At 54.7% G+C, this 54,970-nt stretch carries 63 protein-coding genes and 2 pseudogenes (2 of these 65 only partly in view); 25 read left to right on the top strand and 40 right to left on the bottom strand.

Annotated features, from left to right (window positions below; genetic code table 11):
* The 8 genes from GCD22_RS02655 to rfbB form a co-directional block, all read left to right on the top strand.
* On the top strand, nt 1-474 hold the 3' portion of the coding sequence (locus GCD22_RS02655; RefSeq protein WP_031572532.1) for a DUF502 domain-containing protein. The gene continues 216 nt to the left of window position 1, outside the view; only the last 474 of its 690 coding nucleotides appear in the window; the start codon falls outside the window, past its left edge; its stop codon occupies nt 472-474.
* 125 nt (nt 475-599) lie between these two features.
* On the top strand, nt 600-1,511 hold the full coding sequence (gene galU / locus GCD22_RS02650) for a UTP--glucose-1-phosphate uridylyltransferase GalU (protein ID WP_010641585.1): 912 nt from the start codon (nt 600-602) through the stop codon (nt 1,509-1,511).
* Nucleotides 1,501-2,385, top strand: coding sequence for a glucose-1-phosphate thymidylyltransferase RfbA (rfbA, locus tag GCD22_RS02645; protein WP_010641583.1), 885 nt, complete (start codon nt 1,501-1,503; stop codon nt 2,383-2,385). The genes galU and rfbA overlap by 11 nt, the downstream gene beginning before the upstream one ends.
* Nucleotides 2,382-2,930 carry a dTDP-4-dehydrorhamnose 3,5-epimerase gene (rfbC, locus tag GCD22_RS02640; protein WP_031572536.1) on the top strand — a complete coding sequence of 183 codons (549 nt, stop codon included), beginning with the start codon at nt 2,382-2,384 and terminating at the stop codon, nt 2,928-2,930. Before rfbA ends, rfbC begins: the two co-directional genes overlap by 4 nt.
* A gap of 63 nt (nt 2,931-2,993) precedes the next feature.
* On the top strand, nt 2,994-3,332 hold the full coding sequence (locus GCD22_RS02635; RefSeq protein WP_010641580.1) for a DUF3579 domain-containing protein: 339 nt from the start codon (nt 2,994-2,996) through the stop codon (nt 3,330-3,332).
* A complete protein-coding gene (locus GCD22_RS02630) occupies nt 3,332-3,838 on the top strand; it encodes a hypothetical protein (protein WP_010641579.1) in 507 nt (168 codons plus the stop codon). Before GCD22_RS02635 ends, GCD22_RS02630 begins: the two co-directional genes overlap by 1 nt.
* Nucleotides 3,839-3,880: 42 nt before the next feature.
* Nucleotides 3,881-4,771, top strand: coding sequence for a dTDP-4-dehydrorhamnose reductase (rfbD, locus tag GCD22_RS02625; protein ID WP_031572549.1), 891 nt, complete (start codon nt 3,881-3,883; stop codon nt 4,769-4,771).
* Nucleotides 4,772-4,784: 13 nt separating this feature from the next.
* Nucleotides 4,785-5,921, top strand: coding sequence for a dTDP-glucose 4,6-dehydratase (gene rfbB / locus GCD22_RS02620; protein ID WP_031572551.1), 1,137 nt, complete (start codon nt 4,785-4,787; stop codon nt 5,919-5,921).
* Nucleotides 5,922-6,194: 273 nt separating this feature from the next.
* On the opposite strand, the gene def is transcribed toward rfbB, so the two are convergent.
* From def to rluD, 8 genes are read right to left on the bottom strand one after another with little or no spacing between them, the layout of a single operon-like run.
* A complete protein-coding gene (gene def / locus GCD22_RS02615) occupies nt 6,195-6,701 on the bottom strand; it encodes a peptide deformylase (protein ID WP_031576046.1) in 507 nt (168 codons plus the stop codon).
* Entirely contained in the window at nt 6,701-7,222 is a 522-nt protein-coding gene (locus GCD22_RS02610; protein ID WP_024893562.1) for a glycine cleavage system transcriptional repressor, read from the bottom strand. Before GCD22_RS02610 ends, def begins: the two co-directional genes overlap by 1 nt.
* Nucleotides 7,219-7,848 carry a methylthioribulose 1-phosphate dehydratase gene (gene mtnB / locus GCD22_RS02605; protein WP_031576049.1) on the bottom strand — a complete coding sequence of 210 codons (630 nt, stop codon included), beginning with the start codon at nt 7,846-7,848 and terminating at the stop codon, nt 7,219-7,221. The genes GCD22_RS02610 and mtnB overlap by 4 nt, the downstream gene beginning before the upstream one ends.
* Nucleotides 7,838-8,494: an HAD-IB family phosphatase gene (locus GCD22_RS02600; RefSeq protein ID WP_035211645.1), complete on the bottom strand. Its 657-nt coding sequence runs from the start codon at nt 8,492-8,494 to the stop codon at nt 7,838-7,840. The genes mtnB and GCD22_RS02600 overlap by 11 nt, the downstream gene beginning before the upstream one ends.
* The gene (locus tag GCD22_RS02595; protein ID WP_031576054.1) at nt 8,494-9,666 is read right to left on the bottom strand and encodes a RuBisCO large subunit C-terminal-like domain-containing protein; all 1,173 of its coding nucleotides are present in this window, start codon (nt 9,664-9,666) and stop codon (nt 8,494-8,496) included. The genes GCD22_RS02600 and GCD22_RS02595 overlap by 1 nt, the downstream gene beginning before the upstream one ends.
* On the bottom strand, nt 9,663-10,214 hold the full coding sequence (locus tag GCD22_RS02590) for a cupin domain-containing protein (protein WP_031576055.1): 552 nt from the start codon (nt 10,212-10,214) through the stop codon (nt 9,663-9,665). The genes GCD22_RS02595 and GCD22_RS02590 overlap by 4 nt, the downstream gene beginning before the upstream one ends.
* A 6-nt stretch (nt 10,215-10,220) precedes the next feature.
* Entirely contained in the window at nt 10,221-10,973 is a 753-nt protein-coding gene (pgeF, locus tag GCD22_RS02585; protein WP_031576057.1) for a peptidoglycan editing factor PgeF, read from the bottom strand.
* Nucleotides 10,963-11,922, bottom strand: a complete 960-nt coding sequence (gene rluD / locus GCD22_RS02580; protein ID WP_031576059.1) for a 23S rRNA pseudouridine(1911/1915/1917) synthase RluD — start codon at nt 11,920-11,922, stop codon at nt 10,963-10,965. The genes pgeF and rluD overlap by 11 nt, the downstream gene beginning before the upstream one ends.
* Between rluD and GCD22_RS02575 the strand changes: the two genes are divergently transcribed.
* Nucleotides 11,921-12,697, top strand: coding sequence for an outer membrane protein assembly factor BamD (locus GCD22_RS02575; protein WP_176211929.1), 777 nt, complete (start codon nt 11,921-11,923; stop codon nt 12,695-12,697). The genes rluD and GCD22_RS02575 overlap by 2 nt on opposite strands.
* Nucleotides 12,698-12,842: 145 nt before the next feature.
* On the opposite strand, the gene GCD22_RS02570 is transcribed toward GCD22_RS02575, so the two are convergent.
* The 8 genes from GCD22_RS02570 to gltX all read right to left on the bottom strand — a co-directional run bounded on the left by GCD22_RS02570 (nt 12,843) and on the right by gltX (nt 22,008).
* Nucleotides 12,843-13,181 carry a P-II family nitrogen regulator gene (locus GCD22_RS02570; RefSeq protein WP_010641551.1) on the bottom strand — a complete coding sequence of 113 codons (339 nt, stop codon included), beginning with the start codon at nt 13,179-13,181 and terminating at the stop codon, nt 12,843-12,845.
* Nucleotides 13,168-14,829 carry an NAD+ synthase gene (locus tag GCD22_RS02565; protein WP_024893554.1) on the bottom strand — a complete coding sequence of 554 codons (1,662 nt, stop codon included), beginning with the start codon at nt 14,827-14,829 and terminating at the stop codon, nt 13,168-13,170. Before GCD22_RS02565 ends, GCD22_RS02570 begins: the two co-directional genes overlap by 14 nt.
* On the bottom strand, nt 14,829-15,701 hold the full coding sequence (sucD, locus tag GCD22_RS02560) for a succinate--CoA ligase subunit alpha (protein ID WP_024893553.1): 873 nt from the start codon (nt 15,699-15,701) through the stop codon (nt 14,829-14,831). The genes GCD22_RS02565 and sucD overlap by 1 nt, the downstream gene beginning before the upstream one ends.
* Nucleotides 15,698-16,042, bottom strand: coding sequence for a hypothetical protein (locus GCD22_RS02555; protein WP_031576064.1), 345 nt, complete (start codon nt 16,040-16,042; stop codon nt 15,698-15,700). The genes sucD and GCD22_RS02555 overlap by 4 nt, the downstream gene beginning before the upstream one ends.
* A gap of 1 nt (nt 16,043) precedes the next feature.
* On the bottom strand, nt 16,044-17,207 hold the full coding sequence (sucC, locus tag GCD22_RS02550) for an ADP-forming succinate--CoA ligase subunit beta (protein ID WP_031576067.1): 1,164 nt from the start codon (nt 17,205-17,207) through the stop codon (nt 16,044-16,046).
* Between the two features lie 10 nt (nt 17,208-17,217).
* Nucleotides 17,218-18,507, bottom strand: a complete 1,290-nt coding sequence (icd, locus tag GCD22_RS02545; RefSeq protein ID WP_031576070.1) for an NADP-dependent isocitrate dehydrogenase — start codon at nt 18,505-18,507, stop codon at nt 17,218-17,220.
* Nucleotides 18,504-20,441, bottom strand: coding sequence for an aconitate hydratase (locus GCD22_RS02540; protein WP_031576073.1), 1,938 nt, complete (start codon nt 20,439-20,441; stop codon nt 18,504-18,506). The genes icd and GCD22_RS02540 overlap by 4 nt, the downstream gene beginning before the upstream one ends.
* A 157-nt stretch (nt 20,442-20,598) precedes the next feature.
* The gene (gltX, locus tag GCD22_RS02535; protein ID WP_031576075.1) at nt 20,599-22,008 is read right to left on the bottom strand and encodes a glutamate--tRNA ligase; all 1,410 of its coding nucleotides are present in this window, start codon (nt 22,006-22,008) and stop codon (nt 20,599-20,601) included.
* A gap of 424 nt (nt 22,009-22,432) precedes the next feature.
* Here gltX and GCD22_RS02525 point away from each other — a divergent pair, with 424 nt between their 5' ends.
* Together GCD22_RS02525 and GCD22_RS02520 are read left to right on the top strand one after the other, a co-directional pair.
* Nucleotides 22,433-23,665: an IS256 family transposase gene (locus tag GCD22_RS02525; RefSeq protein WP_425321085.1), complete on the top strand. Its 1,233-nt coding sequence runs from the start codon at nt 22,433-22,435 to the stop codon at nt 23,663-23,665.
* Nucleotides 23,666-23,710: 45 nt separating this feature from the next.
* Nucleotides 23,711-24,400: pseudogene (locus tag GCD22_RS02520) on the top strand (IS91 family transposase); the annotation flags it as partial.
* A gap of 298 nt (nt 24,401-24,698) precedes the next feature.
* Here the strand turns inward: GCD22_RS02520 and GCD22_RS02515 are convergent.
* Entirely contained in the window at nt 24,699-25,622 is a 924-nt protein-coding gene (locus GCD22_RS02515; RefSeq protein ID WP_031575756.1) for a hypothetical protein, read from the bottom strand.
* Nucleotides 25,623-25,694: 72 nt separating this feature from the next.
* On the bottom strand, nt 25,695-26,534 hold the full coding sequence (locus tag GCD22_RS02510; RefSeq protein WP_051690766.1) for a hypothetical protein: 840 nt from the start codon (nt 26,532-26,534) through the stop codon (nt 25,695-25,697).
* A 170-nt stretch (nt 26,535-26,704) separates the two neighbouring features.
* Here GCD22_RS02510 and GCD22_RS02505 point away from each other — a divergent pair, with 170 nt between their 5' ends.
* The 5 genes from GCD22_RS02505 (at nt 26,705) to GCD22_RS02490 (ending at nt 28,369) form a co-directional block, all read left to right on the top strand.
* Nucleotides 26,705-27,118, top strand: a complete 414-nt coding sequence (locus tag GCD22_RS02505; RefSeq protein WP_425321086.1) for a phage integrase N-terminal SAM-like domain-containing protein — start codon at nt 26,705-26,707, stop codon at nt 27,116-27,118.
* Entirely contained in the window at nt 27,079-27,189 is a 111-nt protein-coding gene (locus tag GCD22_RS18880) for a tyrosine-type recombinase/integrase (protein ID WP_404813579.1), read from the top strand. The genes GCD22_RS02505 and GCD22_RS18880 overlap by 40 nt, the downstream gene beginning before the upstream one ends.
* 16 nt (nt 27,190-27,205) lie before the next feature.
* Complete coding sequence (locus tag GCD22_RS02500) at nt 27,206-27,502, top strand: toxin-antitoxin system HicB family antitoxin (protein WP_211371682.1); 297 nt, start codon at nt 27,206-27,208, stop codon at nt 27,500-27,502.
* A 235-nt stretch (nt 27,503-27,737) separates the two neighbouring features.
* Entirely contained in the window at nt 27,738-27,983 is a 246-nt protein-coding gene (locus GCD22_RS02495; RefSeq protein ID WP_031575767.1) for a FitA-like ribbon-helix-helix domain-containing protein, read from the top strand.
* Nucleotides 27,980-28,369, top strand: a complete 390-nt coding sequence (locus GCD22_RS02490) for a type II toxin-antitoxin system VapC family toxin (protein WP_010639607.1) — start codon at nt 27,980-27,982, stop codon at nt 28,367-28,369. The genes GCD22_RS02495 and GCD22_RS02490 overlap by 4 nt, the downstream gene beginning before the upstream one ends.
* 57 nt (nt 28,370-28,426) lie before the next feature.
* Here the strand turns inward: GCD22_RS02490 and GCD22_RS02485 are convergent, their stop codons facing one another.
* From GCD22_RS02485 to GCD22_RS02435, 11 genes and pseudogenes are all read right to left on the bottom strand, one after another.
* The gene (locus GCD22_RS02485; protein ID WP_031575770.1) at nt 28,427-28,702 is read right to left on the bottom strand and encodes a DUF2442 domain-containing protein; all 276 of its coding nucleotides are present in this window, start codon (nt 28,700-28,702) and stop codon (nt 28,427-28,429) included.
* Nucleotides 28,703-28,841: 139 nt separating this feature from the next.
* Nucleotides 28,842-29,105, bottom strand: a complete 264-nt coding sequence (locus GCD22_RS02480) for a Txe/YoeB family addiction module toxin (RefSeq protein WP_031575773.1) — start codon at nt 29,103-29,105, stop codon at nt 28,842-28,844.
* Nucleotides 29,102-29,344, bottom strand: a complete 243-nt coding sequence (locus GCD22_RS02475) for a type II toxin-antitoxin system Phd/YefM family antitoxin (protein ID WP_031575778.1) — start codon at nt 29,342-29,344, stop codon at nt 29,102-29,104. Before GCD22_RS02475 ends, GCD22_RS02480 begins: the two co-directional genes overlap by 4 nt.
* A gap of 165 nt (nt 29,345-29,509) precedes the next feature.
* Nucleotides 29,510-29,602 (bottom strand): annotated as a pseudogene (locus tag GCD22_RS18875) (hypothetical protein); the annotation flags it as partial.
* Nucleotides 29,603-29,759: 157 nt separating this feature from the next.
* Nucleotides 29,760-30,203: a DUF6884 domain-containing protein gene (locus GCD22_RS02470; protein ID WP_010639615.1), complete on the bottom strand. Its 444-nt coding sequence runs from the start codon at nt 30,201-30,203 to the stop codon at nt 29,760-29,762.
* A 7-nt stretch (nt 30,204-30,210) separates the two neighbouring features.
* Nucleotides 30,211-30,771, bottom strand: a complete 561-nt coding sequence (locus GCD22_RS02465) for a GIY-YIG nuclease family protein (protein ID WP_031575781.1) — start codon at nt 30,769-30,771, stop codon at nt 30,211-30,213.
* A 97-nt stretch (nt 30,772-30,868) separates the two neighbouring features.
* The gene (locus GCD22_RS02460) at nt 30,869-31,090 is read right to left on the bottom strand and encodes a type II toxin-antitoxin system HicA family toxin (protein WP_029316160.1); all 222 of its coding nucleotides are present in this window, start codon (nt 31,088-31,090) and stop codon (nt 30,869-30,871) included.
* On the bottom strand, nt 31,083-31,289 hold the full coding sequence (locus GCD22_RS02455) for a hypothetical protein (RefSeq protein ID WP_010639621.1): 207 nt from the start codon (nt 31,287-31,289) through the stop codon (nt 31,083-31,085). Before GCD22_RS02455 ends, GCD22_RS02460 begins: the two co-directional genes overlap by 8 nt.
* 493 nt (nt 31,290-31,782) lie before the next feature.
* A complete protein-coding gene (locus tag GCD22_RS02450; RefSeq protein WP_075322178.1) occupies nt 31,783-32,196 on the bottom strand; it encodes a GFA family protein in 414 nt (137 codons plus the stop codon).
* Between the two features lie 91 nt (nt 32,197-32,287).
* Nucleotides 32,288-33,067 (bottom strand): PhzF family phenazine biosynthesis protein, encoded by a 780-nt coding sequence (locus GCD22_RS02445; protein ID WP_010641537.1) that lies wholly within the window; start codon nt 33,065-33,067, stop codon nt 32,288-32,290.
* 193 nt (nt 33,068-33,260) lie between these two features.
* Nucleotides 33,261-33,821, bottom strand: a complete 561-nt coding sequence (locus GCD22_RS02435) for a hypothetical protein (protein WP_031575785.1) — start codon at nt 33,819-33,821, stop codon at nt 33,261-33,263.
* A gap of 253 nt (nt 33,822-34,074) precedes the next feature.
* Here GCD22_RS02435 and GCD22_RS02430 point away from each other — a divergent pair, with 253 nt between their 5' ends.
* Entirely contained in the window at nt 34,075-35,895 is a 1,821-nt protein-coding gene (locus GCD22_RS02430; RefSeq protein WP_031575787.1) for a LysM peptidoglycan-binding domain-containing protein, read from the top strand.
* Between the two features lie 19 nt (nt 35,896-35,914).
* Nucleotides 35,915-36,688, top strand: coding sequence for an enoyl-ACP reductase FabI (locus GCD22_RS02425; protein WP_010641534.1), 774 nt, complete (start codon nt 35,915-35,917; stop codon nt 36,686-36,688).
* Nucleotides 36,689-36,699: 11 nt separating this feature from the next.
* Here the strand turns inward: GCD22_RS02425 and tal are convergent, their stop codons facing one another.
* Nucleotides 36,700-37,797, bottom strand: a complete 1,098-nt coding sequence (gene tal, locus GCD22_RS02420) for a transaldolase (protein WP_031575791.1) — start codon at nt 37,795-37,797, stop codon at nt 36,700-36,702.
* Nucleotides 37,798-37,991: 194 nt separating this feature from the next.
* Between tal and GCD22_RS02415 the strand changes: the two genes are divergently transcribed.
* The 6 genes from GCD22_RS02415 to gloA all read left to right on the top strand — a co-directional run bounded on the left by GCD22_RS02415 (nt 37,992) and on the right by gloA (nt 43,275).
* Entirely contained in the window at nt 37,992-38,201 is a 210-nt protein-coding gene (locus GCD22_RS02415) for a YgaP family membrane protein (protein ID WP_010641530.1), read from the top strand.
* Nucleotides 38,202-38,312: 111 nt separating this feature from the next.
* On the top strand, nt 38,313-39,539 hold the full coding sequence (locus GCD22_RS02410) for an aspartate kinase (protein WP_031575795.1): 1,227 nt from the start codon (nt 38,313-38,315) through the stop codon (nt 39,537-39,539).
* Entirely contained in the window at nt 39,539-40,705 is a 1,167-nt protein-coding gene (locus tag GCD22_RS02405) for an aspartate aminotransferase family protein (RefSeq protein WP_031575798.1), read from the top strand. Before GCD22_RS02410 ends, GCD22_RS02405 begins: the two co-directional genes overlap by 1 nt.
* The gene (argF, locus tag GCD22_RS02400) at nt 40,702-41,640 is read left to right on the top strand and encodes an ornithine carbamoyltransferase (protein WP_031575801.1); all 939 of its coding nucleotides are present in this window, start codon (nt 40,702-40,704) and stop codon (nt 41,638-41,640) included. Before GCD22_RS02405 ends, argF begins: the two co-directional genes overlap by 4 nt.
* A complete protein-coding gene (locus GCD22_RS02395; protein WP_031575804.1) occupies nt 41,641-42,840 on the top strand; it encodes an argininosuccinate synthase in 1,200 nt (399 codons plus the stop codon).
* A gap of 48 nt (nt 42,841-42,888) precedes the next feature.
* On the top strand, nt 42,889-43,275 hold the full coding sequence (gene gloA / locus GCD22_RS02390) for a lactoylglutathione lyase (RefSeq protein WP_010641521.1): 387 nt from the start codon (nt 42,889-42,891) through the stop codon (nt 43,273-43,275).
* 11 nt (nt 43,276-43,286) lie between these two features.
* Here the strand turns inward: gloA and dnaQ are convergent, their stop codons facing one another.
* The 3 genes from dnaQ to GCD22_RS02375 are packed head-to-tail and all read right to left on the bottom strand — an operon-like array spanning nt 43,287 to nt 45,252.
* On the bottom strand, nt 43,287-44,015 hold the full coding sequence (gene dnaQ / locus GCD22_RS02385; RefSeq protein ID WP_081576804.1) for a DNA polymerase III subunit epsilon: 729 nt from the start codon (nt 44,013-44,015) through the stop codon (nt 43,287-43,289).
* On the bottom strand, nt 44,006-44,482 hold the full coding sequence (gene rnhA, locus GCD22_RS02380) for a ribonuclease HI (protein WP_010641519.1): 477 nt from the start codon (nt 44,480-44,482) through the stop codon (nt 44,006-44,008). The genes dnaQ and rnhA overlap by 10 nt, the downstream gene beginning before the upstream one ends.
* Nucleotides 44,482-45,252, bottom strand: a complete 771-nt coding sequence (locus GCD22_RS02375) for a class I SAM-dependent methyltransferase (RefSeq protein ID WP_031575813.1) — start codon at nt 45,250-45,252, stop codon at nt 44,482-44,484. Before GCD22_RS02375 ends, rnhA begins: the two co-directional genes overlap by 1 nt.
* A 102-nt stretch (nt 45,253-45,354) precedes the next feature.
* On the opposite strand from GCD22_RS02375, the gene gloB reads away from it, so the two are divergent.
* Complete coding sequence (gene gloB, locus GCD22_RS02370; RefSeq protein ID WP_031575815.1) at nt 45,355-46,107, top strand: hydroxyacylglutathione hydrolase; 753 nt, start codon at nt 45,355-45,357, stop codon at nt 46,105-46,107.
* On the opposite strand, the gene GCD22_RS02365 is transcribed toward gloB, so the two are convergent.
* The 7 genes in view from GCD22_RS02365 to nusA are tightly spaced (at most 53 nt apart) and all read right to left on the bottom strand, a layout consistent with a single transcriptional unit that may run on beyond the window.
* Nucleotides 46,104-47,357 (bottom strand): M16 family metallopeptidase, encoded by a 1,254-nt coding sequence (locus GCD22_RS02365; RefSeq protein ID WP_153940365.1) that lies wholly within the window; start codon nt 47,355-47,357, stop codon nt 46,104-46,106. The two genes, gloB and GCD22_RS02365, sit on opposite strands and share 4 nt — an antisense overlap.
* Before the next feature lie 8 nt (nt 47,358-47,365).
* A complete protein-coding gene (gene pnp / locus GCD22_RS02360; protein WP_051690767.1) occupies nt 47,366-49,444 on the bottom strand; it encodes a polyribonucleotide nucleotidyltransferase in 2,079 nt (692 codons plus the stop codon).
* Between the two features lie 10 nt (nt 49,445-49,454).
* Nucleotides 49,455-49,724, bottom strand: coding sequence for a 30S ribosomal protein S15 (gene rpsO / locus GCD22_RS02355; protein WP_010641513.1), 270 nt, complete (start codon nt 49,722-49,724; stop codon nt 49,455-49,457).
* 39 nt (nt 49,725-49,763) lie between these two features.
* On the bottom strand, nt 49,764-50,645 hold the full coding sequence (gene truB, locus GCD22_RS02350) for a tRNA pseudouridine(55) synthase TruB (protein ID WP_031575829.1): 882 nt from the start codon (nt 50,643-50,645) through the stop codon (nt 49,764-49,766).
* Between the two features lie 2 nt (nt 50,646-50,647).
* Nucleotides 50,648-51,031: a ribosome-binding factor A gene (locus GCD22_RS02345; RefSeq protein WP_031575832.1), complete on the bottom strand. Its 384-nt coding sequence runs from the start codon at nt 51,029-51,031 to the stop codon at nt 50,648-50,650.
* A gap of 9 nt (nt 51,032-51,040) precedes the next feature.
* A complete protein-coding gene (gene infB, locus GCD22_RS02340; RefSeq protein ID WP_031575833.1) occupies nt 51,041-53,662 on the bottom strand; it encodes a translation initiation factor IF-2 in 2,622 nt (873 codons plus the stop codon).
* A gap of 53 nt (nt 53,663-53,715) precedes the next feature.
* A protein-coding gene (nusA, locus tag GCD22_RS02335) for a transcription termination factor NusA (protein ID WP_031575834.1) crosses the window boundary here: on the bottom strand, nt 53,716-54,970 show its 3' portion. It continues 227 nt past the right edge of the window; the window shows 1,255 of its 1,482 coding nt (coding positions 228-1,482); its start codon lies off the right edge, out of view — the gene reads right to left on this strand; it ends in the stop codon at nt 53,716-53,718.

Raw genomic sequence — 54,970 nt, 5'->3', positions numbered from 1 at the left:
ACCATTCTGGGCGTTGGTTTTCTGGCTTCCCATGTCCTGACCGCATGGATTTTTGACTGGATGAACAAGGCACTGGCGCGAATCCCGGTTCTGCATAGCCTTTACAGCACCATTCAGGAAACGGTGGGATTACTGTTTGGTGGTGCAGACCGGGGCTTTCGCAGCGCCGTTCTGGTTCGGCAGGGGGGAGATATGGGCTACATCATCGGGCTGGTCACCCGTGACACCCTGCACGAACTACCGCACCTCCCCGAAGACTGTGTGGCCGTTTTTATTCCCATGAGTTATGGCGTCGGCGGCTTCACCTGCCTGATTCCCAGAGAAAAAATCATCCCGCTTCCGGACATGACACCCCAGCAGGCTTTACGTTTTGCCATGGCCGGTGGCGTCGGTGGTGGAAAAATAATTCGGGAAAAATCGGAACCCGGTATCCCGCACGAAGCTTCTGAATCCGACGCCGATTCTTCTTCATGAAGCTAAAACGGCCATTGGTCCGGGCGATTTGCAGCGAATTTGACCCGAGCTGTTCATGAAGTCAAACACTTTGCGGGAGGCGGGCTGTGTTCGTTATACTCGCCGCATACCAAAGGAGAACATGTATGGCTGAAGTGCGTAAAGCAGTTTTCCCCGTGGCGGGCCTGGGTACCCGATTTTTACCGGCCACCAAAGCCAGCGCCAAGGAAATGATGCCGGTAGTGGACAAACCTCTGATCCAGTACGCCGTAGAAGAAGCCATTGCGGCAGGCTGCGATCAGTTGATTTTCATCAGTGGCCGGGGGAAACGGGCCATTGAAGATCACTTTGACGTTTCCTACGAACTGGAAAACGAACTGGAAAAGCGTGGCAAAAAAGCCTTGCTGGAACAGGTGCAAAGTATTTTACCCAGTCATGTGAGTACCATTTTTCTGCGTCAGCCTTACCCTCTGGGGCTGGGCCACGCCGTACTGATGGCCAAGCCGGTTATCGGTGATGAACCGTTTGCCGTGCTGCTGGCCGATGATCTGATGCTCGGTGAACCACCTGTATTGGCGCAAATGGTCGAACAGCACCATCGCTATCAGGCCGGCATTCTTGGCGTCGAAGAAATCCCCCGTGAACACTCTACCCGTTATGGAGTGGTAGACGCCCGCCCGTGGGACGAACGTATTTTTCAGGTCAGCGGCATTGTCGAAAAACCCCAGCCCGAAAAAGCGCCTTCTAATCTGGGGGTGGTTGGTCGGTATATACTGCCCGCCCGTCTCTTTCATTTTCTGGAAAACACCCAGAGTGGCGCAGGAGGCGAAATCCAGTTGACGGATGCCATCGCCCATCTGCTCAGCGAACGTCAGGTGCTGGCCTATCGTTTTGCCGGTCAGCGCTTTGATTGTGGTGACAAACTGGGCTATCTCAAGGCCACCATTGCCTTCGGCAAATTACATCCCGAAGTGGGCGCCGATTTTACCGAGTATATGAATAGCCTCTGCCAGAGCCAGGGTAAGGCAGAAAATTCTGAGGCTGCTCATGAAGCGTAAGGGTATTCTCCTCGCCGGGGGTTCGGGTACCCGTCTGTATCCGCTGACCCAGGCAGTCAGCAAGCAGCTGATGCCGGTTTATGACAAGCCCCTGATTTATTATCCGCTCGCCACCCTGATGTTGGCGGGAATCCGCGAAATCCAGATTATTTCCACACCCAACGATCTTCCACGTTTCCAGCAGCTTCTGGGTGATGGTCGGCAGTGGGGGATGGATTTTTGCTATGCCGAACAGGCGCATCCTGACGGCCTTGCGCAAGCCTTACTGATTGCCGAAAACTTTCTGGCGGGGAGCCCTTCAGCACTGGTGCTTGGCGACAATGTTTTTTATGGACACGATCTCAGTGAATCCCTGCAGCAAACCAACCGGGCCGATAACGGGGCAACGATTTTTGCCTACCACGTTGCCAATCCCAAGGCTTATGGCGTGGTGGAGTTTGACCGTCAGGGTATTGCCATTGGACTGGAAGAAAAACCTGTCAAACCCCGCTCTTCTTTTGCGGTCACCGGCCTGTATTTTTATGATGCAGACGGGAGTCGTCTGGCCCGGGAAATCCGTCCTTCACCACGGGGAGAGCTGGAAATTACTGATCTGAATCGTTTATACCTCGAACAAAAACGCCTGCATGTGGAAGTGCTGGGACGCGGCACGGCCTGGCTGGATACTGGCACGCACGCTGACCTGCTCAGCGCCGGACAATTCATCCGCACTCTGGAAGAACGTCAGGGCCTGAAAGTTGCGTGTCCCGAAGAAATAGCCTACCGCATGGGTTATATTGATGCAGACACACTTACAGAACTTGCCGCCCCGCTGAAAAAAAGTGGTTATGGAGAATATCTCCTGCGCATCCTTGAAGAAGGGTCTCCGTTTTGATCATTGAAAAATTACGTATCCCCGAAGTGCTGCTCATTACCCCCAAAGTATTTGGCGACACCCGGGGATTTTTCATGGAAAGCTGGAACCAGCGGCAGTTTGCCGATGCCGGCCTGAATCTCACCTTTGTGCAGGATAACCACAGCCGTTCTCAACAGGGCGTGCTGCGTGGCCTGCATTATCAGATTCATCAGCCCCAGGGAAAGCTGGTACGCGTTGTTTCAGGTGCTGTTTTTGATGTGGCCGTAGATTTGCGCCGCTCTTCTTCCACCTTCGGTCAATGGGTCGGGGCCACACTCTCCGAAGAAAATCAGCAGATGCTCTGGGTACCACCCGGCTTTGCGCATGGCTTTTATGTATTAAGTAATTCCGCTGACTTCCTCTATAAAACAACCGAATTTTACGCCCCGGAAGCCGAGCGTTGCATAGTCTGGAATGATCCGGATATCGGCATAGACTGGCCCCTCCTCACGGATTCGAACCCCCAGCTGGCCAGCAAGGATGCAGCCGGATGCTCTTTTGCAAAAGCAGAAACCTATTCGTGAACCCTTCATTCTCCATGCGAAGAGCGTTATTATCGCCCCCTTTCCTGAGGAGCAGCGGTATCCATGATCATCATTGATGGCGTAACCGAAAGCGGGGGCAAATTTCGTCCCTCAGCCTGGGCTGAGATGCTCATAGAAGGGGTGGGACTCGCCCATTTCGGTGCCGACCATAAAATTCATTACTTACCATTGATTGAGCCCGCCAACATAAATGGCAACGCGGCCATCATCATGGATGAAAGTCTGGAACAATTACGCCCCGAGGCCTTTGCGGAAATCATGCGTTTTGCCGCCGAAAATCGTTTGCAGATTCGCCGTGAAGAGGGGCACATAGCTGACCGCCAAAACAGTCAGAAAAGCACACATCGCCGGGCCCGCCCCGCGCAACGGCGGCCTTCCTGATGGCAGGTCATCCTAGTAAATCCAGTCGACTGCGTTTTGCCTGGGTGCTCGGTGCGGTCATCGTCATTTATGGCATACTGACCATTATTCTCAGTGTTCATGTCATTGATCAGCAGAGTGGTGCGCGCACCGATTTGTATGTGGCGCTGGAAACCCTGGACCAGATGCATCATGAAGCCATGGCATCAGCCAGCACGCCCACAGAACGCAAAGTCATTGCCGATGCCTGGCGGAATGAACGGGCTTTTGCGGCCAGGTCTCCACAGCAAGCACAGCAGATAGCTGATCAGCTTATCGTCAGCCTGAATCAGGAATATCCGCATAATTCCTGCGGACAATTAGGCCCTTCATTTGTAAAGGCTTCCGCCCTTCCTGAAGAGCATGCCTGCATGGTGGCGGTGGGCACTCAAAATGATCAGGTAACAGTGACCGGCTATGATACCCAGGGTATTGCCATGGACAACTTCTATGAATTTCTTTATGCCCCAACCGGCCGTTCTGACTAAATATCCCGAGGAAAATCCCATGAACGCTACCAGGAGCCAGGCATGACCACCGCCGGATCCGGAATCAAACGCGTCCTGTTGTTTGGTGCCAATGGACAGTTAGGCTGGGAACTCCAACGTCACCGTCCTGAGGCCGTCGAACTATGCGCCTTGTCTCGCACCCAGGCAGATATTGCCATTCAGGAACAGGTGGAGCAGGCTGCCGAGAATTTTCAGCCCGACCTCATCATCAACGCCGCCGCTTATACTGCCGTTGATCTTGCTGAGTCGGAATCGGAAACAGCCTATGCCATCAATCGGGATGGTGCCGTTCATTGTGCAGAGGCTGCCCGTAAACATTCTGTCCGGCTCATCCATATTTCCACGGATTTTGTATTTGATGGGAGTCAGGCGACCCCTTATCAGCCGGACAGTATCCGTCATCCGCTCGGCGTATACGGTGCCAGCAAAGCTGCCGGCGAGATAGAGATTGTCCGTATTCTGGGGAGCAATGCGCTCATTTTACGGACCGCCTGGGTGTACAGCACCCACGGTAAAAATTTTGTCAAAACCATGTTGCGGCTGATGTCAGAGCGGGACTCTCTGGGGGTGGTTGGTGACCAGATTGGCAGCCCTACCTGGGCGGCAGGTTTGGCGGCGGCCATCTGGAGGGCCTGCGCGCAACCGGAATTCAAAGGCATTCAGCATTGGACGGATGCCGGAGTGGCCTCCTGGTACGATTTTGCGGTCGCAATTCAGGAAGAAGCCCTGGCTTTGGGTCTGCTCCAGCGTAGCATCCCCATCGGTATGATTCCCGCCAGCGCCTACCCAACCCCGGCCCGACGCCCCGCCTGCGCGGTACTGGATAAAAGTATCAGCTATGCGACGTTAGGTGCGGCTCCACATTGGCGTCAGGCACTGCGGCAAATGCTCACCGATAACGATTCTGATTAGACAAGGAAACCCCATGACCGCAACCTCTTCTGCATCGCCCGCTGAAAAACGCCTGCTGGTCACCGGTGCCGCCGGTTTTATTGGCAGCAATTTCTGTCACTACTGGCTGAAGAATCATCCTCATGGGATTCTGGTCGCTTATGATGTCCTCAGCTACGCCGGTAACCGCCATAATCTCGACGGACTGGAAACGCATCCCGATTTTCATTTTGTTCAGGGTGACATCAATGATGCGGCATTGCTTGAAAGTAGCCTGCGTGCCCATGACATCAATGTCATTGTGCACTTTGCTGCGGAAAGCCACGTCGATCGCTCCATTCATGATCCTGATGCTTTTATCCAGACCAATATCGTCGGCACCCATACGCTCCTCAAAGTGGCGAAATCGCTCTGGCTGGATGGTCCTGAAGGCCCTGTTCCCCATCGTTTTCATCATATTTCCACCGATGAAGTCTACGGCACCCTCGGACCCCAAGACCCTGCCTTTCGCGAAGACACCCCTTATGCGCCCAATTCTCCCTATGCCGCCAGCAAGGCGGGCTCCGACCATCTGGTCCGTGCCTATCAGCATACCTACGGATTAAGCACGACGACCAGCAACTGCTCCAACAATTACGGGCCTTATCATTTTCCCGAAAAACTTATCCCGCTGATCATCGTCAATATTCTTCACAATAAAGCCCTGCCCATTTACGGCGATGGTCAGCAGATTCGCGACTGGCTCTATGTAGAAGATCACTGCCGGGGGATCGCCGCTATTCTTGATGAGGGCCGGGAAGGCGAAAGCTACAATATTGGTGGATGTAACGAATGGGCCAATATCGACATTGTGCAACTGGTCTGCCGGAAGATGGACGCATTATTCGCCGGTAATCCCCGCTGGGCCGAACAATACCCCCAGGCCGCCCCGGCACTGGGACACCGCAGCGAAGAGCTGATTCAGTATGTTCGTGACCGCCCCGGTCATGATCGCCGCTATGCCATTGATGCGGAAAAAATCACCCGGGAATTGGCTTTTGCACCTGCGGTGGATTTTCCCACCGGCATTCAGCGCACCATCCTCTGGTACCTGGAGCATCCGCAATGGTGGCAACAGGTCATGGATGGCAGTTATCGTCACTGGCTGGACACCCAATACGGAGCCGAATAAGTCCGGCTTATGCAGTTTAACGCATATCCCCAGGACCACCATAACCGGGATGCCGGCTATCCTGAAAACGGCAGTTGCCGTGGGTGCTTTGCAGCGACTTTTGTTTCGAGCCGTTGTTGTTCTTGGCGGAATCCTGCGCCCGTCAGGAGAGCTGTTTGAGCCCGAAGGGCGAGTTCTCTCCTGACAGCAGGATGCGCCTTAGAACAACAGGCGAGGAACAACGGAGCAAAAAGCACCCACGGCAACTGCCGTTTTCAGGATGATTGGTGGTTATTAGGATTTCTGATAATTCTTGCGGCGGAACAGATCGGTTTTTCGTGAAACCAGGCGGTCCAGAAACAGAAAACCGTCGAGATGGTCCATTTCATGCTGCACCGCCCGCGCCTCAAAGCCTTCACATTCAAAACTGCGCTCGCGTCCCGACACGTCCTGGGCCTGCACCCGAATGCGCTCGGCACGGATAACATTGCCGGTAAAATCCGGGACCGACATGCAGCCCTCGCGGCCCACAGCCATGCCTTCCCAGGCCATCAGTTCGGGGTTGATGAGCACCATCAGACCATGGCAATCATCCCCCAGTTTGGGACGCACATCGACAATGACAATGCGCTGATGGCGATCTACCTGAGGGGCGGCAATACCGACGCCGCCCGGACCGGCGTACATGGTTTCGGACAAATCCCCGACAAATTTTAGCAGCTCATCGTCAAAAACCTGGACGGCTTCGGCCTTGCGCTGCAGCCGCGCATCGGGATAGGTGAGGATGGACAGTACCGTCATCAGAATACGGCCGCTTCAATGGGGTGGACACCCACTTCTACCCCTTGTTTTTCGCGCAGGGGCAAAACCGCCTTGCGCACGCTTTCAATGCCATCGGGGGCATAACCCTGAATGACCATGACGTACAGTGGCCGCTCGGCGCTTCCGGAGCTTTCGCTTTCCAGATCAATCACATTAAAACCGATGGCGGCCAGGGCGCCGGTTACTCCGGCCACAATACCCGGATGATCGGCCCCATACACTGTGACCCGGGTGTTGGGCAGATCTGCCGCGACCGCAACACTGGAGATAGGATCCAGGTGTACCCGTAAATTCAGGCGCTTGATGGCAGGATCCAGGGCCATTTCCACAGAGCCCAGGTCCCTGCTGTAGTCAATGACCTGCATGATGGTGAAATAGCCGCCCAGACGCATCATGGAAGCATCACCAATGGAGCAGTCCGCCGTAAACAGCGCCTGGGTGACAGCTGCGACAATACCGGGGCGATCTTCGCCGATGACGGTGAGAAGCGCTTGACTCATGCCTGAACTCCTATAGCGAGGGCTTTAGCCTGTACGAGATAACGAAAACAATATTCCAGCAATTCCAGGTGATGGCGTGCAGACAACAAATCGCTCCCCCAGGCAGTCACGCCATGCTGGTGAATCAGCGCACCGGGCACCGGAGGAATGGCTTGCGTAAAAGCAGTATCCATATCTTTGGCAATGCGGGCAACATCCTGATGATTGGCAAAAACCGGCAGATCAATTTCGGGTTCCGCATCGGGAACCCCCAGTCCCTTGAGCATTTCCAGCGGCGGCAGACGGAGTTGCCCGTTTCTGGCGAAATGTCCGCAGAGATTGGCCTCAATGGAATGCACATGAAAAATCACCCGGGCTTCAGGAATATGCTGATAAATCACCTGATGGATGGAAGTTTCTGCCGAAGGTTTACGTCCGCCGGGAGCAAGCAGCACTTCTCCCTGGAGGTTTACGGAAACAAAATCTTCGGTGTCCAGCAAGTCCTTGGGACGGCCACTGGCGGTAATCCAGAAAGCCTCTTCAGCCATGCGCGCCGATAAATTACCGGCTGTTCCCAGCATCCAGCCTCTTTCATAAAAGCTTCGGGCAGCCAGTGCCAGCTCCTGTCGCAAATCTTCATGGTGCATCGGCACCCTCCTTCCACCAACCGCGTGCTGCCAGGGCAGCATTGACGTCATCCAGCGTTTCAAAGGGAATGAAAGCCTTGCCCTCTTCCTGCAGATATTGCGCCAGCCGATCACGGGCACAAACCAGAGGGCAGTCGCGCGCCACCCGCAGATCGGTGATGGAATCGCCAATGCAGAGCGCCGTCCGGGGCTGATAATGGGCGAGCACCTGACGTTTGGCGACCAGTTCATGCGCATCCTGCCAGGGCGAAAAAACCCGCAAAGTCGGGCCGGAGCAATCCACTTCCAGCCCGTGAATCGCGTGAATATCGGCGCGATAAGGTTCCAGGACGATTTCTGCCATGCGGGTAAAGCCACCCGTCACTACAATAAAAGGCACAGCCGCCTCGCGGGCGGAAGCCAGTAAATGTTCCAGACCGGGACGCAAGACTGTACCCCGGACAAAGTCTTCCATTTCCGGCCAGCGTTGGGAAGGAATGCCTTCCAGGATCCGGGGTAATCCTTCCCGCAGCCCCAAGCGTTGCGCATATATTTCCGGGAGAACCTGTGCGGCAGCCTCCGGGGCGAAATGCCGCATCAAGGCCACAAAAATCTCCAGCTCCGTGATGGTTCCATCAAAATCACAGAAAATGGCTTTGGACAACATCAGGCAGCCCCCCATTTTTCCACGGCCGCCCGCAAAGGTCCGGCGGGCAGATCAGACAGCTTCAGGGAAGCACCCTCCTGCCAGCGCTCCAGCCCTTCATGAAAGGCCAGCACGCCGCTGGAGGGTCCCATGGGATGATCCATAATGCCGGTACCGGCGTTGAGAATAAGCTCCGGGCCGTAATCTTCCAGAATGGCATCCAACATACCGGGGTGCACCCCCGCCGAGGGAACTGGCGCCACGCCCCGCGCCCGTAAGGCCGCAACAATGGCCTGCTCGTCCGCCTCCGGAAAAGGCAAACTGCCATAATGGGCCGGATAAAGAACCGCATCTGCACCGGCACAGGACATTGCCGTCCCCAGTATGGCCGCATAGGCAAAACCATGATCGGGTGCAGCGCACCAGGCCCCGGCCAGAGCCGGATGCGCAAAAATCGGGACGTTCACTTCCGGATCTGCTGCCAGGGCTTCCAGCATGGGGAATCCATAGGCAAGCACATTCAGGAGCAGGGCGTTGGCACCACGGGCAACCAGTTGCCGGGCCAGTTCATGAACCTGCCGGGCATCGCCGGAAAGATTCATGGCGTAAAGTAGATCCCGCCCGGTGCGATCGCGACGCGCCTCAATAATGGGTGCACAGGCTTCCCAGCGGGCCAGCGTCGCGGCTGAGGGCAGGTCCGGCAGAATTTCATCATCTTTGATGATGTCCAGACCGGCCATCGCCACTTCCGCCAGAATTTCGGCATGGTCCCCGGCACTCAGCCCCAGAGCGGGCTTGAAAATAGCCATAATCAGGGGGCGCTCGGCTACGTTCAGTTTTTCGCGGATACCCGCCAGACCAAAGCGACAGGATTGCCCATACCCTTCAGGTAAGCGTATGGACATGACCTTGGCCGGGCCCGCCAGAGAATATTTCCCGAAAATCATGGTCAGCAGGCTACCCATGCGTCCATCCACATTTTCGGCGGGAAAACGGATGGTCGCCAGGTGTCGCCCCTCGGGTAAGTCATGTACTGCCCGCACTTCAGCAAGATGCCCGCGAAGCTGTTCTTCCCGATGCTGAAAGCGCGCGTCCCAGCTTCCGGCAGTCTGCCCGATGGCAATGGCCTGAGCCTGCCGCTGCGCATCAACCCCGGCAGGAAACTGGTAATCCACCTCTATGTAGGCACTCATAAATCGTGAAAACTCTGCAAGGGACGTTCCGTATAATGGGGAGTCCATCCGCCTCGGGCACTGAAGTAACGGACCGCCTTGATCCGCTGGAGTTGATTGAGGCGGAACCAGTGCTCCACATCTGCCGGAACATGAATATAGTCGCCCGCCACCACCGTCAGCTCGACCTGCTGCGCATCGGGCAGTACAAAGCCAAAAACGCCTTCGCCATCGACGATGTAACGCACCTCTTCATCATCATGGGTGTGAATCCGATGAAAACGGGCGTTGAGTGCCTCCAGCTGGGGATGGCCGGGATAAAGCACGACCAGATCCCGGTCCTGATACCCTTTTTCGGATTGTAAGCGCCGAAACACCGCATCCAGAGTCTCCAGCAGCTTTTCCTGATCGTTGCTACTGAGTTCTGCCTGGGCCAACAGGCTGCGGCTGCTGTCCGTTGCAGGAACAGGCAGCTTTTCCAGAAGCACACCCAGCGGAGCCAACAGCCCGGCAATGATGTCGGGGTCCGTAACCAGCGCCGGATCACCGGCTCTGCGTAAAGTCGCCATGATGACTTATTCCCTCCAGATCAAAGATGCCATTCGTCCGGTCACTGCTGCATCGCGCCGGTATGAAAAAAATTCGCTATCACTGAAAGTACACAGGCCCCCACCATAAATGGCCGTGACCCCAACCCGGTGCAGGCGCTGCCGGGCAAGCTGATAAATATCCGCCAGCCAGCGATCCCCTGGCCCGGCACGAAAGGCGCTGACAGCCTGCGGATCTTCCGCAACAAAAGCTGCCCGCAACTCAGGGCCCACTTCAAAAGCCTCAGGCCCGATTGCTGGCCCCAAGTATATCAGAACTTCCTTACCTGGCACCGCCAGCGCCGCCACCCCTTTTTCGAGAATGCCAGCCAGCAGACCCCGCCAGCCGGCGTGAAAGACCCCGAGATGCTGACCATCACGACTGCAAGCCAGCACCGGCAGACAATCAGCCGTCAATACCGCTAACACTTGCCCGGCAAGATGGGTGACCGCCCCATCAGCTTCGGGAAGCGCAGAGAGGTCTTGACCAGCTGGAATCTGCAGTAATTCCATACCATGTACCTGGCGCAGCCATTGTGGTTCTTGCGGCAATTTCAGCCAGGTACGCAGCATCTCGCGATTTTTAGCCACAGCCTGTGCCGCGTCTCCAACATGATCGCCCAGATTGAATGAGCGATAAGGACCTTCACTGTAACCCCCGTTGCGCCGGGTAACCGCGCTATGTACCCCGGCGGGCAGCGGCCAGTCAGGGATTAGAATAGATGGTGCCTCAATGGGCACGGCGGGCCTGCCGCAACAAATCCAGCAGTTTTTCCATTTCCACCGGAAGTGGACTTTCCCAACTCATCAACTCTTCCGTTTCCGGATGGTACAACTTCAAGCGCCAGGCATGCAGGGCCTGTCGCCGAAACTGCTGCCAGTAAGCCAAGCCTTCAGCATCCAGACCCTGGGGCACGCTCATGCGCCCCCCATATACCGGGTCCCCGACCAACGGATGACCAATATGGGTCATGTGCACCCGGATCTGATGGGTACGCCCGGTGGCCAGACGCAAACGCAGGAAGCTGTGGCGGGGGAAGCGCTCCACCAGACGAAAATCGGTTTGTGCCGGGCGCCCGTCGGCACGCACGGTCATCCGCAGCCGATCATGGGCATGGCGGCCAATGGGCTCATCCACCCGACCACCCCCGGTCATCGGGCCATTCACCAGGGCCAGATACTCCCGGTGCATGGTATGGTCACCCAACTGATCAATCAGCGACTGCCGCGCCATTTCGGTTTTGGCCACTACCAGCAAGCCGGTGGTGTCCTTGTCCAGACGATGGACAATACCACCCCGGGGCAGATAGGCGTTTTCCGGTAGATGCGCCAGCACCCCGTTTACCAGGGTACCATCCGCATGACCGGCACCGGGATGGGTCAACTGTCCGGCCGGTTTGTGGAGGACCAGAATATGCGCATCTTCATACATAATATGCAGAGGAATATCCTGGGCCAGCCAGACACTGGGTTCGCTTTCCGGCCAGTCAATGTTCACCGCTTCTCCGCCCTGGATGCGCAGGCTGGGTTTTTCGACGGCGCCGTTCACCCGAATATGGCCGTCTTTCAACAGGGTCTGGATCCGGCTGCGGCTGATGTCCGGAAGCAGGCCACTCAAAACCGCATCCAGTCGTTCACCGGCTTGATCCACTGGCAAAATCATGGGAAGTCCCGTAGTATCGTCGCTCATGGCTCGCCACTATAGACTATTGTCCTTCATGCGCAAACGCTTACTTATTTCATTTTGTTGTACTGCCCTTCTGGCCGGTTGTGCCAGCACTCCTCACAAGAGCGATCAGGCTGCGGAAACCCACGAATCGGCTGCCCAAATGTATCAGCCCGCCAAGCAAGCCATGGAACGCGGAGATTACACTTCGGCCATTCGCCATTATGAAGAACTGGAAACCCGCTATCCCTACGGTCCCTATGCGGAACAGGCACAACTGGATACTGCTTACAGTTACTACAAGAGTGGCGATTCCGAAGCCGCTGCAGCAGCCGCCGAACGCTTTATCAAACTGCATCCGGCCAACCCCCATGTGGATTATGCCTGGTATTTGAAAGGCATTGCCTACTATGAAGGCATCCAGGGCGCTGAATGGAATCCCAAACCCGCCGAAGAAGCCTTTAGCACTCTGCAGACCTTGGCCACACGCTGGCCCCATAGTCCCTATGCTGTCGATGCCCGTCTGCGCATGGCCAAAATCATCGATATTCTCGGGAAGCGCAACCTGGACATCTGCAAGTTCTATTATACGCGCCACGCTTACGTTGCGGCGGCCAATCGCTGTGATAACGTGGTCACCCGCTATCAGCTCAGCCCTTCAAGGGAAGAAGCCCTGTACTATCTGGTCCGCTCCTACCGGCATCTCAACCTCCAGAATCAGGCGGAAACCGTAAGCAAGGTGCTCGCCTACAATTACCCCAAAAGCAAATACCTGGGCGATCTGGGCACCGGCAACTGAGTAAGGCCATATACCCGAAAACAGCCCTTAGCTTGGAGATTTAACAGCAACTTTAGCCCGGGCTGTTCGCGTCAACAGCCCCTAGGCCAATGGCCGAATCAGGTGATCGCTGAGGGAGCAGCTGGCTGCACCCTGGTGAGCAGGATCAGACCGCCTCGGCACCTTCTTCGCCCGTCCGAATGCGAATAATTCTTTCCACAGCACTCACAAAAATTTTGCCATCGCCAATTTTGCCGGTACGCGCAGACTGTTCTATGGCTTCAATGGCGCGATCCGCCATGTCGTCGCCAACGACCACTTCCAGCTTGAGCTTGGGTAGAAAATCCACCACGTATTCCGCCCCCCGGTAGAGCTCGGTATGCCCTTTTTGCCGTCCGAAACCCTTCACTTCCGTTACGGTCATTCCGGCCAGACCAATTTCCTGCAATGCCTCGCGCACGTCATCCAGCTTGAAGGGCTTGATGATCGCCTCAATTTTTTTCATGGTGTTGCTCCTCGTTCAGCTTATGATGGCCACCCCAGGAAGCGTAGCCGTTGGTAATAGGATAGCGCCGATCTTTTCCAAATGCGCGGGTGCTGATGCGCACACCGGGAGCCGCCTGTCTTCTTTTATACTCGGCACGGTCAATTAACTTCAATACCCGCTGCACCGTGTCGGCTGCAAAACCGGAGGCAATCAGTTCTGCTGCAGACCGGTCATTTTCTACATAGGCCGCAATGATGGCATCCAGCACCTCGTAGGAGGGCAGACTGTCCTGATCCTGTTGATCGGGCGCCAGCTCCGCCGAGGGTGGCCGGGTCAATACCCGCTCGGGAATGACAAGGGCATGTTGGTTGCGGTAGCGGGCAAGACGATACACTAGGGTTTTGGGGATATCCTTGATGACCGCAAAACCACCCGCCATATCACCGTACAGGGTGGCATAACCCACCGCAATTTCACTTTTATTGCCGGTGGTTACCAGCAGGTGCCCAAACTTGTTGGAGTAGGCCATCAACAACCCGGCACGCACCCGCGCCTGCAGATTTTCCTCGGTGGTATCCACCGGGCGTCCCTCAAACAGCGGCGCCAAGGTCTGTAAGTAAGCCTGGAAAACCGGCTCGATGGAAATCAGATCGTAGGAAACCCCCAGACTCTGGGCCTCGGCAATGGCATCTGCAACGCTCATTTCGGCGGTATAACGGGAAGGCATGATCAGAGCATGCACCTGCTCCGCCCCCAAAGCATCCACAGCGATTGCCAGGGTCAAGGCTGAATCCACCCCGCCCGAAAGGCCCAGCACAATACCCGGAAAATGATTTTTACGCACATAATCGCGGACCCCCAGAGTCAGGACCGCATAAACCTCGGTCTCCGTATCGGCTGCCGCAATGAGCGCTGTATCACCTTTAACCTGCAAACCCTGAGTGGTTTTTTCAAAATCCGTGAGGATGACCGCCGTTTCACAAATCGGCCCCCGGGCTACCAACCGACCCTGTGCATCCACCACAAACGATCGACCGTCAAAAACCAGCTCATCCTGACCACCCACCAGGTTCGCATAGCAGATGGGCATTTGTGTCTGCGTTGCCAGCGCCGCCAGCCGTCCTTCCCTTTCCCCCTGCTTGTGCCGGTGGTAAGGGGAGGCATTGAGGACCACAAGTAACTCCGCGCCCTGGTCTCTGGAGGCCTGAGCCACTTCGGAACCACACCAGACATCTTCGCAAATTGCCACGGCGCAGGAGACTCCCGCACAGTCAAAAGTCAGGGGCTGGGTACCTGGCGTAAAGTAACGCAGTTCATCAAATACTGCGTAATTGGGCAGACAGTGCTTGTGGTAAACCGCTTCTACCTGACCATTTCGCAACAAGCTGGCACAATTATAAAGCCGCGTGTTGACGCGCTGGGGATGCCCCAACAACAAGGGTAAAGGCGTTTGCGCTGCCAGGGTTTTTACCGCTTCTGCGCAGGCCTGCACAAAGTCTTCACGCAGCAGCAGATCTTCGGGAGGATAACCGCATAAAGCCAGCTCCGGGGTTACCAGTAAATCGGCACCCCCAGCTTTTGCCTCCTGTGCTGCCTTCAGGATCAATGCCACATTCCGGTCGATGTCACCGACCCAGACATTGCACTGCGCCAGAGCGACGCGCATTAACGGCTCAACAAAGCTGCGGCGCGCATACCCAGTTCAGCCGGAGAATGCACACAATGTACCCCCGCCGCCTCCAGTACCGCGTATTTTGCCGCAGCAGTTCCGGCATTGCCGTCAATGATCGCGCCGGCATGGCCCATGCGCTTGCCCTTGGGCGCCGTTGATCCGGCAATAAAAGCCACCACTGGCTTGCTGACACTGGACTGAATATAGTGAGCCGCTTCTTCTTCCATGCGCCCGCCGATTTCGCCAACCATGATAATCAGCTCGGTTTGTGGATCCGCCTCAAAGAGCGCCAGCACCTCGACAAAACTCATGCCGATCAGTGGATCGCCACCAATGCCGACACAGGTACTCTGGCCGAGACCCAGGCGGGTGGTCTGCTCAACCGCCTCGTAGGTCAGGGTGCCAGAACGGGAGACGATGCCGACCTTGCCCGGACGATGGATGGAACCGGGCATAATCCCGATTTTTGACTGTCCGGGAGTAATAATACCGGGACAGTTGGGACCAATAAGACGCGCCGTCGAACCCGCCAGATAGTGTTTCACCATTAACATGTCATGCACCGGGATTCCCTCGGTAATGCAGACAATCAGTTCAATGCCCGCCGCAGCCGCTTCAATAATGGCATCGGCCGCAAAGGGAGAAGGCACATAAATCACACTGGCTTCGGCGCCGGTTTCCTGCACCGCATCAGCCACCGTATTAAAAACCGGCAAATTCAGATGGCGGCTGCCCCCTTTTCCGGGTGTGACCCCGCCAACCATGCGGGAGCCATAAGCCACGGCCTGCTGCGAATGAAAAGTTCCCTGCTTGCCGGTAAACCCCTGGCAGATAATACGGGTGTTCTGAGACAGCAATATGCTCATATATGCACCAAAACAAGAATCAACAGTAGAATAATGACGGCTTCACCCAGCAATAAAAGCAGTATGTAAGGATTGCGCCGGACAACGGGCTGGGCATGATTCACATCGCTACGCAGCGCGGCGAGATCCTGCCGGAGACCCTCCAGATCATCCACCTGGGCCACCGTTTTCAGTCGCTCGTCGAGAATCTGATCCAGAAGCACCGCCATTTCCGCCATGCGCTCGGCAGATTTTTGATCTGCGCCGCGTTTTACGTAGGCATCGGCCAAACGCGAAATCAACGGGCCGGAATTGCGCAATACCGGCCACAACCGCTGCAACCAGAAAATATTGATGGACACCTTAACCCTGAGCGGCAGCCACCGCTTTCACAGCGGCATCCGTCAGACCATCGGCAGAAATCAATGACAGGCCACTTTCTCTCAACAAAGCCATCCCTTCCTCCTTGCGGGTCCCTTCCAGGCGCACCACTACCGGCAGATGGATGCCCACCTCGGCTGCGGCCTGAATAATGCCCTCTGCCAGCAAATCACAGCGGGTGATGCCGCCAAAGATATTGACGAGAATGGCTTTTACCCGGGTGTCGGACAAAATCAGCTTAAATGCCTGGGTGACCTTGTCTGCCGCCGCACCACCACCTACATCCAGAAAGTTGGCGGGTTCCCCGCCATGCAGCTTGATCATGTCCATGGTCGCCATAGCCAGACCGGCACCATTGACCATGCAGCCGATATTCCCCTCCAGGGAAATATAATTGAGCCCAAACTGTCTGGCGGTAATTTCCCGACCATCCTGCTGGGTGGAATCAAACAATTCGTCAGATTCGGGATGCCGGTACAAGGCATTGTCATCCATAACCAGCTTGGCATCCAGCGCCAGCAGACGGCCATCGCTGGTAACCGCCAGCGGGTTGATTTCGACCATCAGGGCATCCAGCTTCTGGGCAAGACGATACATGCCCTGCATGATGCGGGTCAGCTGCTGCACCTGACTGGTATCCAGACCAAACTCAAATCCCAGCTGTCGGGCCTGAAAAGGCAAAAATCCGGTGCTGGGATTAACAACCAGCTTTTTCAAAGCTTCCGGCCGGGTTGCAGCCAGTTCCTCAATATCCATGCCGCCTTCCCGTGTCGCGAGAAAGGTAATTCTGGCCTGTCCCCGGTCCACCATCAGCGCCAAATACAACTCGCGGGCAATACTGCTTGGCTCCTCAATCAACAAAGCCGCCACATGCTGGCCCTGCGCACCGGTCTGGGCGGTTACCAATGGTTTTCCAAGCAGCTCCTGGGCGGCTTTTTCCACTCCGGCAATACTGTGAACGACCCGCACCCCACCAGCTTTGCCTCGGCCTCCGGCATGCACCTGGGCTTTCACCACCCAGGCCGGACCGCCCAGTTCACGCGCCTGATTCACGGCTTCACGCACCGAAAAAGCGGGAATGGCGCGGGGGACCGAAATCCCCTCTTCGGCCAACAAACGCTTGGCCTGATACTCATGCAGATTCATGAAAGTTCCTTTAAAAACGGCGGATCAGCGCTGCCGTAAACTCTGTGGTGCTCAGTGCCGGCACATCACCCCGCAAGGCCGCCAGATCACCGGTGACTTCACCAGCCGCAATGGCGGCATTCATGGCCGCCACAATCGCCTGAGCAGCCTCTCCCCAGCCCAGATGCTCCAGCATCATGACGGCCGACAAAATCAGCGAGCTGGGGTTGGCCTTGCCCTGTCCGGCAATATCGGGTGCCGTACCATGGGTGGCTTCAAAAATCGCGTGGGTATCAGAAAGGTTGGCACCGGGTGCCATGCCAATACCCCCAACTTCTGCGGCCAGGGCATCAGAAACATAGTCACCATTCAAATTCAGCGTGGCAACCACTGAGTAATCTTCCGGGCGCAGCAAAATCTGCTGCAGAAAATTATCGGCAATCACATCCTTGATGATCAGCTTCCCGTCGGCAATGGCCTGCTGCTCAGCTTTTTGTCCTGCCGCCTTACCTTCTGCCTTGCTGATGGCGGCCTTTTGCCTCCAGGTAAATACCCGTCCGGCGAACTCCCGCTCCGCCAGGGCATAACCCCAGTCACGGAAACCACCTTCGGTAAATTTCATGATATTACCCTTGTGCACCAGACTGACAGAGGGCTTGCCATGCTCCAGAGCGTATTGAATGGTACGCCGGATCAGACGTTCCGAACCTTCCGTCGATACGGGTTTGATGCCAATGGCAGAGCTGTCGGGAAAGCGGATTTTTGTGACGCCCATTTCTTCCCGCAGAAAACGGATGATTTTTTCTGCTTCGGGACTACCCGCAGGCCATTCAATACCGGCGTAAATGTCCTCGGAGTTTTCCCGGAAAATAACCATATCCACTTTTTCCGGATGCCGCATGGGGCTGGGCGTCCCCTCAAAATAACGCACCGGCCGGAGGCAGACATACAAGTCGAGATCCTGACGCATGGCCACATTCAGGCTACGAATCCCCCCGCCCACCGGAGTTTCCAGAGGACCTTTGATGGCGACTTTATATTCCCGAATGGCGGCCATGGTCTCATCGGGCAAATACTGCCCTTCACCATACAGTTGCACGGCCTTCTGACCGGCAAACAATTCCATCCAGGCAATCTGCCGCTGTCCTCCATAGACGTTGGCCACTGCCGCATCCACCACACTGCGCATGGCCGGAGTCACATCACAACCAATCCCGTCGCCCTCAATGAAGGGAATAATGGGTTGATCTGGCACCTGCAACACCCCATTCAGCAGCGTCAAGGGACTGCCTGTTACGGGTTTCTGAATATGGGTCGTCATGACACCTGCTCCAGTTGTTCACTCGCCCAGGACAAGGCACCCCCCTTCAAAATCAATTCCAGATCACGGGCGCTGGCAAGCTGCGGCATCACTTCAATATCCAGACCCTGCGTCTCATCGCGTAACATCAGGGGTTTCCCCAGAGTCAGGCCCGACAGATCGAGGCCCAGCTGATCACCCGCCTGTACCTTGGCGTAATCTTCAGCATGCACAAAAGTGAGCGGCAATATCCCGAAATTAATCAGATTGGCGAGATGAATCCGGGCAAAGGACAGTACCAACACCCCCCGAACGCCCAGATAGCGCGGTGCCAGCGCAGCATGTTCGCGGCTGGAACCCTGACCATAATTACGACCCGCCACAATAAAACCACCGCCGGATGCCTTGGCCCGACTCGGGAAAGTTTCATCCACCATATGAAAAACAAATTCGGAGATAGCGGGCAGATTGGAACGCAAAGGCAGCACCTTAGCACCCGCCGGCATAATATGATCGGTCGTGATATCGTCTTCGAGACGAATCAGCACCTCGCCTGCCAGATGCGCGGGCGCGGCCTTACCTGCCGGCAGCTTGGCAATATTCGGACCGCGAATAATTTCAACCTCCGTGCCCTCAGGCGCAGGGGCCAGCACCATGCGATCATCCACCAGGAACTGTCCCGGTAAATCGACGTGAATAGGTGCCAGACCCAAATCGCGGGGATCAGTAATCTCGCCGGTCAGAGCGCAGGCCGCACAGGTTTCCGGACTCGCCAGATAAACCTCGGCGTTTTTGGTGCCGGAACGCCCGTAGAAATTACGATTGAAGGAGCGTACGGAAACTCCCTGGGTGGGTGGTGCAAAACCCATCCCGATGCAGGGTCCGCAGGCAGATTCCAGAATACGTGATCCGGCACCAATAAAGTCCAGCAACCCGCCATCCTTGGTGACCATTTCCATGACCTGACGGGAACCCGGAGAAACTCCCAGACTGACCCCATCCGCAACCACCTTGCCCTTGAGCATCTGGGCGACGGTCATCAGGTCGGTGTAGGAGGAATTGGTACAGGAACCAATGGCCACCTGGGCCACCTTGGTTCCGGCCACTTCCCGCACTTTTTTGACATTATCCGGGCTATGCGGGCAGGCAATCAGGGGCTCCAGCGTATCCAGATTGATTTCGAGCACTTCGTCGTAACTCGCATCCGCATCAGCCACCCACTCGGACCAGGTCGCTCCACGCCCCTGGGCGGCAAGATAGTCCCGGGTCACGCTATCACTGGGGAAAACACTGGTGGTTGCTCCCAGTTCCGCCCCCATGTTGGTGATGGTCGCGCGCGCAGGAACACTCAAATGTGCCACCCCCGGCCCGAAGTACTCAAACACCTTGCCCACCCCGCCTTTGACGGTTTTCAGCCGCAATACTTCAAGAATGATGTCCTTGGCACTGACAAAGGGCTGCAATTTTCCCGTCAGTTTGACGCCCACCACTTCCGGCATATTCAGGTTGAAGGGCAAACCGCCCATGGCCAGGGCAATATCCAGGCCGCCCGCGCCAATAGCCAGCATTCCGGCACCGCCTGAAGTCGGCGTATGGGAATCCGAACCCAACAAGGTACCACCCGGCTTGGAAAACCGTTCGAGATGTACCTGATGACAAATGCCATTGCCCGGCCGACTGAAATGGACCCCGTATTTCGCGGCAAAGCTCTGCAGAAACCGGTGATCGTCCGCATTTTCAAAGCCGGACTGCAGCATATTATGATCGACATAGGAAACAGACAGTTCAGTGCGTACCCGAGGCAGACCCAACGCCTCAAACTGCAAATAGGCCATGGTTCCAGTGGCATCCTGGGTGAGCGTCTGATCAATACGGATAGCTATCGGACTCCCCGCCTTGAGGGTGCCACTCACCAAGTGCGCGGCAATAATTTTCTGGGTGACGTTCATAGCCATGAGCTGATCTCCTGAGCTGGAAAATACGATCGGGAACTGCGCTTGACTCCATCATCGCAAATGAACCGCCCGACGCCAAGTATCAGCAGCTGCTAAAATCCCTGAAAATTGGAAGGATGCGCGTATATCACCCAACCCAAATTGCTTGGGACTGCGCTCAGACCGCCGCAAGCCAGCTGCGAGCATGACGGATACGGGCAAGCGTCTCGGCTTTTCCCAACAGCGCCAGGGTGCCATCAATAGGTGGGGAAACCGCTCGCCCGGCCACGGCAACCCGTAAGGGCTGGGCGATTTTTCCCATTTTCCCCTCGGCATGACTGACGGCCAACTCCTGAATGGCACTGTGAATGGCCGCCGCCGTCCAAACCGGCAAGGCTTCCAGATGCTGGAGGAGACTCTCCAGCAAAGCGCCCTGACCATGCAGATGTTTTTCTACATCCTTGACCTCACCCGTCACTGGAGCCAGATAAAAAATTCTGGCGGCCTCGGCCATTTCTACCAGGGTCTTGGCACGCTCCTGCAATAAGGCGACCACCGCAGACAAGTCCGGGCCTTGGGCCAAACTTGCCTCGGTGATGCCCTGGGCGTCCAGATATGGCCGTAAATGCTGAGCCAGGCCCTCGGGACTCAGCCGTTGCATGTGCTGGGCATTAATCCACAGCAATTTTTCCGGGTTAAACGCCGAAGCCGCTTTATTGACGGTATTAATCTGAAAAAACTCAATCATTTGTTCGCGACTGAATATTTCTTCGTCACCATGCGACCAGCCCAGACGAATCAGAAAATTCAGCAGGGCGTCCGGCAAAAATCCCTGCTCCCGATATTCCAGTACGCTGACAGCACCGTGGCGTTTGGAAAGTTTCTGCTTGTCCGGCCCGAGAATCATCGGCACATGGGCGTAAACCGGCAGATTTGCACCCAAGGCCTGCAAAATCTGCATTTGTCTGGGGGTATTATTGAGGTGGTCATCGCCCCGGATAACATGGGTAATACCCATGTCCCAGTCGTCCACCACCACACAGAAATTGTAGGTAGGCGTTCCATCAGAGCGGGCGATAATCAGATCATCCAGTTCACTGTTCTGAAAGCTGACCCGACCATGAATCAGGTCTTCTACCACCGTTTCGCCCGTATCCGGACTGCGAAAACGGATAACCGGTGCCACCCCCTCACGGGCGGTACTGCGTGTCCGGCAACGCCCGTCATAACGGGGCTTTTCGCCGCGCGTGCGTTGCTCTTCACGCATGGCATCCACTTCTTCACGGCTGCAATAACAGTAATAGGCAGTCCCTGCTGCCAACATCTGTGCCAGCACTTCCCGATAACGATCCATGCGCTGTGTCTGGTAAAAAGGGCCTTCGTCCCAATCGAGCCCCAGCCAGGCCATGCCCTCAAGAATAGCCGCCGTCGCTTCGGGAGTAGAGCGCTCCAGATCCGTATCTTCAATGCGCAGCACAAAACGCCCCCCCTGGCGGCGGGCATGTAACCACGAATACAGAGCGGTGCGGACACCCCCAATATGTAAATAACCAGTAGGACTCGGCGCAAAACGGGTACGAACAGACATGAGCAATCAACCTGCAGCAGTAAACATAGGAGCAAATGATAACAGGCACTCTCTGGCTTCGGTATCCTTGTAAACAATCCGATACGTTCCAAATATCAGCTCTCATGGAGCTGTTTTACAAATGTGGCACCTCTGCCCGAAATTCAGACAGAGGGCAGATATCTTCATCAACGCGGACTCTTGACATGAAAAGCACCTCAGCACGTTTAAACATACTTTATGGAGAACGTCCTTGCCTGGTGCCGAGCAATGACAAACAATTGCACGGTATGTCCGGCGCCATCGGAGCTATGCTCGAAAGTGGTGTACGGGCGCGTTACAACTGGCTTGAATGAGGTGGCGTACTGTTGCTACAAAGGGTTTCCGACTCAAAGAGCAACATAAGGAGTACGCCGTGGAAAAGAATACCGTAATAGCAGGTGGGATGGGAGAGTTGGGTCTGGGCATTGAAGGGATACTTCGACGCGCGGCACGCTCTCTGATTGAGCAGGCCATAGAGGCAGAGGTGGCGGTATTGCTGGAAGAATTTGCGACGGTGCGGATGGTTGATGGGCGTCAGGCGGTCGTGCGTAATGGGCATCTGCCGGAGCGCGAGATCCTGACCGCTCTGGGTCCGGTACCCGTCAAAGTACCCAAGGTGCGGGACCGCTCAGGATCGGGGATCAAATTCAATTCGGTACTGGCGCCTCCGTATGTACGCAAATCACGAACGGTAGCCGCTACAGTACCTTGGCTCTATCTGCATGGGGTGTCTTCCGGCCACATGCAGGAAGCCCTTTCCATTTTGCTGGGTGATGAGGCCAAGGGACTTTCACCTGCGGTGTTGGGACGTCTCAAGGCGGAGTGGGCGCAAGAGTATGCCCATTGGCAACACCGCTCCCTACAGGGAAAGCGCTATGCTTACTGGTGGGTAGACGGTATTTATACGAACCTCCGTGCGGAGGAGGATCCGCGTATCTGCCTGCTGGTGATTATCGGCGTGACGGCAGAGGGCAAGAAAGAGCTGGTCAGTGTCAGTGACGGCCTGCGCGAATCCAAAGCTTCCTGGCTGGAGATCCTGCGTGACCTGCAGGCGCGCGGTCTGGAGACGGCCCCTTTGCTCGCCATTGGGGATGGTGCCATGGGGTTTTGGGCCGCACTGGATGAAGCCTATCCCGAAACTGGTCAGCAACGCTGCTGGGTGCATAAGACCGCCAACATTCTCAACGAACTTCCCAAAGCCCAACAGAGCAAAGCCAAGGCAGCGTTGCAGGAAATCTGGATGGCCGCCAATCGCCAGGCTGCGGAAAAAGCACTGGACGTGTTTGTGCGCAATTACCAGGCAAAGTATCCCAAGGCCGTGGCTAAACTGGAAAAAGATCGGGCTGAATTGCTCGCTTTCTATGATTTTCCGGCCGAACACTGGCGGCATATCCGGACCACCAATGCCATTGAGTCCACCTTCGCTACGGTACGCCACCGGACTACCCGGACGAAGAACTGTGTATCACGCAGCAGCTTTCTGGGATTGGGTTTCAAGATGCTGCAGCAGGCTGAAAAACGCTGGATTGGGATTTATGCTCCAGAGAAAGTCCTGCAGCTTTTTGCAGGGGTGAAATTTATCGATGGCTTACCGGCTAACCTCACCCTGCCGGATGATCAACAGACCGCCGCCTGATCTGTGTCAGAAAATGCTCATACACCAGATTTGACTATAGCTCGCGCCATCGCGGTGTTGCACACCCACACGCGGCGGCTCGATTACCACCCGCATGTCCATCTGGTCATGCCGGCAGCGGCGATCGACGACCAACGCCAGCAATGGCGCACCAAGCGCCGGAACCAGGCAAAAGGTGGCTATCTGTTCAACCACAAGGCGCTGGCCAAAGTGTTCCGGGCGAAGCTGCTGGCGCACATCGAAGCGGCTGGATTGACCTTGCCAGACCATTATCCCATGGCATGGGTGGTGGATTGCAAATCCGTAGGCACCGGCGAGAAGGCACTCCTCTATCTGGGGCGCTATCTTTACCGGGGCGTCATCGCCGAGAAAGACATCCTCGCCTGCACCGCCAGCCAGGTCAGCTTCCGTTATCGCAACGGCAAGACCATGAAGCTGGTGCGGCGCACTGTGTTCGGCGCACAATTCCTGTGGCTGGTGTTGCAGCATGTGCTGCCTAAGGGATTCAGGCGTGCGCGCAACTTTGGCTTTCTGCACCCCAACTGCAAGTGCTTGATCGCCTTGCTGCAGGTGCTGCTCAGGTGCGCTTCAATCCAGGCGGCGGCATGGGTCAAGCCGCGCGCCCCCATTCTCTGCGCTTGCCGCGGTGCGGTGATGTTGATCGTGCGAACGCGGATTCGGTCAGGGTATTCAGAGGGCATGCCACCGCCCATAGCTCCCGAGGGAGTGCATTGACCATGTAAGCGCCACGCCCTTCGGCAGGCATCGGGAGCCAGCGCCCGCAAGCTGAGGCACCGGCTTGCCTTGAATCTGGGCAATTCGCAGCAGCATCGACCTGCCAACGAGTAAAATGAACATCGGCTACCGCAGCGTCAGGCACGAAGCCGGTGGAATAGCCCATATCCTCCCGGTGAAACTCCAAACCGGGGTACTTCCCAAATACATATTTTCTGTGCGGCCCTGTCGGCGCGCAGAACCGGGCTCGTCCAACAAACGTTTCAGATCGTGGCTTCGCACGATCTAACCTTATTCGTTATGCGTCATCTTCTTCGTCGTAGGCCAAGTGCTCACTATCCATCACTTCCAAAAACTGTAATCGATCTTTGACGTTACTTAGCTCGGTGTAGGCTTCATCGACTGCCTCTTCCACAAAGGGCAAGTCAGCGTCATTAAGGAGCGCACGGACGTAGCTCGGCGCCATACCAACGTCTATATCCAATGGCTCCATATCCCGAAGTAGTTCGATATACCTGCTTTTAACAGCGGGGTTCATAAGAAACAGGATGAATTCCTTCTTCTTGAGTTCTTCGTCTACAAAGTCCAAGCGATCTCCGTAGAACACCTTGATCGCTTTCGAGTCTCCTCGTAATTCATCCGTATATATATTTAGCTCACTAGCTCGGTTTTTGATGACGTCAAACACACCAGACGACACTTTCCTAACCATTCTTCCGATGAACTTGCGGATCTGATTGGTGTTGTAGAGCGGCACAAACTCGTCATTTACGTCTACATCCAAGCTGAGGTGACGCTTCAAAAATAGGATAAGAGCAAGCTTTTCTTCCGAAATGTTAGGGATAATACCGAACGAGTATCGCCCATATCGATAACTTTTGTAGAATTTGGACAGGATTGCCAAGAACTCCCGGTGAGCGTCTTGCAGTTGTAAGTTTTTAGCGCTATTTAGCCTATCCAAGAGCTGTAATGTGTTATGAGTTATTAGACTTTCTTCGAGGGCGTGCTGATCGCCATCATCCAAATGCTCAACCAGAATAATTGCTACCTTAAGTAATCGCTCTATACCCACGGATAAGTTGTATAAGACTTCGAAGCTGTCAACGGGATGCTGAAAATGGTGCATTTCGTGAAGCGCACGAATCCCGTTGTAGATGAACGTGCCCGCTGCATCAAGCTCAATGCCAAGCGCGAAGTTCTTCCACCACAGCACAGGTTCCATTTACGGCTCCTTAGATGACGCATAACGTTAAATTAAGGGATGCGCTTTAGCGCGTCCCTCTTGGATGAAAGGTTAGATTCGTTTAATTACCATACGAATACGCATGATCGCATCGCGTGTTAAATTTCCTTCTTCATCAAGAAAATCAAACCGTCGTAAGTCACGGATTGCCTCTTTAGCTAAGTCCTCACGTATTTTTCTGAAAATTCGCGTTATAGAAGCTTGTGGTGAATTTGTAGGTAGATCAGGAGGGGTTGCTTTGTGAATTTGCTCTGCGACATAACGTATTAGTGAACCTCTAAGTTCGCGATCGCCGTGCGATAGCTCCTCAGCACTTCGACGTAGGTGGCGCAACTCAAGTCGGGATTGCTCTAACTCCTCATTTTTTTCGGCAAGTTTTGCAAATATATCCTGTTTTTCACCCTCAGCAAGTTTAGCTCTCTTTGCAAGGTGTTCTAGTAACTCGCGTTGTTCTTCCTCTCGTTTCTTCACTTCAGCTTCTTCATTTTTTACCTCTGTACTTATCGACACACCATAATGCGGCATACGGTCGAATTTATCCCTTATGCCACTGTATCCCTCATCAAGATGCCGCAGCTTCTCGCCAAAGCCAGCTTCTATACGCCCTAGAATTTCCGACATATCTTTAGTGAATTTATACGAGTTGTCGTAGAATTGATTGCTGGTGTCACAAGCCTTGAAATAGAAGGCCACTGATAGCCATACAGAGAAAATAGAAAGTATTAAAGCCAAAAATTCTGAAAATGAAAACTTTGAGAGGTCAATCTGGAGCTCAGAATTGAAAAGCTTCCATCCTATAATGGCTATCAAAAAAACAAGTGCTACATCTCTCAACACAGGAAGTGTCAAAAAACCAGAGGTCTTCGATTTGCTTGTTGTTTCTGTATTCATGCTAAGCCCTCTAGTAATAGCAATTTGAAAATTGACAATCTAACGTAATTTAGATTGTGAAATATTACCACACAAGTATTGTCTAATGCAATATTAGCAGTAATCAACATGCTGTATATTAATGATACTTTCCATTGCGCAACAATTTAGGACAGCCTAAAATTTTCCGGATGAAAAACACTCCACCACATTCCAGCAACCCGCCCAAGCTTCTGGATCAACTGCGCGCCCACATCCGGACGATGCATTACAGTATCCGCACTGAAGAAGTTTATACCGATTGGGTGCGGCGTTATATTTTGTTCCATCGGAAGCGCCATCCCCAAAATATGGGGGCTGCTGAGGTGGAGGCTTTTCTGAGTTACCTCGCCAATGAGCGTCACGTATCGTCATCCACTCAAAATCAGGCCAAGGCAGCTCTGCTTTTTTTGTACAAGCAGGTGCTGAATATAGATCTGCCCTGGTTGGATAACATTACCAATGCCAAGCCTTCGCAGCATCTGCCCGTAGTGCTTACGCCTACGGAGGCGCGCGCCTTTATGATATTCGCACCGTTCAAGAACTACTGGGCCATAAGGATGTAAGTACCACCATGATTTATACCCACGTCCTGAACAAGGGTGGTCGCGGTATTATCAGCCCGCTCGACCAATAATAAAGCGTCATGGGAAATGGACCACAGTGAAAGCAAGCACAACACCATGAAATATCGGGCTGGCAATAATGTCCAGGAAGTTGATATGGCTACCCTGACTGTACGGTTACCCGATGACAAGCATATGCGTTTGAAAGCATTGGCCAAGCGCAAACACATTAGCATTAACAAGCTGATGGAAGAGCTTTCCACGCAAGCAATAGCAGAGTTTGATGCCGAAACCCGCTTTCGGGCCATGGCCGCTAGATGTGATGTAACTAAAGGCCTTGCCGTTCTCGATATGCCGACAGTGCTTTCTCGCTCTAACGCCTGAGCTCGTGCGTGTGGCCGCCGACCTGGCTTTCTGATTCAGCGACCTCTTGTTCCTCGCCAGCTACGAGGATGTAACCCTGATGGCTCCCTCCGATTGGTGAAGTCAGCTATTCAACGCGCCGCTTGTCAGAAGGTGTCCCTTTAACAGAGAGGTTAGCCTCTGCCTGCGAAGGGCACCGCCGTTGACCTGAACCAAGACCGAAACCATAATGGTGCCAATTTGGTTGGAGATTGGCATGCCTACGACTTTGACCCTGAAGGGTATCCCGGACGACGTATACGCGCGCTTGAAGGAGACAGCCGAAGTACACCGGCGCAGCCTTAACAACGAAGCAATCTCGGTGCTTGAGACGGCGCTGCTGCCGCGCAAGGCGACTGCCTCGGACAGGATCACGCGCGCCCGCGCGTTGCGCGCACCACTGGAGCAGGGGGCATTTGCAGCGAAGGACATTGATGAATTCAAGCGGCAAGGGCGGCGATGATCGTAGTTGACTCGAACGTTATTGCCTACCTGTACCTGCCAGGCGAATTCACAGCGGAAGCCGAACGGCTGCTTGAGCGGGACCCTGACTGGGTTGCGCCGCTGCTTTGGCGCAGTGAGCTGCGCAATATACTGGCTCTGTATATACGAAAGAAGCTGCTTGAATTCGATCAGGCATTTCGTATCCAGCGTGAAGCAGAGACACTACTGGCGGATCATGAATACGACGTGGACTCATTTGAGGTGCTGACTCTGGCCCGCGACAGCGGATGCTCCGCCTACGACTGCGAATTCATTGCACTGGCCAGGCAACTCGACGTAAAGCTCGTGACGATGGACGCCAAGCTGCGCAAAGCGTTCCCAGCGACGACGATAGGCCTATCATAGAGCTGACGGTTTGCGTTAGCGGCGGTAAACTCCAACGTCTGAATTCGGTGGAGTTCGTCAGCGCGTCCGCCGGAATGATGGGTTGGGCTTGGCAACTAATGGGAACAAAGCTGGATTGCGGATAGATTCAACGGCAAGGTCAACATCAAGCAAGGGCCAATAAAGATGGGCAGAGGATTGCCGTTCAATTGTGGTGATTTGCTCAACCGTGGCTTGTTTGAACCACGGGAACTCGGCATATGAAACAAAAAGCTCGTCCTTGTCCAAGAGCAGCCAGAAGCCCTTGTTTGATACCAACGAAACTTCAATTCCCGAAGTGGCTATGCCAGGCATTGATGATCTCCTCGTGATGAGCATGAACCAAAGCCAACGCCTCATTGATCTGCTTATGAGAAAGCCCTTGATTCAACGCCGAGTTAAACGGCGCCCCGGGCGCAGCCCGGTAATCCATTTAACGATTTGTTATGTTTCTTTATTCATAATGTGTCCATAGTCGCAAAATCTTGACGATATGCTCCTGCTCCAGGACTTCGTACAAAATGCGGTGCTGTATATTGATTCGGCGGGAATATGCGCCGGCAAGATCACCAACGAGTTTTTCGTACGGCGGTGGATTTTGATAAGGATTCTCCTCAAGCACCTTCAGCAAGTTCACTGCCTTTTCCTTCAGGCCTGATGCAGCGAGCTTCTTCGCATCTTTTTGCGCGTGCTGGGTATAAACCAGCCGCCACCTCACCAATCGAGATCCTTCGCACATTCAGACGCTGGCGTTTTCATGCCCTCTTGAATCGACTCGCGCATTCCCGGAACGGCAAGCAAATGGAGCGTTTCAGATATCGCATTCCAATCTTCTTCCGAAATCAGAACAGCGTTACCGCGTTTGCCTTTTATGACAATGGGTTGATGAGAATCTGCGGCTTCATCGATAAGGCTGTACAGCTTCGATCTCGCCTCTGTCGCGTTGAGTATGGTCATGCTTCCCCCTCCCTGGATTTAAGCGTACGCTATTACGCACGGTTGCTCAAGGCCGATTTTTTAACATAACGTTCAACGTAACCGGCGACCGGAGCCTGAAGGACAGAGGGAACTTGCCAGCGTAGCTGGCAGGGCGTCCGGTTGACAGAGTGGCTGGGCACCTTGTTACGAGCGACCCGCCTCGGCATGAAGTTTCAAACCGAGAGCGCCGACGACCTTGAGAATTGTATCGAAGCCGGGTCTGCGTTCGCCGGAAAGCGCCTTATAGTTTTCCGCATTTCGACCATGGGGAGAATGTAGCCACGCGGTTACACATTGTTAATCTCCGCGACGGCGTTGAAAGGTGCCCAACGTTTAAGTTCAGCGGCGCCGCGAAGCGGAGTCGGATTGAATGAGTTGTGCGGCCGCTTGAACATTAGCCTACAGACAACGAGGTGTGCTGTAAAAGCCAACTCAGTTGCTTCCCGATTCGCAGCCCTTCCATTGGGATCGATACTTTTATGTCCCTATCGGAAAGGTGGCTGGTCAAGAACTCACGATACCGCACACCTGCAAAGAACACTACCTGTTTCAAGTCTGGAGCGGCTTCCGAAAGCTGAAGGGTTACATGATCGGCCCATGAGCGGCGATCCACCACCCTCATCGTGTTGAGCGTCCGCTCATATGGTGCAATTATTTGATCGGGAGGAACCAAACCGTACTCGGCAGATAGAATGTACCATGGATATAAAGATAATTCTGCATATCGGCGCGCTTTGATGAACCAATCAGAAATATACAAATCACGTGCCGCGCATGGCTGATTTCGTTTTTTGCCGACACAAGAAACAAGATAGATAGTGGAATTGTTGGATTGCATTGTCATCTCACTTCGCACAATGATGGTCACTACCACTTATATACCGTTTTTTGTAGGCGCTTCGCATGACCTTCAAATGGCGGGTAAAAGCTAATAGTTCAGGCCGTTTGTTCCCTTGAATGTTGAGTGGGTAATAGTATTCGCCATGAAGCTCGTTACACTCGATGGATTCTGCCTCTTCCCTTGTCGTTGTCGATCGCCAACTGACAGAGAGAGCGTCGAAATACTTGTCGATCTTTTCCACTCCTTCCGAGTAATCAAAGTCGTTCAGGGCAAGAAGAGTAAACCGGAAAGTCGAGAGGAAACCGGTCTGTAGGCAACTCAATGTCAACTTTTGAGCTGCATGCCATTGCACGCGCTGTGCGATGCTCTTAGCTAAACCGTGATAGAGGCACACTTTGCCATCTGGCGCTGTCCGTAACCGTAGTTTCGTGATGTCACAGAATTCGGCAATGCAAAAATGATCAAGTGCTATGCGTGGGAAATACCACCAGTAAACACCAGGGGTTGTAGGGAGATCCGACCATTTATGGTTGCGGAACAACAAAAGTGGTTGAGGTTGAGTCATTGCACCCTTCTTGCGACACAACGTGCCAGCTCAGCCGACGGCGAAAGCGGGCGAAGCCCGCTGTAGCTGGTCGGCTGGAGCGAAGGGTTGAGCATCATCAGAATCGCAGTGCCGCAATGAAAACTTCGGGGGATATGTCGGCCTGACGAAGAACGCCAGCCAAGGTTCCAGTTTTGACCTCATTGTGTAGCGGCACAACGCACCCCCTTGATCTTCTACGCATGATGACGTGACTACCGGACTGGCGCGCCTTCTCGAAACCCAGATGCTCCAGCGCCTTCACAATTTCAGCTCCTGATACATGAGGCAGCCTAGGCATGGGCAGGAACGCTGAACATTGTTACCAGCGGATGGCCCTGCGCTGGCAGCGGAAACTCAGACAGATAAAGTGCTGTAGCTTCAGTCAGATTGACAATAGCCTCTTCGACCGTTTCGCCTTGGGTGGTCGTACCTGTCTCTGGATTTAGCGCGACATAGCCGCCTTCTTCGGCGGGGGTAAGAACAGCAGTCAGTTCCATAGCTTCGCTCCCAAGAAGACATTCATTGTCTCGCAATTGATGCTTGACGCCTAAAAAAATTTAGACTCAACAATGCTATCATCAAGCATTGTTTAATGCAAAATTAGCAGTAACAACACGCTGTATATTCATGGTATTTCCCATTGCACAACAATTTAGGACAGCCTAAAATCTTCCAGATGAAAAACACCAAACCAGATTCCAGCAACCCACCCAAACTTCTGGATCGGCTGCGCGCTTTCTGGCTCTAACGCCTGGACTCGTGCGTGTGGCCGCCGACCTGGATTTCAGATTCAGCGACCTCTTGTTCCTCACCAGCTACGAGGACGTAACTCTGAGGGCTTCTCTCCGATTGGTGAAGCCCGCTAACCGACGTGCCACTTGTCAGTGTGTCTAATTGAGCGGGAAGGATTTTCAATCAAGCAACCCGACGCGTACTTGTGCAGCACACTGGCGATAACTGTCGGCCAAATAGACTTGATATGCACAATCGTTAGCTTTGTGCCGCCCCCTGCTTTTTAGGTAGCGCTGGATTCATGCAGTCCCATGGTGCAGCGCTACTTACATGAAAATCCATCGTTGGAACATAATTCGATGGGTCATCTAAAGTGCCGGCCTTTATACCCAGCACTCCTGGCATATGGCCGAACCTTGCGAACAATTGGGAACCACAGTTCGGGCAAAAGCCTCTTTTGTGAATATTTCCGCTATCTGCCTGAGATTCGTAATATTTTACTGCACCTGAAACAACCACATTTTTTTCAGGGAAAAGCATCGCCGGAATAAATGCACCACCTGATGATCTTTGACAGTCTTTGCAATGACAATTTCCAGTAAACACTGGCTCAATATCAACTGAATAGCTGATTTCCCCACAAAGGCACCGCCCGGAATATTTTGCATTCATAAAAGACTCCTACCTGTTAATGAGGACATAACGTGAAGCCAAGTGGCCGCACGCTCTCACGCAGTCGATATTGAGCTTATCATCATATATTTTACAAGAAAATTTCAGACTCCATAAACATGACCGCACAACCCGAGAGAAACACGCGGTCAGTTTTCACCTCACAAGTGATGTTACCACCACGCTTGGAAACCTGTTTGGCGGTCAGGATGTTCTTGCCCAGTTTATTGGCCCAGTACGGCGCAAGCGCACAATGCGCGGAACCCGTAACAGGATCTTCGGGAACGCCATACTTGGGGGCAAAGAAGCGGCTGACAAAATCAGCCTCCATACCGGGTGCGGTAATAATCACGCCGCGCAAATCCAGCTGAGCAAGGAGCGCTTGGTCAGGTGTGATGGCGCGAACAGTGGCTTCACTGTCAAACACGACCAGATAGTCGTCCGCAGCCAATACTTCAACCGGACGCTGGCCGAGCCCCTTGACCAAAATTTCGGAAAGCTGGCAGGGTGCAGGTGGTCGTGACGGGAAGTTCATTTTCAAGCGGGCGCCATTTTTTTCCACGAATAGCGCGCCGCTGCGCGTTTCAAAAGTGATAACCGCTTTGGCATAGCCAAGAATTTCAAAAATGATATGCGCTGTCGCCAGGGTTGCATGGCCACAAAGATCAACCTCCTTGAGTGGAGTGAACCACCTCAGCTGAAAGACTTTTTCAGCAGGAACGAAGAACGCTGTTTCGGAAAGATTGTTTTCCTCAGCAATTGCTTGGAGAAGCGAATCATCTGGCCACGCTGACAACGGAACCACAGCGGCAGGATTACCCCCAAAAACTTTATCCGTGAACGCATCAACCTGGTATTGCTTGAGCTTCAATGTGACCTCCAGAAAAACCTAACGCCCGAATCCAAGCCGGGCCGCTCTCACCGCAACCTGGTTCCCAGAGGAACAGATTGGTCAGGTACGCAGAGCGCAACTTCTCCACGCTCGTTGTGAAACCCTTTTATCAGACACTCGGACATCAATGGGCCAATTTGCTTGCATGGTTATCCATATGGAGAGCCGAAATCTATTTCCGGACCAGTGCGATTTCAGATAACACGGGAGACGACCCAAAACCCTTTTGCGTAGAATGTCCCACATACGTGAGCCGCAGGGTATAGGGTCCTTTATTAATCCATGGCCCCGTTTCCTGATGATGGGATTCTTGCAGTATCACTGGAAAAACCAATACAGGACGGGATGCCGTTCCGCCACTTTGGTGTGGAGCGGTCTGCTTCAGGCGAAAACTGTTGCCTCTCACAACCGCCTGGGCGATACCCAGATGGTCCAGCAGCTTTTCATATTCTTTTTGCGCGGCAGGAAGGCCAGAGAACCCGACACCCCTAATGGATGTCATCAACGCCGCTCTGGATGCTACCACATCTCCAGGGGTACCCGTAATATGAAACAGTTGCGTTAATGGACCATCTTGATGCAAAAACATTGGCCCATTCACTAACTGCTGTATGGTCATGGGTCGGATGTTTTGCGCCTGCGCTGCCGACCATGGCGTCATTGCGCCAGTGAGCATCATTATTCCACCTAACCACCATACGGCTTGCCGTTTTTTTGGATTCTTGTCCTGCATGTTTCACTCCTTAGCCTTTAATTACTGTCCGGCAACAGTTACGTTCAAGGCTTTCAAAAATCGATGCGTAAAGCAAGCCAAGCGAGCGGCCTCAAGAAAAGTCGATTGACTCGGGATATTGGTTTTGCTTACTATCCCTAAGATAGTAAGCAAAGGCCGTACCAAGCTGCTGTTTATAATGACATCCTTATTGTGAAGGGTAACGTCTGCGGGACGCCCGATTGTGGATTGAACCCGCCCAGGAAGGAGCAACATGAACAAACGAATAATCGCTATCGCCACTGCGGTGGTGCTAGGGAGCAGCCCTATGGCTTGGGCAGATAGTCAAACCATAGGGCTGCCACAAAGTGACTTACAGGGCGCAGCATCGGTTGGGACCTCTTCAGATTCCAGCGTAAGCAACCACCCCGGCAATGACAGTCTTGCGGCGACACTGCAGCAATTCGAGGCGGCGGGGGCCTTTGGCGACCAGACCGGATCAGGTAATGTCTGGACAAACATTGACCAGGGTCTGCGCCTCAGCAACGTGTCTCGGGTTGAAGTCGATAAATGGCGCACCTGGTTTTTGCAGCATCAGGGCAAACTCGAAGAAATTCTCGGCAATTCGCGTCCTTTCCTCTATTACGTAGTCAACGCCGTTTCTCAACGTGGCCTGCCCATGGAACTGGCTCTACTGCCTGCCATTGAGAGCGGCTACAATCCTAAAGCCTATTCTCCTGCCGCCGCCGCAGGGCTCTGGCAGTTTGTGCCCGGAACCGCGCGGAGTTTTGGATTGCAAAATACGCGTTACGGGGATCCCCGCCTCAGTCTGACGGCTTCGACCAACGCCGCCCTGGATTACCTGTCTTATTTATACAATTATTTTGGTGGAAACTGGCTCCTGGCGATTGCTGCCTACAATGCCGGACAGGGTACGGTTTCCGCCGCTATCCAGCAAAACGTGGCAGCCGGCCAACCTACCGATTTCTGGGATCTGAATCTTCCCGAACAAACTGAAAATTACGTGGCCGAATTATTGGGTCTTGCCCAGGTCATCAAAAATGCCAAGGCTTACCACGTCAGTCTGCCCTATATCCCCAACACGGCCCACATAGCGGTAGTCACCACCCCTAAATCAGTCGCCCTCAATGTGGCTGCCAATCTGATGAATGTCCCGGTGCGCGAATTGCAACACCTCAATGCCGGAATCAGTTATGGCGTAGTCCCGGCGGACTATCAGCTTGTAGTTCCCAAGGACAAGGCGGCCACCCTGAAAACAGCGCTGTTGACCATGCCGCAGGAGGTAGCAGCTCAGGCTTTGCCCATCGCACAACCGGCCGTCGCTGCCACACCGGTGGCCCAGCCCGTCACCCAACCTCGGCTCAGCCATTTGACGGTACATCCAGGGAACACCCTGTCACAAATAGCCATGCAGGCCGGGGTCAGTGTTCAGCAGATGAAGCAGTGGAATCATTTACGCTCCGCGCGTGACCTGCAGGTGGGCCAGCAACTGGTGGTTTATGGAAGTCATCATCTGGAAAACGCCACTTATAGCCAACCGGCCAATCACTCTCTGGTTGTCCACTCCGGAAATACCCTTTCGGGACTGGCGCAGCAGGCTGGCGTCAGCGTTCAGGACCTGATGCGCTGGAATCATATCCATTCGGCCAATGATCTGCAAGTGGGAGAACATCTCACCGTTTACGGAGGTCATGCCACTCCCGTTTATACGGCAGCACGCCGACAAAGACAGCTGACGGTGCGCCCCGGCGAAAGTCTCTGGCAAATCGCTCAGCGGGCCGGTGTAGGTATCACCGCTATTGCCCATGCGAACCACCTGACCGAGCAATCCGTCATTCATCCGGGTCAGGTCCTGAATATCCCTTCGGAAACCGCCGTAGCGGCTATCAGTGCCCGCCAGGAACGCGCCGCCACCCAGCCGCGCGCAGCGACTTATATTGTTCGCAAAGGCGATACACTCTGGCAAATTGCCCAGCAGTACCATGTGCAACCCAAGTCGCTCATCCAATGGAACCACCTGGCCTCTGCCAGCGACATTCAGCCGGGATCACGTCTCACTATTTATACACGCTAAGCAGCACACAGGAGGTTTTATGGGTTTCATGACAGGCAAAAAGGCGCTCATCGTTGGCGTAGCCAATGATCGTTCCATTTGTTGGGGAATCGCGCAGGCCATGCATCGTCAGGGAGCCGAAGTGCTGTTGACCTATCAGGGCGAGCGCACCAAAAGTCGGGTGGAAGAACTGGCCGGGCAAATCGGCGCGCCGGAACCCCTGGAACTGGATCTGATGGATGAACAGCAATTGCAGGCGGCCATGGAGCGCGTCCAGTCACTATGGGGTGGCGTCGACATTGGTATCCACGGCGCGGCTTTTGCGCCCAAGGAAGAACTCAGTGGCAGTTATCTGGATGCCACCACCCGCGAAGGCTTCCGTATTGCCCACGAAGTTTCTTCCTACAGCTTCACCGCCATGGCCAAAGCCATGCATCCTTTGATGCAGGGACGCCAAGGCGCTTTACTGGCGCTCAGCTATCTCGGCGCCGAACGGGCCATGGCCAACTACAATGTCATGGGCCTGGCCAAGGCCAGCCTCGAAGCCAGCATTCGTTACCTGGCTTATTCCCTGGGCAGTGATGGCATTCGTGTCAATGCTATTTCCGCAGGTCCCATTCGCACTTTGGCAGCTAGCGGAATCAGTGAATTCCGTAAAATCCTCGACCACTATGCGGAGCATGCTCCCCTCCACCGCAATGTCACCCAGGAAGAAGTGGGCAACACGGCGGCCTTCCTCTGCTCCGACCTTGCCTCAGGAATCACCGGCGAAATTACTTACGTCGATGCCGGCTTCAATACCGTCGGCTTTTAATTCGAAGGCAATCAACCACCACAGGGCATGGCCTTGCCGACCTCCGCCAACATTTCCTCAAAACTTTTGGCGAAGGAGGCCAGCCCTTCCTGCTGTAATTGCTCAGCCACACTGTCCATGTGAATACCCAGCGACTCCAGTCCGGCCATGACTGCCTGTGCCGCGTCCAGATCCTCGCTCACCCGATTCGCGATATGGCCATGATCACGCAGCTTGTTCAGGGTTTCATCCGGCAAGGTATTGATCGTTTCCGGTCCCATCAACGGTTCGACATAGAGTAAGTCTGAGTATTCCGGGTTTTTCGTGCTGGTACTGGCCCAGAGCAGATACTGCGGACGCCCACCGGCCTTGGCCAACTCCGCGAAGCCGTCCCCATGGAAGGTCTCCTGATAGACCTTGTAAGCAACCTTGGCCATGGCCACTGCGGCCTTGCCGCGTAGAGCCAGAGACTCTGCTGTCGCAATTTTTTCGAGCTGCTGATCAACGAGGGTGTCTACCCGTGACAGGAAAAGGCTGGCAACTGCCTTGACCCGGCGGGGGTCGCCGCCTTGTTTTACCCAATGCGCCAAGCCCTGTTGATAAGCCGCAAAAACCTGGTGGACATGTTCCAATCCGAACATGAGGGTGACATTGACTGAAATACCCTCGCCTATCAGCGTGGCCAGTGCCGCAATACCCTGGGGCGTTGCGGGAACCTTGATCAATAAATTGTCACGCTGCACCAATCCCCGCAGACGGCGGGCTTCAGCAACCGTAGCTGCTTCATCATGCGCCAAACGCGGAGATTCCTCCCAGCTCACCCAACCATCATCGCCAGCACTTTCCTGATGCACCGGCTGCAAAAGATCGCAGGCCATCTGCAAATCCTGCAAAACGAGCTGTTCATAAAGTCGCTCGGCAGATTCTGCAACTTGCCGCAAATCATCCTGATAGTAGGGACTGGAATGAATGGCTTTCTGAAAAATGCTGGGATTGGAGGTAACCCCACTGATTCCATCTGCGCTGATATATTTTCTGAGAACATCATCGTGAATCAGTGTTCTCGACAAATTATCCAGCCAGATGCTCTGACCCACCTCTTTGTGCAACGCCCGTAAATCTGTTGTCATCCTTCCATCTCCCCGGAAATCACTGCAGAAACCCGTTTGGCTATTCCAGACTGCTCACACGATCTTCTTCATGCAGTTTATTGTAGTTCAAGCCCGGAGAAGATGCTGAGACCATGCACGATTCCCCTATTGCGGCACGGACCGAAGCGGTCTAGTATTCATACCCAGCCCTCTCATTTAAGGACGGCCATATCATGAAAATCATCAAGAACATGAACAGTACCGAGCGTTGGCTGCGCCTTTACTTCGGCGCCATCATTTTTCTCATCTATTTCGTTAATCCCTTCCCCTATCGGGAATGGACCTTTTCGGGGCTCCTCCTCATTGCAACGGGGGTTTTCGGCTATTGCCCGGTGTACTCCTTCCTCAAAAAAACCCGGAAACCGGAAAACCTGTCACAGTAAGCAAGCAGATCTCATAAAAAAGCACCCTGTTGAGGGCTTCTCGCCCCATCCTGTACGAACGCGTCCCAAGGCTTTATGATTTGCCCTTAATTTTTCATAAAATCACTGACAATGGCACTCATCGTACAAAAATTTGGTGGAACATCTGTGGGCAACCCCGAGCGCATTCGCGCGGTTGCCGAAAAAGTCATGGCTACCCATCTGGCCGGGCATCAGGTTGTGGTCGTGGTATCGGCCATGTCTGGCGAGACCGATCGCCTTTTGCAACTGGCGCGAGCCATGGCGGCTCACCCTGCCGAGCGTGAACTGGATACCCTGCTGAGCACCGGAGAACAGGTGACTATTGCCCTGTTGTGCATGGCTTTAGAAGAGATGGGACAAGCGGCCCAGTCTTTTACCGGGACCCAGGTAGCCATTACCACGGATTCTGCCCATACCAAGGCGCGCATTGAGCATATTGATGATCATAAAATTCGTTCAGCCCTCGAATCCGGGAAGATCGTAGTGGTTGCCGGTTTCCAGGGTGTCGACCTGCATGGCAATATTACTACTTTGGGACGCGGCGGATCGGACACCACTGCCGTCGCACTGGCGGCTGCCCTGCGTGCCGACGAATGTGATATTTTTACTGATGTAGATGGCATTTACACAACGGATCCGCGCGTGGAGTCGCGAGCGCGGCGCCTTGATCGCATTACTTTTGAAGAAATGCTTGAAATGGCAAGCCTCGGCGCAAAGGTACTGCAGACGCGCTCTGTTGAGTTTGCCATGAAGTACAATGTTCCTGTTCGGGTCTTGTCGTCTTTTCAGGATGGGCCCGGCACCCTGGTTACCAATGAGGAAAATTCTGTGGAAGCTCCCCGCGTTTCTGGCATCGCCTTCTCCCGTAACGAAGCCAAACTCACCATGATTGGCGTTCCTGATCACCCTGGTATTGCCCATTCCATTCTGGGACCCGTCTCAGAAGCCAATATCAACGTGGACGTTATCCTGCAGAATATTTCCGAAGCTGGCAAAACAGATTTCACCTTCACGGTGGATCGTAATGAATACGCCCAGGCCAAAGATATTCTGGGCGCTGTGGCCCAAAAACTGGAAGCCGAAGATGTGCGGGGCGACGACCACATTGTCAAGGTATCAGTAGTAGGCGTCGGCATGCGTTCCCATGCCGGTATTGCCGCCACCATGTTTGCCACCCTGGGCAAGGAAAATATCAATATTCAGATGATTTCCACCTCGGAAATCAAAATTTCTGTGGTCATCGAAGAAAAATATCTGGAACTGGCGGTGCGGGCCCTGCACGCCGCTTTCAACCTGGATGGGGAGGCCCCGATATAATGCCACTCATGAACAATTATGCACGCCTGCCCGTGGCTTTCAGCCGGGGAGAGGGCGTGTGGCTTTACGACAGCGAGGGACGGCGTTATCTGGATGCCCTGGCGGGTATTGCGGTAGTGGGTCTGGGTCATTGCCACCCTGCCGTCACCCAGGCCCTTCAGTCACAAGCGGGCACCCTGCTGCATACATCCAATCTCTACCAAATTCCTCTGCAGGAAAAACTGGCCGATAGCCTCTGCCGCCTCAGCGGTCTGGATGCTGCCTTTTTCTGTAACAGTGGCGCTGAAGCAAACGAAGCAGCCATCAAAATGGCGCGTCTCCACGGCCATCAGAAAGGCATTGCCGAACCACAGGTTCTGGTATTTACCCAGGCTTTTCATGGCCGCACTCTGGCAGCGCTGACGGCGACGGGCAATTTCCGCATTCAGGAAGGCTTCGCACCGCTGGTACCCGGTTTTGTGCGGGCTCCTTATGGCGACAGCAGCACGGTCAGAGGACTGATTGCCGCCAATCCGGCTATTGCTGCCATTCTGGTTGAACCCGTGCAAGGTGAGGGCGGCGTGCGCCCTGCTCCCGAGGGATTTTTAGCGGATCTGCGCAGTATTTGTGATGCCCACGGACTGCTGCTCATGCTCGACGAAGTCCAAACCGGCATCGGTCGTACTGGCAATTTCTTTGCCTATCAACAGCTTGACGGCGCATTTCCGGACGTACTCAGCCTGGCCAAAGGCCTGGGAAACGGGGTACCCATTGGCGCCCTGCTTGCCCGCAAAGCAGCAGCTGACTTGTTTGGGCCAGGTAAACATGGAACGACTTTCGGGGGTGGCCCCCTGGTCTGTGCTGCCGCCCAGGCGGTACTCGACACCATGGAAAACGCCAACATTCCTGCTCAGGCGGCCAAAATGGGGGCACTGTTGCAGCAGAAACTGCGTCATGCCCTGGCTCAGCATCCAGAGGTTCGGGATATACGCGGTATGGGCTTGATGGTCGGTATTGAGCTGGCGCAAAAACCCGAACGTCTGGTAGAGCGGGCTCTGGAAGCAGGCTTACTGATTAATGTCACTGCGGACAAAGTCATTCGGCTATTACCACCACTCATTATTTCTGAATCGGAAATAGATCTGCTGGTTGCCGGGATCGTCCGACTACTGGAACCAACATCATGAAACTACGTCACTTTCTCAGCCTCGCCGATCTCAGCCAAGCCGAACTAAAGGCCTTGCTGGACCGTGCTATTGCTCTCAAGCACATGCAGCGCCAGGGTGAACGGTACATGCCCTTTACCGGACGGACTCTGGCCATGATTTTTGAAAAGTCCTCTACCCGGACCCGGGTTTCCTTTGAGACGGGTATGGCGCAACTGGGCGGACATGCCCTTTTCCTCTCGCCACGCGACACCCAACTCGGTCGCGGAGAAAGCATTGAAGACACCGCCCGGGTGATTTCACGGATGGTAGACATGGTCATGATCCGCACTTTCAGTCATGACAACCTCAAGCTCTTTGCCGCAGCCTCCAGAGTGCCCGTCATCAATGGTCTTTCCGATGACCACCACCCCTGCCAGTTGCTTGCCGATCTCATGACCGCCACCGAACACTGGGGCACACTGGAAGGACGGAGAGTTGCCTATGTAGGAGATGGAGCCAACAACATGGCCCATTCCTGGATGGAGGCCGCACACATTTTCAATTTCAGCCTGCGTATCGGCAGCCCTGCTCCCTATGCTCCCAGCGCCGACATGCTGGCAACCGGGGGAGAATATGTCACCGTCCTCCACGATCCCGTTTCAGCAGTGGAAGGTGCCGATCTGGTTGTAACGGATGTCTGGACCAGCATGGGACAGGAACAGGAGGCCGGGCAGCGCCGCGCCATTCTTCAGGATTTTCAGGTGAATCACACCCTCATGGCTGCTGCTGCACCTGGCGCTTTGTTCATGCACTGCCTTCCGGCACATCGCGGAGAAGAAGTCAGCGCCGACATTATGGATGGTCCCCTTTCGGTCGTCTGGGAAGAGGCGGAAAATCGCCTGCACGCCCAGAAGGCGCTCATGGAATTTTTATTTGGCATCGGCCCTGTGGCCGCTTTGCAAGGAGCTTCTTAAATGGTCAAAAAAGTCGTTCTCGCCTACTCAGGGGGTCTCGATACCTCGGTCATTCTCAAATGGCTGCAAGATCAATATCAATGTGATGTTGTCACCTTTACGGCAGATATCGGTCAGGGTGAAGAAGTAGAGCCAGCCCGCATCAAGGCAGAAAAGCTCGGTGCCAAGGAAATATTCATTGACGACCTCCGTCAGGAATTTGTCCGCGATTATGTATTTCCCATGTTTCGCGCCAATACCATTTATGAGGGGGAATACCTGCTGGGGACTTCCATTGCCCGGCCCCTTATCGCCAAGCGCATGGTGGAAATTGCCGCTGAAGTAGGTGCTGATGCCGTTGCTCATGGAGCCACCGGCAAGGGCAACGATCAGGTCCGCTTTGAACTGGGTGCTTACGCCCTGAACCCGGCCATTCAGGTCATTGCTCCCTGGCGGGAATGGGACCTGAACTCCCGTGAAAAGCTCCTCAAGTATGCCGAAAAACACGGCATTCCTGTGGAAAAACATGGTAAAAAGTCGCCCTACTCCATGGATGCCAATCTTCTCCATATTTCCTATGAAGGCGGCATTCTGGAAGACCCCTGGGCGGAGGCCGAAGAGAGCATGTGGCGCTGGACTACAGCGCCTGAGAAAGCACCGGATCAACCCCGCTATCTGGAAATCACCTATGCCCATGGTGATCCCATCGCGGTGGACGGTGAAGCCCTGAATCCTGAGCAATTACTGGCGCACCTCAATACCGTAGGTGGCGAGCATGGCGTTGGCCGTCTGGATATTGTCGAGAACCGTTATGTCGGCATGAAGTCGCGAGGCTGCTATGAAACGCCTGGCGGCAACATTTTGCTCAAGGCCCATCGCGCCATTGAATCCATTGCCCTCGATCGGGAAGTCGCCCATCTCAAGGATGAGCTGATGCCCCGCTATGCCAGCATTGTCTACAATGGCTTCTGGTGGAGTCCGGAACGCCGCGCTCTGCAGACCCTGATCGACCAGACCCAGCGTCTGGTGAGCGGCGTGGTTCGCGTCAAGCTCTTTAAGGGGACCTGCAGTGTAGTCGGTCGCAAGTCTCAGGAAAGTCTGTTTGATCCCCGCATTGCGACCTTCGAAGATGATGCTGGCGCCTATAATCAGAAAGATGCAGAAGGGTTCATCAAGCTCAACGCCCTGCGTCTGCGGATTGAAAAACGCTTGCAGGGGTAATACATCTCTGGACAAAAACCGCACAGTAACCTGTGCAAGGAGAGTCAAATGCGTCTTTTACATACCATGCTACGGGTGGGTGATTTGGATCGCTCCATCCAGTTTTATACGGAAGTCCTCGGCATGCATCTGTTACGCCGCAAAGATTATCCCGACGGCAAGTTTACCCTCGCTTTTGTGGGCTATCAGGAGGAAAGCGCCGGAGCCGTCATTGAGCTGACCTACAATTGGGGCGTAGATCATTACTCACTCGGTGATGCCTTCGGGCATATTGCCCTGGAAGTGGAAAATGCCGCTGCGGCTTGCGATGCCATTCGTGGGCGGGGTGGCAAAGTGGTGCGCGAAGCAGGACCTATGAAACACGGCAGTACCATCATTGCCTTTGTGGAAGATCCTGACGGTTACCGCATCGAGCTCATTGAGCACAAACAATAAGTTACGGCGCTTTATGGCGCATTCCATAGAGCTTTTCCGCCCATATCCTCTAAATATTGGGCATGCAGGGCGGTTTCTTCCGCAGTAGCGCGAATAACCCGCAATCGCGGCCGCCCTGCTACCGTGCTGCTGTTGAATTGAGCAATTTGCACAGAAGTCGCAGAATCTCGGGAAGACTCCGTTCCCGACTGCTCCTCTGAAGCATTCAACAAGCCCATCATATCCACCTGCCCCCCCGTCATGCCGAGGTAGACCTTGGCCAGGATTTCGCAATCCAGCAAAGCGCCGTGCAGCTCACGGTGACTATTGTCGACATTATATCGTCGGCACAGGCTGTTCAGGTCATTTTTCTGCCCGGGATGACGACGACGGGCATCCACCAAAGTATCCAGAACTTTATGATTCAGAGGCATTTTTTCTATTTTTCCGAGTTCATGGTTCAAAAAACCCAGATCAAAGGGCGCATTGTGAATAATCAGCTCTGCATCACCCAGATAGTTCAGAAAGTTCTCAGCCACTTCGGCGAATAATGGTTTGTCCGCAAGAAACGCATCGGTGAGGCCATGCACACGCAGGGCTTCGGGATCACTGCTGCGCTGGGGGTTGAGGTACTGCTGGTAATTATTCCCCGTCAAACGGCGATCCAGCAACTCTACCGCGCCAATTTCAATGACCCGATGACCCTGTTTCCAGTCAATACCAGTCGTTTCTGTATCCAGCACCACCTGTCTTAAAGCCATCCTTCCCCCTCTTCGCGCTGCTGGTGCGCGCCGTACTGATTCATGACCTGATTCAACAGGGCATCGACCTTTTCATTTTCCACATGACCGGAATGCCCGCGCACCCATTCCCATTCTACCTCATGGGGAGCAGAGGCTTTTACCAGAAGCTCCCAGATATCCTGATTTTTGACTGGATCCCCACCCGCCGTGCGCCAGCCGCGCCGTTGCCAACCTGGCAACCACTGGGTCATACCATCACGCAAATAACGGGAATCACTGATCACGCGGACCCGGGTTGGACGTTTCAGGGCTTCGAGACCGCGCAGAGCCGCTGTCAATTCCATGCGGTTGTTGGTGGTTTCCGGTTCAAATCCCCAGAGCACCTTCTCCTGTGTTTCGCGCCGCAACCAGGCACCCCAGGCCCCGATGCCGGGATTACCTCGGCAACCCCCATCCGTAAACAATTCCACAATTTTATCCGTCATCATCCCAGCTCCGAGTGATCATAAGCTGCCGGGGCTTCAGAGCTGACTTTACGACGCTCCCGACGCAATTTTACGGGCGTAGCCAAGCCGACCAAAGGTCGCTCAGGGTCACGGCGTTGGGCCAGCAATAAATAAGCGTTTGCACCCGCCGGCCACCAGCGGTCACCCACGAGCTCCATCCATTGTGCATTTTTTTCCAAACCCGGCAGGGTGTACTGAAAGTAGCGCCCTTCTTTCAGTATAAAATCCTGATTTTCGAGCAGGGTACGCAACTTCCCTAAGGGCAGAAAGGGACGACGCCAGGGCCAGGCCCGATCCCGCCGCCATAAACGCCAGCGGCGCATGAAGCTCAAGCTCCCCCCGGGATTAAAATCCATGATCAATACATGACCTTCAGGGCGCAGCACCCGCCAGCATTCGTCCAGCACCGCTTCAGGATCACCCATTCGACTCAAACAAAAGGGAACAATAACCAGATCAAAGCGCATGGGCGCAAAGGGCATATCCGGACAGGCCCCGCAAACCTGCAAATAAGCTTCCGGTGGCAATGCGGCGCCATCATTCAGCAACACCCAGGTTCGCTCTGTGCCTGGAGGCATTCCCCAGAATAGCGGTTGCCCCAGTTGCAAAACCGTTTCCGGCTGCAAACGCTCAATCCAGCGTGGGAGAATATCTCGAGCCCGATCCAGCAGCAGACGTCCGGCACCACTATCCCACCACACGGCAGCCCGTTGTTCTTGCGGCCGGCTAAGACGTCCCCGCCCCGGCATTTCAGTAAAACCGCTTCAACATGACAAAAAACCCAAGTGTGCGTGACCCCAACCAACTCCCATAGTAGGCTTATGGTAACCCGCTTGCCCTGAGAACCAAACATGTCTGTGCATTTCATTCCTGCATTTGCGGATAACTACATTTATGTGCTGGAAAGCAGCGCCGGTGTCTGGATTGTCGATCCCGGCGACGCCGAACCGATTTTTCAATGGCTTGCGCCCAGACAGATGGTGCCGACGGCCATACTCTGCACGCATCATCATGCCGATCATACAGGGGGCGTAGCTGCCCTCGCCGACCATTTCCGCATTCCTGTCTATGGTGCCAATAAGCGGATACCCGCCCTGACCCATCCGGTTGCTGCCGGAAAACTGGCCATTAGCTCCGCAGAAATCCAGGTCATGGAAGTTCCGGGTCATACCCGGGATCACATCGCTTATGTCTGGAATGCGTCTCTGTTTTGCGGAGACACACTTTTTGCTGCCGGCTGCGGACGGATCTTTGAAGGTACTCCCGAGATGTTGTTCCATAGCTTGCAGCAGCTTGCCGCGCTTCCTCCGGAGACAGCGGTGTACTGCGCCCACGAATACACCGAGAATAATTTGCGTTTTGCAGCTTTGGTGGATCCCGGCAACCCGGTTATTCGGGACAGACAAATACAAGCCCAAAAGCAGCGCGAGCGTGGACAACCCACCTTGCCGTCAAGCATTGCTCTGGAACGCGCCAGCAATCCTTTTCTGCGCTGTGCTGATCCTGCGCTGATTGCCAGTGCCCGGCACTTTGACCCCCTCAGCGGCGGCACGGCATTATCTGTATTTACCGCTTTGCGACGCTGGAAGGACCAGTTTTCCTAAGTCTTGCGGCGTGAGGGTAAGCAGCTCATTTCCAGGCGTTGTTCCCAGGCTTCGCGCAAAACCCGACGTACGGCTTCTGCATCCACAAGCTCCAGTTTCTGCAAGGATTGTTCTGCCGAATGCAGGCGGCCCAGATAAAGCCACTGGCGAGCCAGCCGACTCATGCGCACTTCGGCATCTTCCTGTCCGAGCAACAACTGAATCCGCAAGCTGCGTTTTGCCCAGAGCATATCGCTCGAACCGGGTCCCTCACTCAGCAATTTAGACAGCACTTCGGACATCGCCTTGCCGGCTTCATGGGCTTTATCTTCCGGGGTGGCTACATACAACGACCATTCGCCACAGTCGCGCAAAGCATCCAGATGGGAAAATACCTGATACGCCAATCCACGCCTTTCCCGGAGTTCCCGGAATAAATAAGAGGCGGTGCCTCCCCCCAGAATGGCATTGGCCACCACATGAGCGAGATAGTCTTCTGATTCGACGGAACAAGCTGGTGCCATCCAGACCAAATGCGCCTGACGGGCTTCTGAACGACGCAGATTTTTTTTACCAAGCTGAAAGCGGGGGGGCAAGCCATTTTGCAGGGGGGCCGGACGACGCGTTTCGGGAAAGGCATGCTGCACCCATCCACACAAACGCTCATGATCCACAGCACCAACAGCCGTAACAATCAGGGGCGATTCGGCCAAAACCCGCTCGTGATAGGCCTGTATGCGTTTACGGCTGGCTGCACGAATACAGCTGGCCTTGCCCAACACGGGCCAGGCCAGGGGGTGCTCTCCCCATATCTCCAATAAGGCCCGTTCCTGTACCCAATCCTCCAGGTCCTCGGCAGCCATGGCGGCCTCCTGGGCGACCACCTGTTTTTCCAGACGTAAATCCGCGTGATCAAAACGTGGGTGCGTGAGCATTTCACTGAGCAGGACAAAAGCTTCCTGAGCATCCTCGGCCAGCACCGTGCCATGGAAAACAGTACTCTCACGATCGGTGAAGGCATTGATGGTCCCGCCCAGGGATTCCATCGCTGCATTCAGTGCATCTCCATCTCTTTTGGTACTGCCCTTGAAGAGCATGTGTTCCAGGAGATGGGCAAAACCGTTTTCATCTGCAGCCTGATCACGGCTACCATTTCCCAAGGTCAGGGACAGGGCCACGCTTTGGCGATCCGGCAACCTTTCGCTGAGAACGACAACGCCGTTATCCAGCGTGCTTACAGAAGCTTCGATATTTTTTGTCAAAACCGCCAAATCCAGAATTACTGGGTAATGTCCTTCATGCTGAGCTTGATTTTGCCCTGACGATCAACTTCCAGAACTTTCACCCGCACTGCCTGCCCTTCCTTGAGGTAGTCGTGGACATCACTGACCCGCTCGCTGCTGATCTGGGAAATGTGCAGCAGACCATCACGCCCCGGAAGAATGGTGACAAAAGCGCCAAAGTCCATGATTTTTGCCACTTTACCATCATATATGGTATCCACCTGTACTTCCGCCGTCAGCAGTTCAATCCGCCGACGGGCGGCAGCACCGGCTTCACTGTCCACCGTGGCGATGGTGACCGTACCATTATCCTGAATATCAATGGCAGCACCGGTTTCTTCCGTCAAGGCGCGAATGACTTTACCGCCCGGCCCGATGACATCACGGATTTTGTCCGGGTTGATGTGTATGGTAATAATGCGCGGGGCGTTATCCGAAAGTTCGACGCGGCCTTTTTCGAGTACTGCATTCATCAGACCCAGAATATGAAGACGTCCGGCATGGGCCTGTTTTAGGGCTGCAGCCATGATTTCACGGGTAATACCGTCAATTTTGATATCCATCTGCAGGGCAGTCACACCCTGTTCGGTACCCGCCACCTTGAAATCCATGTCACCCAGATGATCTTCATCACCCAGGATATCGGTCAGGACCGCAAAACGCTCACCTTCCTTGATCAGTCCCATGGCGACTCCGGCAACGGGAGCCTTCAACGGAACACCGGCATCCATCAGGGCCAATGAAGCGCCGCACACCGTAGCCATACTGGAAGAACCATTGGACTCCAGCACTTCTGAAACCACCCGCAGGCTGTAGGGAAATTCGCTGGCTTCCGGCAACACTGCGGCTACTGCCCGTTTTGCCAGACGACCGTGACCAATTTCACGGCGTTTGGGTGACCCCACCATGCCCGTTTCGCCGGTGGAAAATGGCGGGAAATTATAATGGAGCATGAAGCGATCACGACTTTCTCCCTGAAGAGCGTCGATAATCTGCTCATCGCCCTTGGTTCCCAAAGTTGCGACGACCAGAGCCTGGGTTTCACCCCGGGTAAACAGGGCCGAACCATGGGTGCGGGGTAAAACCCCCGCCTCAATCGTAATGGGTCGCACGGTCTTGGTGTCCCGCCCATCAATGCGCGGCGCACCATCCAGAATCCGCCCCCGGACAATACCGGTTTCGATTTTTTTAACAAAACCACGCACCATGTCTGCCAGCTGCGCATCTTCTAAGGCTAATTCTGCAACCATGTGCTGCTGAATTTCTTCAAGCTTTTTACTACGCGCCTGTTTTTCTACCAACGAGTAGGCTTCCTGCAGCAAGCCCGAAGCCTTGGCCTGCACCTGCTGACCCAAAGCCTCATCGGCTACGGGTGCCACCCAGTTCCAGCTGGTCTTACCCACTTCATGGGCCAGGGCCTCAATAGCCTCAATGACCGGCTGGAATCCGGCGTGCCCAAACATGACGGCCTCAAGCATTACTTCTTCAGACAGTTGCTGGGCTTCTGATTCCACCATCAACACCGCATTACGGGTTCCGGCCACGACCAGATCCAACTGCGATTCAGCCAATTGGGCAGCGCTGGGATTCAGGACATATTGTCCATTGACGTAACCCACCCGGGCGCCCCCAATAGGACCTCTGAACGGAATACCGGAAATCGCCAAGGCTGCCGAAGCACCAAGCATCGCCAGAATGTCCGGGTCATGATCGCGATCCACAGAAAGAACCGTGGCGATGACCTGCACTTCATTCATGAAGCCTTTGGGAAACAAGGGACGAATGGGTCGATCAATCAGTCGCGAGGTCAGGGTTTCTTTTTCAGTTGGCCGACCTTCGCGCTTGAAGAAGCCCCCCGGAATTTTACCGGCAGCATAGGCTTTTTCCTGATAATTGACCGTCAAGGGGAAGAAGTCCTGACCGGGTTTCATTTCACGACGGCCAACGGCCGTCACCAGAACCACTGTGTCGCCACTGGAAACCAGTACCGCCCCATCAGCCTGACGCGCCATACGACCTGTTTCCAGATGCAGGCGCTGTCCGCCGAAATCCAACTCTTTCCGAATGATGGCCAAAACCTTCTCCTTACTTACGCAGACCCAGACGCTCAATCAGCGAACGATAACGATTCACATCACGCTTTTTGAGGTAATCCAGCAGCTTGCGGCGTTGGCCCACCATTTTCAGCAATCCTTGACGGGAATGATGATCATGCTTGTTAATTTTGAAATGATCAGCCAATCCTTCAATACGAGTGGTCAAAAGGGCGACCTGCACTTCGGGAGAACCCGTATCTCCTGCATGGGTAGCATAACCCTGAACAACATCTGCTTTGACTTCACGCGACAGCGACATAAATTCTTCTCCTCGGAACTTCTAAAAAAACAATACTCCCTAGTTTACGCTCATGAGGCGGCGTGGCGCCACCTTTCCGTCGTCCATGACCTCTCCCAGACCGAGAAACTGCGCACCCGGTCCGTAAAGGCGAATACGTCCCAGAGAAGGTGCATGTGCCACCACCACACCCTGCCCCTGACGCAAATAATAAGCGGTGTTCTCCGTCAGGGTGACGGCGGGCAAATACTCCAGTGCCAGATCCATCGCCTTTAACGGACATTCACCCTGTTTCTGCTGCTCTGCCAACGCTTCCAGAGTAAATGCGTCCTCGATCCTGAATGGCCCTGTGCACGTTCGTCGCAACGCTTCGACATGAGCCCCACAATCCAAGGCCGCGCCCAAATCCATCGCCAGACTGCGAATGTAGGTACCTTTGGAACAATCCACATCCATGACCAGGCGATTCCCGGTGAATTCTATCAGGCGCAAACCGTCAATGCGCACCTGACGCGGCGCCCTTTCCACCTCAATCCCTTTACGAGCCAGCTCGTACAAAGGCTTGCCACCCTGCTTGATGGCCGAGTACATGGGAGGAATCTGGGCAATTTCTCCCAGAAAACGCGGGAGCATGGCCTCGATATCGGCGCGCACTACCGTGACCGCTTTTTCTTCCAGAATCTCACCCTCACGATCACCCGTGCTGGTTGTCTGTCCCAGCCGCAGGGTCGCCCGGTAGGACTTGTCGGCATTCAGAATGTAATCAGAGACTTTGGTCGCCTCACCAAAGAGCAATACCAGCAGCCCGGTGGCAATGGGATCGAGGCTGCCGGTATGTCCCGCTTTTTTGATCCCCATAATCCGCTTGGCGCGCTGCAGGGTCGCATTGGAGGTTAAACCCTCTGGCTTATCGAGCAACAACAGGCCATGCTGACAGGTCATGATCACGCTTCCTCATCCGCAGCGGGCGGCAAATGCGCCAGAATTTCTGCCATTTCAGCACCCCGATCAAAGCGCGCATCATAAACAAAGTGCAATGGCGGAATCCGCCGCAAGGCCAGCCGCTTCCCCAGTATCTGACGCATTTCTCCCGCCCGGGCATCGAGGATCTGGCGGACCGCAGCGGCGCGCCCGGGACCATCCATCAGGGAAAAGAAAACGGTTGCCGAACGCATGTCAGCTGGCAAGTCGACCATGGTTATGCTGGGCGGCAAGAGCGCCAGATCAGCAGGAAGACCATGCAACTCGCGCAACAGCGCGGCAATTTCTTCACGGAGCAGGTGAGATACCCTGGCGCCGCGCGGATAAACACGATGAGTATGCTGCAACGCCAACTCCTAGACCGTACGCGCGACTTCAGTGGTTTCGTAGGCCTCAATGATATCCCCGTTTTTGAGGTCATTGTAATTGCGCAGACCGATACCACACTCGAAACCTTCCCGGACTTCCTTGGCGTCATCCTTGAAGCGGCGCAAAGAATCCATTTCACCGCTGTGGATGACCACGTCCTGTCGCAGCACGCGGACCTTGGCATTACGGCGGACAACGCCATCGATGACCATACAGCCGGCGATCGTACCCACTTTGGGAACCCGGAATGTTTCGCGGACCTCAGCATGACCAATGATTTTTTCACGGATTTCCGGTGCCAGCATACCACTCATGGCGGCTTTGACTTCATCCACGGCATCATAAATCACGCTGTGATAACGTACATCTACGCCAGTGCTTTCTATGAGGCGACGGGCCTGAGCTTCCGCCCGTACATTAAAGCCGATAAGCACCGCTTGCGAAGCTGCCGCCAGATTCACATCCGATTCAGTAATACCTCCCACACCCGAGTGAATAACGGTCACTTTTACTTCTGAAGTGGAAAGGCGCTCCAGCGTCGTACTCAATGCTTCTACCGAACCTTGCACGTCAGCCTTGATCAACAGATTCAACTGCTGCAACTGACCATCCGCAGCGGCTTCAAAGAGACTCTCCAGGGAAGCCTTCTGGTTTTTGGCAAGACGCACATCACGGAACTTGCCCTGACGGAACAGCGCGACTTCACGCGCCTTGCGCTCATCGGCCACAACCACAACCTCGTCACCCGCATGGGGAACATCACTGAGGCCGAGAACCTCGGCAGGCAAACCGGGGCCTACTTCCTGCGTACTTTGTCCGGCATCATTAACCAGCGCTTTCACGCGCCCAAACTGGGCTCCCGCCAGGAGCATATCCCCAGCATGCAGGGTACCCTGCCGAACCAGTACCGTGGCCACTACACCCCGACCCCGATCAAGACGGGACTCAATGACCACACCCTTGGCCGGACCATTACTCTGCACATCCAGTTCGAGCATTTCCGCCTGCAACAGGATCGCATCCAGGAGATCATCAATATGCAGACCGGCCTTGGCCGAAACATTCACAAACTGCGCGTCTCCACCCCATTCTTCAGGAACCACCTCATGACCTGCCAACTCCTGTCGGATCCGTTCAGGGTCCACTCCGGGTTTGTCGATTTTGTTGACGGCCACAACAATCGGCACATGTGCCGCCTTGGCATGATGGATGGCTTCAATGGTTTGCGGCATCACACCGTCATCTGCCGCCACTACCAGAACGACAATATCGGTAGCCTGAGCACCTCGGGCCCGCATGGCGGTAAAGGCTTCATGGCCTGGGGTATCCAGAAAAGTTACCATGCCTTTGGGCGTTTCCACATGATAAGCACCAATATGCTGGGTGATTCCTCCTGCTTCCCCACTGGCTACCTGCGCCGAACGAATCCGGTCCAGCAGTGAGGTTTTACCATGGTCTACATGCCCCATTACCGTGACCACGGGGGGCCGTCTGCCAATAATCGGGGTCTCCGTACTGCCTTCATCCATCAGGAAGGCTTCGGGACTGGTCATGGCTACCATCTTGACCTTATGACCTAATTCTTCAACGACAATAGCCGCCGTTTCCTGGTCAATCACCTGATTGATGGTCGCCATCACGCCCATTTTCATCATGGCCTTGATGACATCCGTGGCCTTGATCGCCATGCGGCTGGCCAATTCACCCACCGTAATGGTTTCGGGGACGGCTACTTCGCGAATCACCGGTGCCATGATGGCTTCATTGCCCATCTGCGTACCGCGATTCCGGTTTTTCTTGTCTCCAGGTTTACGCCGACGCCCTAAAGCATCGGCATTGCCGCCCTCATCATTACGACGTGGACCACGCCGTCCGGCACCGGAACGATCATCCTCTCCACGACCTGCCGGGCCTGCTTTTTTACCACGCGGCGGGGCCGAGGGTGCTTTAGCCGGGGCAGTTGCTGCGGGACGCGGGCGTTCGCTGACTGGAGCACGGTTACGATCCGGTGCCGCAGCGCGTTCGCTATGGGCACGGGCAGCAGGCTGACGTTCAGCGCCTGGCGCTTTTGGCTCCACTGCCGGTATAGCTTCGGGGGTTGTCACCACGGGTTGCGCTACCGATTCTACCGGTTCGGGAGCATCCTGCTGGGCGACAGGGGCGGCTGAGTCCTGGACAGTCTCCGTGACGGCAACGTCAACGGGGCTCACCAGCATCTCGATCTCGGGGGGCGATGTTTCGACGGCTGTAACCGGCTCAGCAACCTGACTTTCCGCAACAGGCAACTGTTCTACCGGTTCATCTGCGGTCACCTCACGTTTGACGTAGGTTCTCTTACGCCGGACCTCCACCTGTACAGTACGGGATTTTCCCGCACCGACCGACTGCTTGATTTCAGAGGTGCTGGTACGGTTCAGGGTGATCCGCCGCAGCTCGCCACTTCCTTCTCCATGGGCACTGCGTAACGAAGCCAGCAACCGATGTTTGTCGTCTTCAGTGACCACATCATCTGCTGTTTTTTTCACGATGCCCGCAGCATTCAACTGCTCCAACAAGCGCGCATGGGTTACACCTAATTCAGCTGCAAAATTGGCGACAGTTACCGTCATAATCCTCTTTCTCCAAAACCACTTGTTCGCACAATGCGTTCACAGGGTTCGTATTAAGCAAACCAGGGCGCACGCGCCTCCAGAATAAGAGCTTTCGCACGCTCTTCATCAATCCCGACCATCTCACATAACTCGCTGGCTGCCAGCTCCGCCAAATCTTCAGCAGTGGCCACACCCTTGCTGGCCAGCAGATGGGCCAGGCCTTTATCCATTTCTTTCAGGCTTAGCAGGTCCTCACCAGGTTCGCTTAAGGCCACCTGTTCTTCCTGGGCAATGGCTTTGTTCAAAAGCATATCGCGCGCCCGACGCCGCAGTTCGCTGACCAGTTCTTCATCAAGCCCTTCAATTTCCATCATCTCGGCAACTGGCACATATGCCACTTCTTCAATCGAGGTAAAGCCCTCGCTGACCAGCAGTTGCGCCAGATCTTCATCCACGCCCAACTCTTGAACAAAATGATTCAGGAACTTGGAATCTTCTTCGTCACGTTTGGCCTGGGCTTCTTCTTCCGTCAGGATATTGATGGTCCATCCTGTCAACTGCGTGGCCAGGCGCACATTTTGCCCGCCGCGTCCGATGGCCTGCGAGAGGTTTTCAGCATCGACGACCACATCCATACTGTGGGTGTTTTCATCTACCACAATACTCGACACTTCGGCCGGTGATAAGGCATTGATGACATAACTAGCCGGATCTGCCGACCAGATGACGATATCAATACGCTCACCCTTGAGTTCGTTGATGACCGTCTGAACGCGGTTACCGCGCAAGCCGACACAGGCACCCACTGGATCCACTCGAGGGTCATTGGAGCGCACCGCCAGTTTCGCGCGCAAGCCAGGATCCCGTGCCGCCCCCATGATTTCGATCATACCATTACCAATTTCCGGCACTTCCTGGGCAAACAGCCTGATCAACAATTCGGGGCTGACCCGCGACAAAAACAACTGTGGACCACGCTGCACCCTGCGGACGTCCTGTAGATGTGCCTTGACCCGGTCGCCGGGACGAATGGCCTCACGCGGCATCATTTCATCTTTGGCCAACAGCGCCTCTGCCCGCCCCATATCGACAATGGCATTGCCTTTTTCCATACGCTTGACCAGACCACTGATAATATCCCCTTTACGCAAGGCAAAGTCGGAAACAATCCGGTCCCGTTCAGCATCTCGTACTTTCTGGACAATCACCTGCTTGGCGGTCTGTGCGGCAATGCGACCAAATTCGACCGGTGGCAGAACTTCTTCTACAAAGCCCCCCAGATCCACGTCGGGACGTATCGCCTTGGCTGCTTCCAGACGGATTTGC

Source organism: Acidithiobacillus thiooxidans ATCC 19377 (assembly GCF_009662475.1).
Classification (GTDB): Bacteria; Pseudomonadota; Gammaproteobacteria; order Acidithiobacillales; family Acidithiobacillaceae; genus Acidithiobacillus; species Acidithiobacillus thiooxidans.
This window is presented reverse-complemented; position numbering and strand designations above follow the sequence as displayed.

Excerpts from the sequence above, each read along its gene's own strand:
- galU (WP_010641585.1), top strand. The coding sequence starts at position 600 with ATGGCTGAAGTGCGTAAAGCAGTTTTCCCCGTGGCGGGCCTGGGTACC.
- rfbA (WP_010641583.1), top strand. The coding sequence starts at position 1,501 with ATGAAGCGTAAGGGTATTCTCCTCGCCGGGGGTTCGGGTACCCGTCTG.
- GCD22_RS02635 (WP_010641580.1), top strand. The coding sequence starts at position 2,994 with ATGATCATCATTGATGGCGTAACCGAAAGCGGGGGCAAATTTCGTCCC.
- GCD22_RS02630 (WP_010641579.1), top strand. The coding sequence starts at position 3,332 with ATGGCAGGTCATCCTAGTAAATCCAGTCGACTGCGTTTTGCCTGGGTG.
- rfbD (WP_031572549.1), top strand. The coding sequence starts at position 3,881 with ATGACCACCGCCGGATCCGGAATCAAACGCGTCCTGTTGTTTGGTGCC.
- rfbB (WP_031572551.1), top strand. The coding sequence starts at position 4,785 with ATGACCGCAACCTCTTCTGCATCGCCCGCTGAAAAACGCCTGCTGGTC.
- def (WP_031576046.1), bottom strand. The coding sequence starts at position 6,701 with ATGACGGTACTGTCCATCCTCACCTATCCCGATGCGCGGCTGCAGCGC.
- GCD22_RS02610 (WP_024893562.1), bottom strand. The coding sequence starts at position 7,222 with ATGAGTCAAGCGCTTCTCACCGTCATCGGCGAAGATCGCCCCGGTATT.
- mtnB (WP_031576049.1), bottom strand. The coding sequence starts at position 7,848 with ATGCACCATGAAGATTTGCGACAGGAGCTGGCACTGGCTGCCCGAAGC.
- GCD22_RS02600 (WP_035211645.1), bottom strand. The coding sequence starts at position 8,494 with ATGTTGTCCAAAGCCATTTTCTGTGATTTTGATGGAACCATCACGGAG.
- GCD22_RS02595 (WP_031576054.1), bottom strand. The coding sequence starts at position 9,666 with ATGAGTGCCTACATAGAGGTGGATTACCAGTTTCCTGCCGGGGTTGAT.
- GCD22_RS02590 (WP_031576055.1), bottom strand. The coding sequence starts at position 10,214 with ATGGCGACTTTACGCAGAGCCGGTGATCCGGCGCTGGTTACGGACCCC.
- GCD22_RS02575 (WP_176211929.1), top strand. The coding sequence starts at position 11,921 with ATGGCTCGCCACTATAGACTATTGTCCTTCATGCGCAAACGCTTACTT.
- rluD (WP_031576059.1), bottom strand. The coding sequence starts at position 11,922 with ATGAGCGACGATACTACGGGACTTCCCATGATTTTGCCAGTGGATCAA.
- GCD22_RS02570 (WP_010641551.1), bottom strand. The coding sequence starts at position 13,181 with ATGAAAAAAATTGAGGCGATCATCAAGCCCTTCAAGCTGGATGACGTG.
- GCD22_RS02565 (WP_024893554.1), bottom strand. The coding sequence starts at position 14,829 with ATGCGCGTCGCTCTGGCGCAGTGCAATGTCTGGGTCGGTGACATCGAC.
- sucD (WP_024893553.1), bottom strand. The coding sequence starts at position 15,701 with ATGAGCATATTGCTGTCTCAGAACACCCGTATTATCTGCCAGGGGTTT.
- sucC (WP_031576067.1), bottom strand. The coding sequence starts at position 17,207 with ATGAATCTGCATGAGTATCAGGCCAAGCGTTTGTTGGCCGAAGAGGGG.
- icd (WP_031576070.1), bottom strand. The coding sequence starts at position 18,507 with ATGACGACCCATATTCAGAAACCCGTAACAGGCAGTCCCTTGACGCTG.
- GCD22_RS02540 (WP_031576073.1), bottom strand. The coding sequence starts at position 20,441 with ATGGCTATGAACGTCACCCAGAAAATTATTGCCGCGCACTTGGTGAGT.
- gltX (WP_031576075.1), bottom strand. The coding sequence starts at position 22,008 with ATGTCTGTTCGTACCCGTTTTGCGCCGAGTCCTACTGGTTATTTACAT.
- GCD22_RS02525 (WP_425321085.1), top strand. The coding sequence starts at position 22,433 with ATGGGAGAGTTGGGTCTGGGCATTGAAGGGATACTTCGACGCGCGGCA.
- GCD22_RS02515 (WP_031575756.1), bottom strand. The coding sequence starts at position 25,622 with ATGGAACCTGTGCTGTGGTGGAAGAACTTCGCGCTTGGCATTGAGCTT.
- GCD22_RS02510 (WP_051690766.1), bottom strand. The coding sequence starts at position 26,534 with ATGAATACAGAAACAACAAGCAAATCGAAGACCTCTGGTTTTTTGACA.
- GCD22_RS02505 (WP_425321086.1), top strand. The coding sequence starts at position 26,705 with ATGAAAAACACTCCACCACATTCCAGCAACCCGCCCAAGCTTCTGGAT.
- GCD22_RS02500 (WP_211371682.1), top strand. The coding sequence starts at position 27,206 with ATGGACCACAGTGAAAGCAAGCACAACACCATGAAATATCGGGCTGGC.
- GCD22_RS02495 (WP_031575767.1), top strand. The coding sequence starts at position 27,738 with ATGCCTACGACTTTGACCCTGAAGGGTATCCCGGACGACGTATACGCG.
- GCD22_RS02490 (WP_010639607.1), top strand. The coding sequence starts at position 27,980 with ATGATCGTAGTTGACTCGAACGTTATTGCCTACCTGTACCTGCCAGGC.
- GCD22_RS02485 (WP_031575770.1), bottom strand. The coding sequence starts at position 28,702 with ATGCCTGGCATAGCCACTTCGGGAATTGAAGTTTCGTTGGTATCAAAC.
- GCD22_RS02475 (WP_031575778.1), bottom strand. The coding sequence starts at position 29,344 with ATGACCATACTCAACGCGACAGAGGCGAGATCGAAGCTGTACAGCCTT.
- GCD22_RS02470 (WP_010639615.1), bottom strand. The coding sequence starts at position 30,203 with ATGCAATCCAACAATTCCACTATCTATCTTGTTTCTTGTGTCGGCAAA.
- GCD22_RS02465 (WP_031575781.1), bottom strand. The coding sequence starts at position 30,771 with ATGACTCAACCTCAACCACTTTTGTTGTTCCGCAACCATAAATGGTCG.
- GCD22_RS02460 (WP_029316160.1), bottom strand. The coding sequence starts at position 31,090 with ATGCCTAGGCTGCCTCATGTATCAGGAGCTGAAATTGTGAAGGCGCTG.
- GCD22_RS02455 (WP_010639621.1), bottom strand. The coding sequence starts at position 31,289 with ATGGAACTGACTGCTGTTCTTACCCCCGCCGAAGAAGGCGGCTATGTC.
- GCD22_RS02450 (WP_075322178.1), bottom strand. The coding sequence starts at position 32,196 with ATGAATGCAAAATATTCCGGGCGGTGCCTTTGTGGGGAAATCAGCTAT.
- GCD22_RS02435 (WP_031575785.1), bottom strand. The coding sequence starts at position 33,821 with ATGCAGGACAAGAATCCAAAAAAACGGCAAGCCGTATGGTGGTTAGGT.
- GCD22_RS02430 (WP_031575787.1), top strand. The coding sequence starts at position 34,075 with ATGAACAAACGAATAATCGCTATCGCCACTGCGGTGGTGCTAGGGAGC.
- GCD22_RS02425 (WP_010641534.1), top strand. The coding sequence starts at position 35,915 with ATGGGTTTCATGACAGGCAAAAAGGCGCTCATCGTTGGCGTAGCCAAT.
- tal (WP_031575791.1), bottom strand. The coding sequence starts at position 37,797 with ATGACAACAGATTTACGGGCGTTGCACAAAGAGGTGGGTCAGAGCATC.
- GCD22_RS02415 (WP_010641530.1), top strand. The coding sequence starts at position 37,992 with ATGAAAATCATCAAGAACATGAACAGTACCGAGCGTTGGCTGCGCCTT.
- GCD22_RS02410 (WP_031575795.1), top strand. The coding sequence starts at position 38,313 with ATGGCACTCATCGTACAAAAATTTGGTGGAACATCTGTGGGCAACCCC.
- GCD22_RS02405 (WP_031575798.1), top strand. The coding sequence starts at position 39,539 with ATGCCACTCATGAACAATTATGCACGCCTGCCCGTGGCTTTCAGCCGG.
- argF (WP_031575801.1), top strand. The coding sequence starts at position 40,702 with ATGAAACTACGTCACTTTCTCAGCCTCGCCGATCTCAGCCAAGCCGAA.
- GCD22_RS02395 (WP_031575804.1), top strand. The coding sequence starts at position 41,641 with ATGGTCAAAAAAGTCGTTCTCGCCTACTCAGGGGGTCTCGATACCTCG.
- gloA (WP_010641521.1), top strand. The coding sequence starts at position 42,889 with ATGCGTCTTTTACATACCATGCTACGGGTGGGTGATTTGGATCGCTCC.
- dnaQ (WP_081576804.1), bottom strand. The coding sequence starts at position 44,015 with ATGGCTTTAAGACAGGTGGTGCTGGATACAGAAACGACTGGTATTGAC.
- rnhA (WP_010641519.1), bottom strand. The coding sequence starts at position 44,482 with ATGACGGATAAAATTGTGGAATTGTTTACGGATGGGGGTTGCCGAGGT.
- GCD22_RS02375 (WP_031575813.1), bottom strand. The coding sequence starts at position 45,252 with ATGCCGGGGCGGGGACGTCTTAGCCGGCCGCAAGAACAACGGGCTGCC.
- gloB (WP_031575815.1), top strand. The coding sequence starts at position 45,355 with ATGTCTGTGCATTTCATTCCTGCATTTGCGGATAACTACATTTATGTG.
- rpsO (WP_010641513.1), bottom strand. The coding sequence starts at position 49,724 with ATGTCGCTGTCGCGTGAAGTCAAAGCAGATGTTGTTCAGGGTTATGCT.
- truB (WP_031575829.1), bottom strand. The coding sequence starts at position 50,645 with ATGACCTGTCAGCATGGCCTGTTGTTGCTCGATAAGCCAGAGGGTTTA.
- infB (WP_031575833.1), bottom strand. The coding sequence starts at position 53,662 with ATGACGGTAACTGTCGCCAATTTTGCAGCTGAATTAGGTGTAACCCAT.